At 64.9% G+C, this 54619-nt stretch carries 58 protein-coding genes and 2 tRNA genes (1 of these 60 cut by a window edge); 22 read left to right on the top strand and 38 right to left on the bottom strand.

Annotated features, from left to right (window positions below; translation table 11 throughout):
• The 3 genes from OPU69_RS17200 to OPU69_RS17190 all read left to right on the top strand — a co-directional run.
• On the top strand, nt 1-197 hold the 3' portion of the coding sequence (locus OPU69_RS17200; protein ID WP_060978592.1) for a DUF2442 domain-containing protein. Its footprint begins 64 nt before the window's first position; 197 of the gene's 261 nt are visible here — the last part of the coding sequence; its start codon lies beyond the left edge, outside the window; the stop codon is at nt 195-197.
• Nucleotides 198-345: 148 nt separating this feature from the next.
• A complete protein-coding gene (locus tag OPU69_RS17195; RefSeq protein ID WP_498512693.1) occupies nt 346-687 on the top strand; it encodes a cystatin family protein in 342 nt (113 codons plus the stop codon).
• 314 nt (nt 688-1001) lie between these two features.
• Nucleotides 1002-1436 (top strand): hypothetical protein, encoded by a 435-nt coding sequence (locus tag OPU69_RS17190; protein ID WP_067511911.1) that lies wholly within the window; start codon nt 1002-1004, stop codon nt 1434-1436.
• A gap of 13 nt (nt 1437-1449) precedes the next feature.
• On the opposite strand, the gene OPU69_RS17185 is transcribed toward OPU69_RS17190, so the two are convergent.
• The 5 genes from OPU69_RS17185 to OPU69_RS17165 form a co-directional block, all read right to left on the bottom strand.
• The gene (locus OPU69_RS17185; protein ID WP_060978589.1) at nt 1450-1815 is read right to left on the bottom strand and encodes a hypothetical protein; all 366 of its coding nucleotides are present in this window, start codon (nt 1813-1815) and stop codon (nt 1450-1452) included.
• 1 nt (nt 1816) lies between these two features.
• Entirely contained in the window at nt 1817-2539 is a 723-nt protein-coding gene (locus tag OPU69_RS17180) for a hypothetical protein (RefSeq protein WP_066044300.1), read from the bottom strand.
• A 413-nt stretch (nt 2540-2952) separates the two neighbouring features.
• Nucleotides 2953-4221 carry a glycosyltransferase family 87 protein gene (locus OPU69_RS17175; protein WP_498512690.1) on the bottom strand — a complete coding sequence of 423 codons (1269 nt, stop codon included), beginning with the start codon at nt 4219-4221 and terminating at the stop codon, nt 2953-2955.
• 187 nt (nt 4222-4408) lie between these two features.
• A complete protein-coding gene (locus tag OPU69_RS17170) occupies nt 4409-4846 on the bottom strand; it encodes a DUF2141 domain-containing protein (protein WP_060977999.1) in 438 nt (145 codons plus the stop codon).
• 13 nt (nt 4847-4859) lie between these two features.
• On the bottom strand, nt 4860-5639 hold the full coding sequence (locus OPU69_RS17165; RefSeq protein WP_060977998.1) for a sterol desaturase family protein: 780 nt from the start codon (nt 5637-5639) through the stop codon (nt 4860-4862).
• A gap of 88 nt (nt 5640-5727) precedes the next feature.
• On the opposite strand from OPU69_RS17165, the gene crtY reads away from it, so the two are divergent.
• Together crtY and OPU69_RS17155 are read left to right on the top strand one after the other, a co-directional pair.
• Nucleotides 5728-6903 carry a lycopene beta-cyclase CrtY gene (gene crtY / locus OPU69_RS17160; RefSeq protein ID WP_060977997.1) on the top strand — a complete coding sequence of 392 codons (1176 nt, stop codon included), beginning with the start codon at nt 5728-5730 and terminating at the stop codon, nt 6901-6903.
• Nucleotides 6904-7325: 422 nt separating this feature from the next.
• Nucleotides 7326-8189, top strand: coding sequence for a sterol desaturase family protein (locus OPU69_RS17155; protein WP_498512687.1), 864 nt, complete (start codon nt 7326-7328; stop codon nt 8187-8189).
• On the opposite strand, the gene OPU69_RS17150 is transcribed toward OPU69_RS17155, so the two are convergent.
• The 5 genes from OPU69_RS17150 to OPU69_RS17130 are packed head-to-tail and all read right to left on the bottom strand — an operon-like array spanning nt 8190 to nt 11848.
• Nucleotides 8190-8420: a biotin/lipoyl-containing protein gene (locus tag OPU69_RS17150; RefSeq protein WP_060977995.1), complete on the bottom strand. Its 231-nt coding sequence runs from the start codon at nt 8418-8420 to the stop codon at nt 8190-8192. It abuts the gene before it with no gap.
• The gene (locus OPU69_RS17145) at nt 8420-9457 is read right to left on the bottom strand and encodes an alpha-ketoacid dehydrogenase subunit beta (RefSeq protein ID WP_060977994.1); all 1038 of its coding nucleotides are present in this window, start codon (nt 9455-9457) and stop codon (nt 8420-8422) included. The genes OPU69_RS17150 and OPU69_RS17145 overlap by 1 nt, the downstream gene beginning before the upstream one ends.
• Nucleotides 9454-10425, bottom strand: a complete 972-nt coding sequence (locus OPU69_RS17140; protein WP_498512685.1) for a thiamine pyrophosphate-dependent dehydrogenase E1 component subunit alpha — start codon at nt 10423-10425, stop codon at nt 9454-9456. Before OPU69_RS17140 ends, OPU69_RS17145 begins: the two co-directional genes overlap by 4 nt.
• Nucleotides 10422-11063, bottom strand: a complete 642-nt coding sequence (locus OPU69_RS17135; RefSeq protein WP_498512683.1) for a glutathione S-transferase family protein — start codon at nt 11061-11063, stop codon at nt 10422-10424. The genes OPU69_RS17140 and OPU69_RS17135 overlap by 4 nt, the downstream gene beginning before the upstream one ends.
• Nucleotides 11064-11083: 20 nt before the next feature.
• Entirely contained in the window at nt 11084-11848 is a 765-nt protein-coding gene (locus OPU69_RS17130; RefSeq protein WP_498512681.1) for an SDR family NAD(P)-dependent oxidoreductase, read from the bottom strand.
• 195 nt (nt 11849-12043) lie between these two features.
• Here OPU69_RS17130 and OPU69_RS17125 point away from each other — a divergent pair, with 195 nt between their 5' ends.
• From OPU69_RS17125 to OPU69_RS17100, 6 genes are all read left to right on the top strand, one after another.
• Entirely contained in the window at nt 12044-12550 is a 507-nt protein-coding gene (locus OPU69_RS17125) for a DUF4345 family protein (RefSeq protein ID WP_498512679.1), read from the top strand.
• Nucleotides 12551-12640: 90 nt separating this feature from the next.
• Complete coding sequence (gene gspL, locus OPU69_RS17120) at nt 12641-13759, top strand: type II secretion system protein GspL (RefSeq protein WP_498512677.1); 1119 nt, start codon at nt 12641-12643, stop codon at nt 13757-13759.
• Nucleotides 13756-14235 carry a type II secretion system protein M gene (locus OPU69_RS17115; RefSeq protein WP_498512675.1) on the top strand — a complete coding sequence of 160 codons (480 nt, stop codon included), beginning with the start codon at nt 13756-13758 and terminating at the stop codon, nt 14233-14235. The genes gspL and OPU69_RS17115 overlap by 4 nt, the downstream gene beginning before the upstream one ends.
• Nucleotides 14232-14951 (top strand): type II secretion system protein N, encoded by a 720-nt coding sequence (gene gspN / locus OPU69_RS17110; RefSeq protein WP_498512673.1) that lies wholly within the window; start codon nt 14232-14234, stop codon nt 14949-14951. Before OPU69_RS17115 ends, gspN begins: the two co-directional genes overlap by 4 nt.
• A gap of 159 nt (nt 14952-15110) precedes the next feature.
• On the top strand, nt 15111-16655 hold the full coding sequence (locus OPU69_RS17105) for an acetyl-CoA acetyltransferase (RefSeq protein ID WP_498512671.1): 1545 nt from the start codon (nt 15111-15113) through the stop codon (nt 16653-16655).
• Nucleotides 16652-17086 carry an acyl-CoA thioesterase gene (locus tag OPU69_RS17100; protein WP_498512669.1) on the top strand — a complete coding sequence of 145 codons (435 nt, stop codon included), beginning with the start codon at nt 16652-16654 and terminating at the stop codon, nt 17084-17086. Before OPU69_RS17105 ends, OPU69_RS17100 begins: the two co-directional genes overlap by 4 nt.
• Before the next feature lie 3 nt (nt 17087-17089).
• Here the strand turns inward: OPU69_RS17100 and OPU69_RS17095 are convergent, their stop codons facing one another.
• The gene (locus OPU69_RS17095) at nt 17090-17842 is read right to left on the bottom strand and encodes a ferredoxin--NADP reductase (protein WP_060977984.1); all 753 of its coding nucleotides are present in this window, start codon (nt 17840-17842) and stop codon (nt 17090-17092) included.
• A gap of 606 nt (nt 17843-18448) precedes the next feature.
• On the opposite strand from OPU69_RS17095, the gene OPU69_RS17090 reads away from it, so the two are divergent.
• Nucleotides 18449-19846 (top strand): methyl-accepting chemotaxis protein, encoded by a 1398-nt coding sequence (locus tag OPU69_RS17090; protein WP_498512667.1) that lies wholly within the window; start codon nt 18449-18451, stop codon nt 19844-19846.
• A 47-nt stretch (nt 19847-19893) separates the two neighbouring features.
• Here OPU69_RS17090 and OPU69_RS17085 read toward each other — a convergent pair.
• A tRNA-Arg gene (locus tag OPU69_RS17085) sits at nt 19894-19970 on the bottom strand.
• Between the two features lie 66 nt (nt 19971-20036).
• Between OPU69_RS17085 and OPU69_RS17080 the strand changes: the two genes are divergently transcribed.
• Nucleotides 20037-20795, top strand: coding sequence for a queuosine precursor transporter (locus OPU69_RS17080; protein ID WP_498512665.1), 759 nt, complete (start codon nt 20037-20039; stop codon nt 20793-20795).
• Nucleotides 20796-20817: 22 nt separating this feature from the next.
• Here OPU69_RS17080 and OPU69_RS17075 read toward each other — a convergent pair whose 3' ends face one another.
• Nucleotides 20818-21006, bottom strand: a complete 189-nt coding sequence (locus OPU69_RS17075; protein WP_060977982.1) for a PspC domain-containing protein — start codon at nt 21004-21006, stop codon at nt 20818-20820.
• A gap of 47 nt (nt 21007-21053) precedes the next feature.
• Complete coding sequence (locus tag OPU69_RS17070; protein WP_273304901.1) at nt 21054-21182, bottom strand: hypothetical protein; 129 nt, start codon at nt 21180-21182, stop codon at nt 21054-21056.
• Nucleotides 21183-21440: 258 nt separating this feature from the next.
• Here OPU69_RS17070 and recF point away from each other — a divergent pair, with 258 nt between their 5' ends.
• Nucleotides 21441-22523, top strand: a complete 1083-nt coding sequence (recF, locus tag OPU69_RS17065) for a DNA replication/repair protein RecF (protein WP_066112050.1) — start codon at nt 21441-21443, stop codon at nt 22521-22523.
• On the opposite strand, the gene OPU69_RS17060 is transcribed toward recF, so the two are convergent.
• Complete coding sequence (locus OPU69_RS17060; RefSeq protein WP_060980236.1) at nt 22517-22726, bottom strand: hypothetical protein; 210 nt, start codon at nt 22724-22726, stop codon at nt 22517-22519. The two genes, recF and OPU69_RS17060, sit on opposite strands and share 7 nt — an antisense overlap.
• Before the next feature lie 183 nt (nt 22727-22909).
• Here OPU69_RS17060 and OPU69_RS17055 point away from each other — a divergent pair, with 183 nt between their 5' ends.
• Entirely contained in the window at nt 22910-23101 is a 192-nt protein-coding gene (locus tag OPU69_RS17055; protein ID WP_060980242.1) for a hypothetical protein, read from the top strand.
• Nucleotides 23102-23111: 10 nt separating this feature from the next.
• Here the strand turns inward: OPU69_RS17055 and OPU69_RS17050 are convergent, their stop codons facing one another.
• From OPU69_RS17050 to OPU69_RS17040, 3 genes are all read right to left on the bottom strand, one after another.
• The gene (locus tag OPU69_RS17050; RefSeq protein ID WP_498512662.1) at nt 23112-23843 is read right to left on the bottom strand and encodes a GIN domain-containing protein; all 732 of its coding nucleotides are present in this window, start codon (nt 23841-23843) and stop codon (nt 23112-23114) included.
• A complete protein-coding gene (locus OPU69_RS17045; RefSeq protein ID WP_498512660.1) occupies nt 23840-24496 on the bottom strand; it encodes a class I SAM-dependent methyltransferase in 657 nt (218 codons plus the stop codon). Before OPU69_RS17045 ends, OPU69_RS17050 begins: the two co-directional genes overlap by 4 nt.
• 99 nt (nt 24497-24595) lie before the next feature.
• Nucleotides 24596-25342, bottom strand: coding sequence for a head GIN domain-containing protein (locus OPU69_RS17040; RefSeq protein ID WP_060980238.1), 747 nt, complete (start codon nt 25340-25342; stop codon nt 24596-24598).
• Nucleotides 25343-25507: 165 nt separating this feature from the next.
• Between OPU69_RS17040 and OPU69_RS17035 the strand changes: the two genes are divergently transcribed.
• A complete protein-coding gene (locus OPU69_RS17035) occupies nt 25508-26491 on the top strand; it encodes a substrate-binding domain-containing protein (protein WP_060980239.1) in 984 nt (327 codons plus the stop codon).
• 32 nt (nt 26492-26523) lie between these two features.
• On the opposite strand, the gene OPU69_RS17030 is transcribed toward OPU69_RS17035, so the two are convergent.
• Nucleotides 26524-27063 (bottom strand): winged helix-turn-helix transcriptional regulator, encoded by a 540-nt coding sequence (locus tag OPU69_RS17030; RefSeq protein ID WP_498512657.1) that lies wholly within the window; start codon nt 27061-27063, stop codon nt 26524-26526.
• Between the two features lie 162 nt (nt 27064-27225).
• Between OPU69_RS17030 and OPU69_RS17025 the strand changes: the two genes are divergently transcribed.
• Both OPU69_RS17025 and OPU69_RS17020 read left to right on the top strand, forming a co-directional pair.
• Nucleotides 27226-27564, top strand: coding sequence for a DUF8200 family protein (locus OPU69_RS17025; RefSeq protein ID WP_498512655.1), 339 nt, complete (start codon nt 27226-27228; stop codon nt 27562-27564).
• Between the two features lie 201 nt (nt 27565-27765).
• Complete coding sequence (locus OPU69_RS17020; RefSeq protein WP_060980244.1) at nt 27766-29859, top strand: RelA/SpoT family protein; 2094 nt, start codon at nt 27766-27768, stop codon at nt 29857-29859.
• 12 nt (nt 29860-29871) lie between these two features.
• Here the strand turns inward: OPU69_RS17020 and OPU69_RS17015 are convergent, their stop codons facing one another.
• The 8 genes from OPU69_RS17015 to OPU69_RS16980 all read right to left on the bottom strand — a co-directional run bounded on the left by OPU69_RS17015 (nt 29872) and on the right by OPU69_RS16980 (nt 42495).
• Entirely contained in the window at nt 29872-32184 is a 2313-nt protein-coding gene (locus tag OPU69_RS17015) for an ATP-dependent helicase (protein WP_498512653.1), read from the bottom strand.
• Between the two features lie 282 nt (nt 32185-32466).
• Nucleotides 32467-33708 (bottom strand): DUF2254 domain-containing protein, encoded by a 1242-nt coding sequence (locus tag OPU69_RS17010; protein ID WP_498512651.1) that lies wholly within the window; start codon nt 33706-33708, stop codon nt 32467-32469.
• A 36-nt stretch (nt 33709-33744) separates the two neighbouring features.
• Nucleotides 33745-36813 carry a valine--tRNA ligase gene (locus OPU69_RS17005; RefSeq protein WP_498512649.1) on the bottom strand — a complete coding sequence of 1023 codons (3069 nt, stop codon included), beginning with the start codon at nt 36811-36813 and terminating at the stop codon, nt 33745-33747.
• A 51-nt stretch (nt 36814-36864) separates the two neighbouring features.
• Nucleotides 36865-37479: an ATPase gene (locus OPU69_RS17000; protein ID WP_081096989.1), complete on the bottom strand. Its 615-nt coding sequence runs from the start codon at nt 37477-37479 to the stop codon at nt 36865-36867.
• Between the two features lie 251 nt (nt 37480-37730).
• The gene (locus tag OPU69_RS16995) at nt 37731-39791 is read right to left on the bottom strand and encodes an alpha/beta hydrolase family protein (RefSeq protein WP_060977769.1); all 2061 of its coding nucleotides are present in this window, start codon (nt 39789-39791) and stop codon (nt 37731-37733) included.
• A gap of 45 nt (nt 39792-39836) precedes the next feature.
• The gene (locus OPU69_RS16990; protein ID WP_060977770.1) at nt 39837-40277 is read right to left on the bottom strand and encodes a DUF2497 domain-containing protein; all 441 of its coding nucleotides are present in this window, start codon (nt 40275-40277) and stop codon (nt 39837-39839) included.
• 38 nt (nt 40278-40315) lie between these two features.
• Nucleotides 40316-41770 (bottom strand): TolC family outer membrane protein, encoded by a 1455-nt coding sequence (locus OPU69_RS16985; protein WP_060977771.1) that lies wholly within the window; start codon nt 41768-41770, stop codon nt 40316-40318.
• Nucleotides 41771-41823: 53 nt separating this feature from the next.
• Nucleotides 41824-42495 carry a protein-L-isoaspartate O-methyltransferase family protein gene (locus OPU69_RS16980; RefSeq protein ID WP_060977772.1) on the bottom strand — a complete coding sequence of 224 codons (672 nt, stop codon included), beginning with the start codon at nt 42493-42495 and terminating at the stop codon, nt 41824-41826.
• Nucleotides 42496-42740: 245 nt separating this feature from the next.
• On the opposite strand from OPU69_RS16980, the gene OPU69_RS16975 reads away from it, so the two are divergent.
• Both OPU69_RS16975 and OPU69_RS16970 read left to right on the top strand, forming a co-directional pair.
• Nucleotides 42741-42814, top strand: a tRNA-Cys gene (locus tag OPU69_RS16975).
• A 59-nt stretch (nt 42815-42873) separates the two neighbouring features.
• Complete coding sequence (locus OPU69_RS16970; protein WP_498512644.1) at nt 42874-43323, top strand: YaiI/YqxD family protein; 450 nt, start codon at nt 42874-42876, stop codon at nt 43321-43323.
• Here the strand turns inward: OPU69_RS16970 and OPU69_RS16965 are convergent.
• The 5 genes from OPU69_RS16965 to OPU69_RS16945 all read right to left on the bottom strand — a co-directional run bounded on the left by OPU69_RS16965 (nt 43320) and on the right by OPU69_RS16945 (nt 50462).
• Complete coding sequence (locus OPU69_RS16965) at nt 43320-45773, bottom strand: zinc-dependent metalloprotease (RefSeq protein WP_498512642.1); 2454 nt, start codon at nt 45771-45773, stop codon at nt 43320-43322. The two genes, OPU69_RS16970 and OPU69_RS16965, sit on opposite strands and share 4 nt — an antisense overlap.
• Nucleotides 45774-45815: 42 nt before the next feature.
• A complete protein-coding gene (locus OPU69_RS16960; protein WP_498512640.1) occupies nt 45816-47372 on the bottom strand; it encodes a PepSY domain-containing protein in 1557 nt (518 codons plus the stop codon).
• Nucleotides 47373-47399: 27 nt separating this feature from the next.
• Complete coding sequence (locus OPU69_RS16955; RefSeq protein WP_498512638.1) at nt 47400-49535, bottom strand: TonB-dependent receptor family protein; 2136 nt, start codon at nt 49533-49535, stop codon at nt 47400-47402.
• A gap of 101 nt (nt 49536-49636) precedes the next feature.
• On the bottom strand, nt 49637-50047 hold the full coding sequence (locus OPU69_RS16950) for a DUF2946 family protein (protein ID WP_155645842.1): 411 nt from the start codon (nt 50045-50047) through the stop codon (nt 49637-49639).
• Between the two features lie 79 nt (nt 50048-50126).
• Nucleotides 50127-50462 (bottom strand): hypothetical protein, encoded by a 336-nt coding sequence (locus tag OPU69_RS16945; RefSeq protein ID WP_060977778.1) that lies wholly within the window; start codon nt 50460-50462, stop codon nt 50127-50129.
• Between the two features lie 186 nt (nt 50463-50648).
• On the opposite strand from OPU69_RS16945, the gene OPU69_RS16940 reads away from it, so the two are divergent.
• Nucleotides 50649-51149: a Dps family protein gene (locus OPU69_RS16940; RefSeq protein WP_498512635.1), complete on the top strand. Its 501-nt coding sequence runs from the start codon at nt 50649-50651 to the stop codon at nt 51147-51149.
• A gap of 147 nt (nt 51150-51296) precedes the next feature.
• On the opposite strand, the gene OPU69_RS16935 is transcribed toward OPU69_RS16940, so the two are convergent.
• Together OPU69_RS16935 and OPU69_RS16930 are read right to left on the bottom strand one after the other, a co-directional pair.
• Nucleotides 51297-51455 (bottom strand): NepR family anti-sigma factor, encoded by a 159-nt coding sequence (locus OPU69_RS16935; RefSeq protein ID WP_498512633.1) that lies wholly within the window; start codon nt 51453-51455, stop codon nt 51297-51299.
• 169 nt (nt 51456-51624) lie between these two features.
• A complete protein-coding gene (locus tag OPU69_RS16930) occupies nt 51625-52287 on the bottom strand; it encodes a sigma-70 family RNA polymerase sigma factor (RefSeq protein ID WP_081097021.1) in 663 nt (220 codons plus the stop codon).
• Nucleotides 52288-52517: 230 nt separating this feature from the next.
• On the opposite strand from OPU69_RS16930, the gene OPU69_RS16925 reads away from it, so the two are divergent.
• Nucleotides 52518-52655 (top strand): entericidin A/B family lipoprotein, encoded by a 138-nt coding sequence (locus tag OPU69_RS16925; protein WP_023839673.1) that lies wholly within the window; start codon nt 52518-52520, stop codon nt 52653-52655.
• A 76-nt stretch (nt 52656-52731) separates the two neighbouring features.
• On the opposite strand, the gene OPU69_RS16920 is transcribed toward OPU69_RS16925, so the two are convergent.
• From OPU69_RS16920 to OPU69_RS16905, 4 genes are all read right to left on the bottom strand, one after another.
• Nucleotides 52732-52899 (bottom strand): DUF1328 domain-containing protein, encoded by a 168-nt coding sequence (locus OPU69_RS16920; protein WP_023839674.1) that lies wholly within the window; start codon nt 52897-52899, stop codon nt 52732-52734.
• A gap of 80 nt (nt 52900-52979) precedes the next feature.
• The gene (locus tag OPU69_RS16915; RefSeq protein ID WP_498512630.1) at nt 52980-53807 is read right to left on the bottom strand and encodes an NUDIX hydrolase; all 828 of its coding nucleotides are present in this window, start codon (nt 53805-53807) and stop codon (nt 52980-52982) included.
• 65 nt (nt 53808-53872) lie between these two features.
• Nucleotides 53873-54118: a hypothetical protein gene (locus OPU69_RS16910; RefSeq protein WP_066279735.1), complete on the bottom strand. Its 246-nt coding sequence runs from the start codon at nt 54116-54118 to the stop codon at nt 53873-53875.
• Nucleotides 54119-54227: 109 nt separating this feature from the next.
• The coding region (locus OPU69_RS16905; RefSeq protein ID WP_498512628.1) for a hypothetical protein at nt 54228-54619 on the bottom strand (392 nt) is incomplete at its 5' end.

The following is a 54619-nucleotide window of genomic DNA, read 5'->3' as shown; positions in this document are numbered from 1 at the left end:
TGATCGTGGATCTGATGGACGGCCGGACCATTTCTGCTCCGCTGGCCTGGTATCCCAGGTTGTTGAATGCCAGTGCCAGGCAGCGGACAGTGTGGGAGACGTGCGCAGGCGGATATGGCATCCACTGGCCCGAACTCGACGAGGATTTGAGCACCGAAGGCCTGTTGCGGGGGGCACCTGCGGCAAAGGCGGCATAGCCACGTGCCCGCACATGATGTCAGAATCGTGTGAGGAATGCGCTGCTCTCTGTACTCAAGTTGCGCAGGAATGCCATCCGGATCAAGTTGCCTTTCCGGCCCCAAATCACGAATAACCTTCCCCTTTTTTCCAGCCCCGAGTTCCCGCATGACCCGCACCCTGCTTACCCTCGCCCTTGCCACCCTTCCCGTCACCGCCTGCGCACAGGACGCGCCGCCGACCGCCGAGCCCGAGACGCCGGTCATTACCGGCGGCTGGAGCAAGGCTGCGCTCACGCCCGAGATCGAGGCGGTGGCGGTATGGGCGTTCAACGCGATGGACGTGCCCGGCGCGGAACTGGCCGAGATCGAGAATATCAGCCAGCAGGTCGTGGCGGGGATGAACTATCGCATGGACCTGGTGTTCACCGATGGCCGCCGCTGGCGGGTGCAGGTGTACCAGAACCTCGCGGGCGAGCGCAGCCTGACCAGCGCACAGGCGGTGAAATAGCCGCAGCGGCGCCCATGTGCATCGGTCGTGCCCGCCAGTCACGGGCTTGTTGACGCGCCAGCGGGCCGGCACGCGTCCCCCCGGGGTGATCTTCTTCTGCACAGATCGATGAGTGCGCTGATCGGGCTGATGGCGCTCGCCTTTGCCCATTACCGGCGCAAGGGCAGTCGAGCAGGCGATGCGCCCGCGGGACTGGCAGCCGGCCGAGAGCTAAATGATCCGTTCCGGATGCATTTTACCTTGTCTGGCTCCCCGCCACTCGCTGCGCGCGCTATGCTATCCGACGCACAAGCTGCACCTGGCGGGGATTTGCCATGGCGGACTCGAAGTCATTGCTGCTATCGATCGCATTGGCATCCGCCATGCTCGCCCCGGAGACGGCATCGGGCCTGGTCGCCGACGCAGCGCCCAAGGCAGAGGCAAGGCCGATGGACTTTTCGCACGTCACAAGCCGCGCCCAGGCCGATGCACTGGTCGAGCGCGGCGAGCTGGTGAAGATCTGGCTCTATCCCAAAAGGTTCGGGGGGCCGAATGACAAGTACAATATCGGCTATGTCCCCGCGGGCACCGAAGTCGCGCTCGATTTCGCGCATGACCGGATCAGCGGGCTGATCGATCTGAAAGCGATCGATCGCATGACCGTGAAGCCGGAATATCGCGGGAAGAGCAAGGTGCTCACGGCGATCACCTATGTCTGCCACGGCGCGCCGGACAAGCCGCCGATCACGATCAGCATCGACATCTGGTGACGGTTTCGCCCGATTACCCCGCGCTGCGTGGAGCCTTGCGGCGGCGGCTGGCGCGGAGGATGTCTGTCATCTCGTCGATCAACTCGCGGCCCTTGATCCCATCCTCGGTCTTGTCGTCCGGGTCCGCCTCGAAATGCGCGCGCATCCTGTCCGACATCTCGACCAGCCGGGCATAGGTTTCCTCACCGAGCTGGCGGCGGATGACCTTCAGCCCCTCATTGAGCTGGTGGAAGTTCGTGTCGATATCCTCTTCAAAATCCCAAGGCAGTCTGGATTTGAACTTTGGCGCGGACAGCATCATCGAACCGAGTTGGTGCACGACATCGCCAACGCTCTGCGGGATGTAAAGCTTATCAAGTGGCAGAACTGGCCTGGACATGTCACTTCCCCGGTTTCTTTATGACGTAGCTGCTTCCTGATCCGAGCCGAGTGGGGCGCAAAATCACGACAGCATCCGGCTGAAAGTCAGAGCGAAAAAACCCGCGAATTTGTGGGGTAGAGGGCAGCTTTCTCGCAATCGTGGAGTCATACGCAATCTTTCCCACACGTAAATCCGGAATGCGGTAAGTTCTGTCCGTTCCCGATGTATCATATTCGCGCCCAACAACCCGGACCTGCTTCCCTGCTCCCTGTTCAATCCCGTGCTGGGCAAACAACTGCTTCATATCCTTCCTGACGGTACGGTCGATGTAATTGCCGAGCGGTTCATTTGGCGAAAGCCGTGTTGTGAGACGGCGAGCAGCGAGGAGCTCAAGCCCCTCTGCATAGGCCCGATCGACGCTCGCTTGCATGCGCTGAGCTACCTCCACCTGCAGCGGCCCCATATCCCCCAGCTTGGTGTAGCGCGCCGCCGCCCGATGCATCCTGAGGTTCCGGATCTCGTTGATCTGCCCCTCCAACGTGGTCGCAGGGCCAAGGCTCTGGTAGCGGAAATCGGGATCCACCTGCCTGATCTGCGCGATCAGCTTCTTAACCTCGGCATCCGCCAGCTCGGTCGTCAGGCGGCGCGAGGGGCCGGTAATGTCGAGCGCATTGTCGGCAAGCGCGATGATCGCTCCGCCCGGAGCGTTGCTCAGACCCGGAAAGGTCTGCTCCAGCGTCATCGGGTCGTAGCTGGGCCGGCGCTGGTTGCCACCGATTCGGGCTCGCGGATTGGGCTTGTAATTGGCGAGCGTCAGCTGCGGCTGCGCCGCCGGTGCACTGGAGTTTGGAGCGGCACGTCCGCGCAGCGAGCGACGCGCAGTACCCGATCGCTTGCCGCCCGGAGCGAAGGTGAACTACCCGTTGTCGGGATCGTGATACGGGTTGAACTTGCGCTCCAGGCGATGCCGCGTCGCGGCGATATCGGGGCCTCTGCCCGTCCTCAGATAAAGTTCAAAAGCGCGCCGATAGCTGTAGGCCCGAGCATCGAGTGGGGGACAGGCGTTCATGAATTGCTCCCTTTCACCAAGGGAACAATTCATGAACAAATCCTACACTTCAACCCAGTTTACCGATTTGGTTATTTCTCCGAGCATTATCTAACCAGAGGCTGCGATCGCTTGCCGATTGACGGTGCTCGAATGTCCGCATCGGCAATGCTGCGTCGCATCGCCACCACGACCCAGGCGATCAGGGTCACCACCAGCGGCGCCATCAGCGAGAGCGTCTGTCCGTTCCTGGCAGGCGCAAGCCCATCGGGCAGATAGGATGCGACAAAGCCGTAACCTGTCGCGACCCAGCATAGCAGCAGCAGCACGGCCTGCTCCCATAAGCGGGTGCGAGCCAGCAGATCGGGCAGGATGAAGGCCAGCGCCACGCCCAGCAGGCACAGATCGTAATCATAGGCATAGGGGCTGACGAACACGGTTGCCGCGCAGGCTGAGGCGGCGAGCCAGCGCGGGGGCAGCGCGCGATACCAGCCGATCAGCAGTAACCCCAGGGCGATCACGGCCCCCGCACCCTGGATCGCAAAGGCGAGCCCCGGTTCCGCGCCAAAGCGGAAGGCCGACGCATAGGGCGAAATCATGCGGTACATCGGATAGCGCCCCTCTGACAGGAACACGCCGGATTCGCGCACGCCGTCGATGAACGCGATCCAGATCGCAGGGCCAAAGGCGATGGTCGCGGCGAGAAGCGCGGCAGCGACCGTGGCGGCCGCAATCGCCACCGTCTGCCATCGGCGATGCGCCAATGCGAGCAGCGCCAGCCCTGCGGCGAGATGCGGCTTGATCACCATCAGCCCGAGCGGCAGGCCCGCACCCGGCCTTTGCGCCAGCAGCGCGAGCAGGAACCACCCGGTCAGGGCGCCGGTCAGGAACCCGTTCTGGCCGGTCATCACCGTCAGCACGATGATCGGGGTCATGGCGAGGATGACGCCGGGGAGGAAAGGCCCCGCGATCCGGCGGAGCACCGTGACGTAGAGCGCCAGGGTGAGCCCCGTGAACAGGCCATAGGCCAGGCCGAGCGGCAAGGCCGCCAGTCCGGTCACGAACAGGGTGAAGGGCGGCGGATAGGTCCAGGGCATGAACACCTTGACCCCGGTTGCGGCCTTTTGCGCCCGGGCCATCTTGCGCGCGTCATAACCGTCCGCCGCTCGGCCCTGAAGCCCCAGCGTGCCCGCCACGTGAAAGGCGTGAAAATCGACCACAGCGGGGCTGCCGCCTTCGGCGACCGGGCGCTGATAGGATATCGCGGCGAAGACGAGCAGCATCGCGATCAGCGTCAGCACCCCCTTGAGCAACCATGGGCGCGTGGCGAGGCCGCGCGGGGGAACATGCGTCGGGGTCAGATCGGGCACGGGCATCGGCGTGTGCCTCATCCAGGCAGCCGAACGGCCCGCCGGGCGGGCGGCAGCTCTTGAGCCGGTTCAGTCTGGCGCATCGATCGGTCCCCGCTGGCTTGCGCGCGCCAGCATGCAGGGGACGGGGCTTCAATTTGGTTAACGCGCTGTCACCATTTCGGACAGGACGGTGGCCGCCCCGAGGTCTGGCTCACAGATAATATTTGATCTTCACCCGCTGGCTGGTGCCGCTGCCTTGTGCGACGAACACGACCTGCGAAAAGCGCGGCGGGCCAAAGCTGAAGCTGGGGTTGCGCGAAAAGCCGATGCCTTCCTTGGGAATGCCGGCAAAGGTATCGAGCTTGTTGTTGCCATTCTCGTCATGGACGATCGCCAGCGCATATTGCCCCGCGGGCAGGTTCTCGAACCGCGCCATGCCGTCCTTGGCCCGCGCTGTCAGGCGGTGGGCGTTCCTGTCCTTCTCGCAATCGGGAAAGCTCTTCTCGTTCGCGGTCAGGCACAGCTGCAGCAGCCCCTTGGCCGAGCGCAGGTTCTCGACCGAAATCTCGACCGTGCTCAGCGGCGCGGCGCCCGGCAACGTGGCGAGCGCGATGAAACCGATTGCGCACGTAGGAAGCAGCTTACCCATGTCTTTCTCCGGATCAGGCCGAACGGGTGGCATCGCTGAGCGATGCGTCCTCGCGCGGTCGCGACTTTCTGTCCTGAAAGGCCCCCAGCCCTTTGTCGGTCCCGCATAGCCTGTCCCAGAAGCGGAAATAAAGTCCATAATTGCAAGTATAGCGGGCGTGGTGCAGTTGATGATGGCTCGCGGTTATCAGCCCCTTGCCTAACCGCCCCTGAACCAGCCAGCGCGGAAACAGCTCCCAGCCCATATGGTTGGTCACCCCCATCAGCGTCATGATGAACAGGACGAGGCCCAGCATCGCGGCATGAATGGGGATGAGGAACACCAGCGCCGGGATGACGACTGCCCCGGTCAGCGCCTCTATGGGGTGGAAGCTCATCGCCGCCCAGGCGGTCGGCGGGCGGCTGTCGTGATGCACCGCATGCGCGATGCGGAACCATTTCGGCACGTGCATCCAGCGGTGCGTCCAGTAGAACCAGGTATCGTGCGCGAACAGATAGAGCAGCACCGACAGCGGGAGATACCAGAGCGGCCAGGCGTTCCAGTCGGTATAGATCTCGGTCCACCCCCGGTTCTGCCAGCCCCAGGCAACGATGCCCGTGGGGATGCCATAGATCGCCGCGCTGTAGAGCGACCAGCGGATTTCCCGGCCGATCTGCGGCTTCAATCCCTGGTACAGCCCCGGACGCACCTTGTCGGTCAGCCAGGCGAACAGCCCGCTGGTGATCAGATAGCGCACCCCGACGATCAGCGTCATCGCGATGGCGGACAGCACGATATGCGAGGAACCCAGCATCCGCCTGCTGTAGCGTGCTTCGCCTGCGCTGCAAAGCGGCCCTTCCGCCCTTCCATCGCAGTGTCGCCTGCGCTAGGGCGGAACGAACATGAAATCCCCGCGCAATATTTCCAGCAAGACGCTCAAATGCGATGTCGCGATTCTCGGCGGAGGTCTTGCCGGCGGGCTGATTGCGCTCGCGCTGCGCCGCAAGCGGCCCGAGCTCGAGGTGCTGCTGATCGAGGAAAGCGCTTCGCTGGGCGGCAACCATATCTGGTCGTTCTTCGGCCCCGATGTCGCAGGCGAGCACCGCTGGCTGGTCGCACCGCTCGTCTGCCATGGCTGGCGGGGCTATGACGTGAAATTTCCCGGGCACGAACGCGCGCTCGAAGAAAGCTATTATTCGATCCTCTCCGACCGGTTCGATGCCTATCTGCGCGAGGCGATCCCGGCTCACAACATCGTCACCGGGGTGCGCGCGCTCGCGGCGAGCCAGACCAATGTCGTGCTGGAAAACGGCGCGCGGATCGAGGCGGGCGGGGTCATCGATGCGCGTGGCGGGGGCAATGTGCGCCACCTGCGCTGCGGCTGGCAGAAGTTCATGGGGCAGATGCTGCACCTGTCCGAACCGCACGGCCTGACCCGCCCGATCGTGATGGACGCAACAGTCGAGCAGATCGACGGCTACCGTTTCGTCTATTGCCTGCCGGTGAGCCCGATGGAGATTTTCGTCGAGGACACCTATTACAGCGACACCTCGGACCTAGACACCCAGGCGCTGTCCGCGCGGATCAGTGCCTATGCGGACTCCAAGGGCTGGCAGGTCGAGCGCGTCAGCCGCACCGAAACCGGCGCGCTGCCGGTGGTCTATGGCGGCGATTTCGGCGGATACTGGCAGTCGACCGGCGGCGATGTCGCCAAGGCGGGCACGCGCGCGGCGCTGTTCCACGGCCTTACCGGCTATTCGCTGCCCGATGCGGTGCGCCTCGCCGCGCATATCGCCGAGATGCCCGACCTGTCGGGCGCCGCGCTTGCCGAGATGAGCCGCAAGACCAGCCTCGACCATTGGCAGGCAGATGGCTTCTACCGCATGCTCACCAAGATGCTGTTCAAGGCCGCCGGACCTGATGAACGCTACCGCGTGCTCGAACGCTTCTACACCCTGCCCGACGGCCTGATCGCGCGCTTCTATGCGGGCAAATCCACGCTGCTCGACAAGATGCGCGTGCTGGCCGGCCGCCCGCCCATGCCGATCTGGCGGGCGATCCGGGGGTTGTTCAGTTGAGGTAAGCGCGAGCCGGGCACCAAGCGCGGCCTACCCAACCCCGCTCAGGCTGAGCCCGTCGAAGCCCCCGAGCCAACGGTGACCCCAAAATGCAACCCCAACCCGCTTGCCTGCGACGGCAGGCATCCATCTCCTGCGCTTGCACCCGGCATTGAGGCCGGGAGATGGGCCCCTGCCTGCGCAGGGGACCGATTGGCAGCAAGAACAGTGTTGCTGACCGCGTTTCGGAATGCCTTGAGCCCCGCCACCCGAACCTGCCTGCGCCGCTTTCACCCTCCCACCCCTCGACGCACCGCCGCGAATCGCATATTCTGTGTGCCTGGAATGCCGCCAAGAGCATGGAAAAGAACGGGTCAGTCACGATCAACGAGGGTGGGAACGCGGCGTCTCGCGACAGCGTCCACCGCTTGGGGAGGGATCCGGTGAAACAGTCGCTCGTCAACCTGCTGCCGCCCATCACGCTGGCTGCGATCCTTGCCTTCTGGGGCCTTGCACCCGCCGCATGGGTAGAAGCGCCATGGTCGCTGCCTGCCGTCGGTGTGGGTACGGTCGTGCTGGTGCAATGCCTCGAATTCGTCTTCGAGCGGCATGCGGGCTGGCGGATGAACTGGCGGGAGTTCGGCACCGATCTGTTCTATTTCGGCTTCTTCTTCTTCGTGATCGGCTGGCTTTCGGACACGCTGATCAACTCGCCGCTGCGTGAGCTCAAGGAGGCATGGGGCATCGGCACGCCCTGGCTGGCCGAGCTGCCCTTTCTGGTGCAGGCGATGATCGCGCTGTTCGTGTTCGAGCTGGGCCAGTACTGGATGCACCGAGCAATGCACAACTGGACGCCCTTGTGGCTGACCCATGCGCCGCATCATCACCTGACGCAGCTCAATGCGATGAAAGGCTATATCGGCAACCCGATCGAACTGTTCCTGATTAGCATCGGGGTGATCGCGCTGCTCGATATCGACCTCAACGCATTGTTCGCCAGCATCACCGTGGGCGGTGCCATAGCGATCTATGCGCATGCCAATGTCCGCGCCGACCCGCCGATCTGGTACGGGTTCTTCTTTACCACCATCCGCAACCATTCGCTGCACCACACCGCGACGAGCTATGAGGACACGCGCTGCAACTATGGCAATTCGGTGATTTTCTGGGACCGGCTGTTCGGCACCTACAAGAAAGGCGAGAGCGCGATCGTCGGGCAGGATGACCGCCAGCGCCTTTCCATTCGCGAGCAGTGGCTCTTCCCGCTGCGCCCGTGGCTCGAACGGGGAAAGCCCGCGAGGGACTAGCTAACCGATCGTCCCGATCACATCGCCGATCCTGTAGCTCTCGCCCTCCTCGCCGGTGACGCGCAGCACGCCCGAGTCCTGCGCCTCGATCTCGGTGGTGCTCTTGTCGGTCTCGACGGTGTAGAGTACGTCGCCTTTCTCTACCGTCTCGCCATCGCCGAACATCCATTCGACCAGGGTGACCTCGGTGACGCTCATGCCCAGCTTGGGGATGCGGATTTCCGACGCCATCAGCGTTTCCAGTCCATCGTCGTGCGGATTGCGGCGGCAATCTCTTCCTTTTTGGGGATCCAGGCCTGTTCGAGCACGCTCGCCATCGGCACGGCGGAGAAGGCGCCGCCGATGCGCTGGACAGGGGCTTTCAGCTCGTTGAACAGCGATTCGTGCAGGCGCGAGGCGATTTCCGCGCCGGTGCCATAGGCGCGCACTGCCTCGTGCAGCACGACGGCGCGGCCGGTCTTGCGCACCGATGCGGTGACGGTCGCCTCGTCATAGGGGGCGATGGTACGCAGGTCGATCACCTCGACCGACACGCCCTCGCCAGCCAGCGTCTCGGCCACCTCCAGCGCGTCGAGCACGGTGCGACCATAGGTGATGAGCGAGACGTCGCTGCCTTCGCGCGCCACCGCCGCCTTGCCCAGCGGCACACGGTAATCGGTGCCGGGGTCGTCGGACTTGAGGCCGTAGCACAGGATATTCTCGATGAAGATCACCGGGTCGTTGCATTCAATCGCGCTGCGCATCAGCCCCTTGGCATCGGCAGCGTTCGAAGGCGTGACGATCTTCAAGCCCGGCACATGCGCAAACCAGGCCTCCAGCATGTCCGAATGCTGGCCACCAAAGCCGACTCCGACGCCGGTGGTGGTGCGGATGACCATCGGCACGTTGGTCTGCCCGCCGGACATGAAGCGCAGCTTGGCGGCATGGTTGACGATCTGGTCCATCGCCACGGTGACGAAGTTCATCAGCATGATCTCGGCAATCGGCCGCATGCCGGTGAGCGCCGCGCCGACGCACGCGCCCATGATCGCTTGCTCCGAAATCGGCGTCGCGCGAATGCGATGCTCGCCATATTTTTCGGTCAGGCCCGACGAGACCTTGAACACGCCGCCGCCCTGCTTGGCACCGACATCCTCGCCGAGCAGGATCACGCCTTCGTCCGCCGCCATCGCCTCATCGATCGCAGCGTTCAAGGCCTGGACCATGGTGATCTGCTTGGGCTTTTTCGCCCTGGGCGCAGCGGCTTCGAGTGTTTCGGTGTCGCTCATGCAGCGATCTCCTCTTCGAACACGTCCTTGCGGATTTCGTCGGCATCGGGGAACGGGCTGGCAAAGGCGAACGCGACCGCCGCCTCGATCTCGGCCTCCAGTTTCGCGACGATGGCGTCGAGTTCGGCTTGCGTGAACTGGTGCTCGAGCATCAGCGCGTTGAGTTTGGGGAGCGGGTCCTCGGCCTTCATTTCCTCGATATGGTCGGGCGGCATGTACGAGAAGTCCGCGCCGAAGAAATGGCCCATCATGCGGTAGCACATCGCCTCGATCAGCGTCGGGCCTTCGCCGGCGCGGGCACGGTCGACCGCCTCTTTCGCCGCCGTGTACATCGCCACCGCATCATTGCCGTCGACCTTCACGCCCTTCATCCCATAGGCGGCGGCGCGGGTGACGATCGAGTCCACCTTGGTATGGTCGGCAAAGGCGGTATGCTCGCCATAGCGGTTGTTCTGGCACAGGAAGATGACCGGCAGCCTGTAAAGCTGCGCCATGTTCATCGCCTCGTGAAACGCGCCGATATTGGTCGCGCCATCGCCGAAACAGGTGACGGTGACCTTGCCGTCCTTGCGGTTCTGGCTGGAAAGCGCGAGGCCGTTGGCGATCGGGAGCCCTGAGCCGACCACGCCGGTGGTCACCATAACGCCGGTCGCCGGATGGGTGATGTGCATCGACCCGCCCTTGCCCTTGCAGGTGCCGGTGGCGCGGCCTGCGATCTCGGCGATCAGCAGATCGAGCGGCACGCCCTTGGCGATCTGGTCGTGCTGACCGCGATAGGTGGTGACCAAATAGTCGTCCTGGTTCAGCGCCGCCATCATCGCCGAGGTGACCAGCTCCTGCCCGCGCATCGTGTAATAGATGGTGGCGAGCTTGCCGCTCATCAGCAGCGAGCGCATCTTCTCGTCGAACCGCGCGACCTTCATCGTGCGGGTGTAGATGTCGAGCAAAGTGTCGCGGTCGAGGCTCATTGCGCGATCCCCTTCTTGGCATCGAGGCTCGCAGCGGAACTGGGCCGCGCGGCGACGCGCTCGGACCAGGCGGCGAGGTTAGCAAGACCCTCCGGCAGCGGCTGCGCTACCATCTTGCCGAATTCGGTGAGGCAATAGAGCATGATATCGGCGAGCGTGAAGCGGTCGCCCGCCAGCCAGGTCTTGCCATCGAGCAGCGCATCGAACGCGGCCAGGCCATCGCGCGCGCAGGCCTTGAGGCCATCGGCGGCCTCGGGCAGGCAGCGGACGCGGTTCTGGAACATCGGCAGGCCTTCCGATCCGCGAAAGCCCATGGTCATCGGCGCAACCACATCATAATCGAGGCGGCGCACCAGCATGTTCGTCACCGCACGCTCCTCCGCCGTGCTGCCGATCAGCGCAGGCGTCGGGAATTTCTCCTCGATATAGGTGCAGATCGCGGTGCTCTCCGACAGGTACGTACCGTCGTCCATCTCGAGCAGCGGTACCTGGCCGAACGGGTTCTTGGCGACGAAATCGGGCGTGCGGTTCTCGCCCTTCATGATGTCGACAAAGGCGCGATCGATGACCGCGCCTTTCTCTTCGAGGAACATCAGCACGACGCGCGGATTGGGGCCGATCGATTGATAGAGCTTCATGGGGAGCCTTTCGCTGAAACTCAGAACTGGACGCGCTGGGTGAAGCCGCCATCGATGACGATGTTCGCGCCGGTCATGTACGGGCAAGCGGGGCTGGCGACGAAGACGATGGCTTTCGCGACCTCTTCGGGCTCGCCAAACCGGCCCATCGGCATCTTGGCCAGCGTTGCCTCGTACAGCGCCGGCACGGCGCTCTGGATCATCTCCCAATTGCCCCCGGGATAATAGATCGCGCCGGGGGAGATGCAGTTGACGCGGATGTTCTGCGCGGCGAGCGCCTGGCTGAGCTGCGAGCCATAGGTGATCAGCGCGGCCTTGAGCGCGTTGAACGCCTGGGGCGCAACGAAGGTCTCGAGCGCGGCGGTCGAGGACATGAACACGATCGATCCGCTGCCCGATTCGGTGAGCGCCGGGGTCAGCACCTCGACCCCGTGCACCGCGTTCAGGATGTCCATGTCGAGGCAGCGCTGCCAGTCGCCGGTCGCGCCCTGGCCCGAGGCACTGGCGGTGTGGACGAAGATGTCGCAGCCGCCCAGCGCTTCGAGACAGCCGTTCAGCCAGGTCTTGTAGCCTTCGGCATCGCCGGTGATGTCGATCGCGGTGCCGTGCACCTTGCCCGGGCCCGCGGCATCGATTTCCCGGACCGCAGCCTCCACCTTGGCGGGATCGCGCGAGAGGAACGCGACATCCGCGCCCTCTGCGGCGAAATGGCGCAGCGAGGCCAGACCCAGGCCGTGCCCGCCGCCATTCATGATGACCTTCTTGCCGATCAGCCCCAGATCCATCGCCGCTCTCCTCGCCGGTTTTGTTGCAGGCGGCAACGCTATCGGAAAGCCGTTGCGGCGATAACCAGCAAAAGTGACAGCTTGGCCATGCGCGTGCTGCTTGCACCAGTTTACATGGGCCTGCCGGATCGATTGCACTGTCCATCCGTTCATGGGCCAAGCTGGACACGCCTGCCGCCTGTCCATAACAAGGCCATGAAAGCCTTTGGGAAGGGATCGATGCACATGGTCTGGGTCATTCGCCTGCTCGTCGCCGGATTTGCCGCGCTGTTCGTGATTATCGGCGCGCGCGCGCTGCTCGATCCGCAGACGATCATCGCGCAGTTCGAGCTGGGCCAGCAGAACGCGACAGGCCTTTCCGCCATCCGCGCCGATATGGGCGCGTTCTTCATCGGCACCGGGCTTGCCGCATTGATCGGGCTGATGCCGGGCAAGCGCGAATGGCTGCTCGGCGCCGCGGCGATGGTGGCTTTGGCCTTTACCGGACGCGTTTTCGGGCTGATCAGTGATCCGCTCACGGCCAATATCGCGCAGTCGATGATCATCGAGGCGATTTCGGTGGTGCTGCTCGTCGCCTCGTTCGCGATCCTCAGCCCGCGCCGCCTGGCGCCTGCGCCGGTGACAGAGACCCGCGACGAAAATCTTGCTCCCGAGCCGTTCGAGCCGCAAACGACCGGTGACTCGGCCCGCCCGATTGGCTAACGGGAGGTCAGTTGATTCTGTCGCTGACCGGGGGTTTCGCGATCTTGCCTTGGACCTGCTCGCCCGACTCCCCATTGATGGCGCGCTATCATGGCTGATAGCGGCCTGATCGTCACCTGTCCGTCCGGCCCCGATGCCGCGCTGCACTGGTGGCGCGGAGAAGGTGGCCATATCGTGGCGCGGGGTCAGGATTTCACCCCGCCTTCCCAGGCTGCGCGCGATGGCGATGCGCCCGTCATGGCGCTCGTCCCTGCCGCCGATACGGTGATCCGCACGCTCGACATGGGCGACATGAGCGCACCCCAGGCCGAAGCCGCCGCGCGCTATCGGGCAGCCGATCTCAGCATCGGCGGGGATGTCTTCGTCGCGGTGCGCGCGCTGGGCCGGGCCATGGACGATGGCGGGATGCGCGTGCTGTGCGCGACGATTGCGCGCGCGGCGCTGGCCGATCACCTCGCCGAACTGGCGCTGCGCGGCCTCGATCCGGATGTCATCCTGCCCGTTGGGCTGTTGCTGCCTGCGGCCGACCATCCGGTCAGCGCTACGTTCGGCGATCTCGGCGCGGACCGTTTCGGCGACCTCGTCCTGCCGCCCGACGAGGCGCTCGGCGCGTTGCTGCTCGGCGAAGCCGCGCCGGTGTCACTTGATAGCGATGCACGCGATGCCAGCATGATCGCCGCGCTGGCAGAGCCTCCGCTCAACCTGCGCCAGGGCGAGTTTGCGCGCTGCACGCCGCTGTTCGCGCTCGCGCCCGGCCAGGGGCGGACGCTCGCCTGGCTGTTCGGGGCGCTGCTGCTGGTCAGCCTCGCCATCCCCCTGCTCGAGATCGGCAAGAACTATCTCGGCGCCGATCTCGCCGAACGCCGCGCGCTCGCCAGCGCCGAGCGCCATGTTCCCGGCGCGACCGATGCGACCCAGGCCGAAGCGCAGCTCGACGCGAAGCTCGCCGCGCGCGGCACCGGCAACAGCGTGGTCAGCGTGCCGATGTCCGGGCTGCTCGCCGCGATGCAGCCAGTACCCGGGGTCGTCATCCGCCAGGCCGATTATCGCCCTGGCGGCATTGTCGGCGCGATGATCGCCGCCCCCCGCGTCGAGGACCTGAACGCGGTGCTCATCGCGCTGCAGAACAACGGCTACAAGGTGACCGCCGCCAATCGCAGCGATGCGACCGGCCAGGCGGTCGCCGATATCACGGTGTTGGCGCCATGACCGAAGCGGCCAAGAACTGGTTCATTACGCTCACGCGGCGCGAGCAGATCCTGGTCGGCATCGCCGCTTTGTTCGCCGCCGGCGTCATCGGCTTTTTCGGCATCTACACCCCGCTTTACAGCCTCGCGACCGATGCAAAGCGCAGCTTCTACGAGGCGACGATGCAGGCCGGGCGGATCGAGGCCAAGGCGCAGGCGCTTTCACTCCCCGCCGACAAGCGTCCTGCCGAAGCGATCGCCGCGCTGCATCTGCTGCTCGCCAGCGAGGCCGGCGAGCGCGGCTTCACGCTCGATGCCAACACGCCGCAGGGCAATGACCGCGCCGAAATCGCGATCGGTTCGGCGCGCTCGACCGCGTTCCTCGCCTGGCTCGCCGATCTCGAACGGCGCGGCGTGGTGCCCGAAACGCTGGTGATCCGGCGGATGGACAATGGCACCGTCTCGGTCTCGGCGCGGCTGGTGAAGATCGGCGCATGAGCCGCAGCACCAAGCGTGCGGTGATGATCGCGCTGGCATTGCTGCTCGCGCTCATCGTGCTGCTGCCGCTGCGCATCGTGTTCGATGCTGCGGGCCTGGGCGCGCGCGGAGTCAGCGCGCGCGCGGTCGAGGGCTCGATCTGGTCGGGCACGGTGCGCGATCTTCGCATCGGCAAGCTCAGCCTTGGCGATCTGGATGCCGGCCTCTCGCCTGCCGGGCTGCTCGGCGGCGAGCTTGTCCTCGCCATGACCCGCGCCCAGGATGCGCCGGGCCAGCCCCCGCTGGCCTTCAGGCTGGCCAAGAGCGGCGACAGCATCGCGATGCGCGAAGCGGTCGGCGAGATCGCGACCGCGGACCTGTTCGCGCCGCTGCCGCTGCGCTCCGTCAGCCTGGACGGGGTGAATATCGGCTTTGACGGTCGCCGCTGCGCCATTGCCTCGGGCGCGGTGCGGGTGAATATCGAACAGAGCCTGTTCGGGCTGACGCTGCAACGCGGGCTCAGCGGCAATCTGCGTTGCGACGGCGCGGACCTGCTGGTGCCCTTGAAGGGCCAGTCGGGGCTCGAGCAGCTCGACATCCGCATCCGGGGCAATGGCCGCTACAGCGCCGATTTCCGCCTCGGCGGCCTCGCGGCAAGCGCCGGGCCCGCGCTGTCTGCATTGGGCTTCCGGCAGCAGGGCGATGCGATGGCGATCCGGATCGACGGCCGGTTCTGATGGGTGACGGATTGGGCTTCGACCATCCCTTCATCGTCACCCCCGCGCATGCGGGGGAGCCCGCTTCCTCTCAGCCTCGGCGAACAAGCGGGATTCCCGCTTTCGCGGGAATGACGAACGCATAACAATGAAGCCAAAAACACGACAGGAGAGCCCTATATGACCCTTGACCCCAGCACCCCCGTCCTGATCGGTGTCGGCCAGGCGGTCGATCATTGGGACGGCAGCGATGCCGCCGCTGCACCCAGCCCGCAATCGCTGATGCAGCGCGCCGCCGAGGCAGCGCTCACCGATACCGGCGCTGCCGATGCGGTGCGCGCCGCGATCGATGTCGTCACCGTCGTGCGCCATTTCGCCGATAGCGCGCCCGGCATGGTGCCCGAGGGCTTTGGCGGTTGCGACAAGCCGCCGCTGGGACTGGCAAAGCGCCTCGGCGTGACGCCGGCGCGCGCGATCTATTCGATCGTCGGCGGCCAGAGCCCGCAATCTTTGGTCAACGAATTCGCCGCCGCGATCCATGCGGGCGAGGCGCGCTGCGTGCTGCTCTCGGGCTCCGAGGCGATCGCCGCCGCCAAGACCGCCGCGCGCAAGGGCATTACGCTCGACTGGAGCGAGACGATCGAAGGCGCGATGGAGGATCGCGGGCTCGGGCCCATGCTGCTCGACCGGCACGAGCTGAAGAACGGCATCGGCGCGCCGATCCTCACCTATCCGCTCTTCGAGAATGCCCTGCGTGCGCGGCTCGGCCGGAGCAAGGTCGAGCATGTCGCCGAAATGTCCGAGCTCTGGGCCGGGTTCAGCCAGGCCGCCGCGCGCAACCCCTATGCGCAATTCCCCAAAGCGATGAGCGCCGACTATCTCGCGACACCATCGGACGGCAACTATCCGGTCGCCGATCCCTATCTCAAATGGCATGTCGCGCAGGACGCGGTGAACCAGGGTGCAGCGGTGATTCTGACGAGCGTCGGCCAGGCCGAAGCCATGGGCGTACCGCGCGCGCGGTGGGTGTTCCTGCACGGCAGCGGCGAGGCGATGGACAAGCCGGTCAGCCAGCGCGCCGACCTTTCGCGCTCGCGCGCGATCGAGGTGTCGCTGAACGGCGCGCTCGCCAGCGCGGGAAAGGCCACTGCCGATATCGCGCATTACGACATCTACAGCTGCTTCCCGGTCGCGGTGCTGCTCGCCGCCGAAGCGCTGGGCGTCGACTGGCGCACAACCCCGCTGACGCTCACCGGCGGGCTCCCGTTCTCGGGCGGGGCGGGCAACAACTATTCGATGCACGCCATTGCCGCGATGGTCGAGACGCTGCGCGCCGATCCTGGCAGCTATGGCCTTGTCCTCGCCAATGGCGGCTTCCTCTCCAAGGAGGCGGTGGGCATTTACAGCACGGCCGCGCCCGAAAGCTGGTCGCCGGTCGATCACACCCCGATGCAGGCCGAGGTCGATGCGCAACCGTCGCCCGAGCGGCTTGAGGAAGACGCGACCGGCACGATCGAGAGCTATACCATCGGCTATGCCAAGGGCGTGCCCGCGCGCGCGGTGGTGATCGCAAGAACCGACAAGGGCCGCATCGTCGCGCGTCCCGACGATGCCGACAAGGCGGGCCAGCTCGCCGCGCTGGCCGATCCGGCTCGCGATCCGATCGGGCGGACAGTCACCATCCGGCACGCGGACGGCGTCAACAGCTTCACGGTGGCGGCATGAGCCGCCCCGCCCGCCCGGCCCGCGCGCAGTTCCGCAACTTCACGCAGATCAGCACGCGCTGGTCGGACAATGACATTTACGGCCATACCAACAATTCGGTCTATTATTTCTGGTTCGACACGGCGGTGAACGAATATCTGATCCGCGCGGGCGCCCTCGACATTCATGGTGGCAGCGTGATCGGCCTGGTGGTCGAAACCGGCTGCGCCTATTTCGCGCCCACCGCGTTCCCCGACCTGATCCATGCCGGGGTCCGCGTCGATCATATCGGCACCAGCTCGGTGCGCTATGCGGTGGGGCTGTTTGCGAATGATGACGATGCCGCCGCCGCAGCGGGGCATTTCACCCATGTCTATGTCGACCGCGAAACCCGGCGCCCGGTGCCCCTGCCCGATGCGCTGCGCACCGCGCTGGAGGCGATCCGGGCTTGAGGATTAGCCGACGAACGCGCGCTCGAGCACATAGGTGCCGGGCTTGGACTGGGCCCCTTCCTCGAACCCGAGCGATTCGAGCAGCGCGCCGGTTTCCTTGATCATCGCCATGCTGCCGCACAGCATGACGCGGTCGGTCGCCGGATCAAGCGGATAATCGCCCGCCTCGATGCGCGTGGTGATGCGGCGGTTCTCGTCCACCCAGGTCGGGCATTTGGTGACCGAGCAATCATAGACCAGCTGCTTGGCGGCTTCCTCGGCGACCAGCGGATCGTCCTTGAGCTTGCTTTCGAGCAGGTCGCGATAGGCCAGGTCCTGGATCTGGCGCACGGTGTGCTGCACGGTAATCTGCTCGAACCGCTCATAGGCTTCCGGATCGCGGATGATCGACATCCAGGGCGCAAGCCCCGTGCCGGTGCCGATCAGGTGCAGCCGCTTGCCGGGCAGCAGCGCATCGAGCGTGAGCGTGCCGGTGGGCTTGCCGCCGAGCAGGATCTCGTCGCCGGGCTGGATCTTGTAGAGGCGGCTGGTCAGCGGGCCATCGGGCACGATGATGCTGAGGAACTCGAGCGATTCGTCCCACATCGGCGAGGCGACCGAATAGGCGCGCAGCAGCGGCTTGCCATCGACCATCAGCCCCAGCATCACGAACTGTCCGCTGACGAACCGGAACGAGCTGGGCCGCTCGACGGTGAAGGAGAAAAGCCCTTCGTTCCAATGATGCGTGGTCAAAACCTTGGCGGGGGTGAAAGCCATTATCCGTCCGATTAACTGATGTGAATGCGTGCCCTCTAGCAGCATGAATCGCAAAGTGTGAGGAAGGATTGTTATCCGCGGCAAAATTTTGGCTTGGCGGATTGGCGATTCGGCAAACCGGAACTGCGCTAGAGCGCTGATGCGACGATGACCCGCCCGGCATCCTGCAAATATCGAAAAAAAATTTGGGCAATCGCTGCCCGGGCGAAGACGGGCCGTGGGGGAAGCGCAGTTGCGAAACCCGCAAAGATGTCAGTTTCGCAGGTGTCCAATTTTGTGGACAGTCGCAAGCGGTTAACATCGGTCACATCTAAAGCTGCAAGTCACTGCAGGTATATATATTTGAATCGCTACACGGATATCAGTGGAGCTCTGGCGGCAAGCACAGCATACCGGTCGGAATTTGCCGGTATTCTCGCCATTTAGGAACATGACCGCATGCGCCGATGCTCAAGTAATGGTGAAGTAATACGCAGCGGCGCCTCCCAATTCCGGCGTTCAATCGCCATCCGGGTGCCATGTCAACGGCCTCTTCGTTAACCAGTGCTTATCGATTGCAGTCGATGAACGGCATGCGACCTCATCCACGTTTCGCAGCACAGGTTCATGATGATCCACCAGTTCTACGCTCACATGCCGATCCGCAAGAAATTCGACTGGATCATAATCCTGGTGCTGGGATTGATGGCGATCCCGATCGCGGCCGGGTTGACGGGCGGGCTTGGCGCGGCTCCGGGTGCTGGCCAGACGGGCCTTTCGCTTGCCGCGATGGGTTGTATCGCGCTTCTCCTGCTCAAGGCCAAGCAGCTGATCTGTGACCCCTATGTCAGCACCGTTGTCCGCATGGAGGGGCTTGCTGCCGGGGATATCGAAAGTCCGCTCGCGTTTACCGAACACCAGGATTGCGTCGGCCGGATGAACCGTTCGATGCTGGTGTTCCGCGACAATGCCGCAGAACGCAACCGCGCGGAAATGAGCCTGAACACGGTCGTGTCCGAGATCACCACCGGGCTGGAGCAGATGAAGAGCGGCAATCTCGCGTATCGGATCGAGCGCGCCTTCGATGCCGACCATGACAGCCTGCGGACCAGCTTCAACGATACCACTTCGAGGCTCAGCGAGCTTCTGACGCAGACCGCGTCCGCCGCCTCGCACGTTCTGACCGGCGCCACCGAGATCCGCTCGGCCTCGGACGATCTTGCAAGTCGCACCGAGCAGCAGGCGGCCAGCCTGGAGGAAAGCGCGGCCGCCATGCGCGAGGTGACCACCATGGTGCAGCAGACCGCGCAGAATGCGGCAGAGGTCGGCAAGCAGGTCGGGGAGGCGCATGCCGCAGCCGACAATGGCGGTGCGGTTGTCCGCAGAGCCGTGCAGGCAATGGACGCGATCCAGAAATCGTCCGGCCAAATCACCAACACCATCGATGTCATCGACGGCATCGCCTTCCAGACCAACCTGCTCGCGCTCAATGCCGGGGTCGAAGCCGCGCGTGCCGGGGACGCAGGCAAGGGCTTTGCCGTGGTTGCCAACGAGGTGCGCGCGCTCGCGCAGCGTTCCGCCGATGCCGCCAAGGACATCAAGGAACTCATCACCGCGTCGACCACCGGGGTGTCGGATGGGGTTGCCCTTGTCGATGAGACCGGTTCGGTCCTGCTGCAGATCAGCGACCGCGTCGCCGCGATCAACACGCGCATTTCGGAGATCTCCACCTCGGCCCAGGCGCAGGCCGCGCGCTTGCAGCAGGTCAACATTGCCGTCGGCGAGATGGACAAGATGACCCAGCAGAATGCCGCGATGGTCGAGGAAACCAACGCCGCGGCACGCAGCCTGGCAGGGGAGGCCACCAACCTGTCGCAGGTCGTCGATCAGTTCAATGCCGGCCAGAAATCCGGCGCACCCACCATGTCCAGGCCGATGCCCCGCCCGGCACCTGCCGCCCGCGTGCCGATGGTGACCGGCAATCTGGCGCTCAAGGCGGATGCAGAGGACTGGTCGGAATTCTGAGGGCCCGCTGGGACTTATCGACCGGCGCAACGGGCCATCCAGGCGATTGGCGCGCCCTGCAGGAGTCGAACCTGCGGCCTCAAGATTAGAAGTCTCGTGCTCTATCCAGCTGAGCTAAGGGCGCGCGCCTTGGTGAGGGCGCAATAGCGGGCTTTGCAGGTGGGTGCAAACCGCGATATGGCTCGGGGCGATGCAAAGCTCTTCCGCCGAACCCGCCGCCGTCAGCCACAGCCTGCAACCGGGCATCGGCTTCGACCCCGCCACCCACCGCTTCCGCTATTACGATTTCGTCATGGCGGCTTTCGTCACGGTGTTGCTGCTGTCGAACGTGATCGGCGCGGCCAAGCCGACCTTCATCACCATCGCCGGACAGCAATGGGTCTATGGCGCGGGCATCCTGTTCTTCCCGCTGGGCTATGTCATCGGCGACGTGCTCACCGAAATCTATGGCTATGCCCGCGCGCGCCGCGTGATCTGGGCAGGCTTCGGCGCGCTGCTGTTCATGGCGTTCATGAGCTGGGTGGTGGTGAGCCTGCCACCGGCAGAGGGCTGGGACGGTCAGGCGGCCTATGAATCGGTTTTCGGCCAGGTCCCGCGGATCGTGCTCGCCTCGATCGTCGCCTTCTGGGCAGGCGAATTCGTCAACAGTTACGTGATGGCGCGGATGAAGATCTGGACGGCGGGCAAGCTGCTCTGGACCCGCACCATCGGCTCGACGGTGGTCGGCCAGGGCGTCGACAGCCTGATCTTTTATCCGCTGGCCTTTTACGGCGAATGGGAGACCGCCCAAGTCATCACCGTGATGATCACCAACTGGCTGCTCAAGGTGAGCTGGGAAGTGGTGCTGACGCCGGTGACCTATGCCGTGGTCGGCTGGCTGAAGCGGCGCGAAGGGGTGGAGGTGTTCGATACCGCCACCGATTTCACGCCGTTCAGCACCAAAGTCTGACCCGGCATCCTGCCCTCGCCGATCAGCGGTCCGAGGCAATCAGGCCGATGACCAGATAGATCAGCACCGGCGCGCCGATGCCGAACAGCGCGGCGAGCACGAAGGCGATGCGGATCAGGTTCACATCCCAGTCGAAATAATTGGCTAGCCCTGAGCACACGCCCATCAGCTTGCCGTTCGACTTGTCGAGATGGAAAGAGCGGTTGTTCATGATGGTTCCCCTTTAAACCGTAAGTGTGATGGTGGCGTGTCGGCGGATCAGACGATCATCGCCGACATCGTGCCGATTTCCGCCGGACCTACGCTCAGGCCGATGAAAAGTGCCGAGGTAGCGAAAGCGCAGATGGCAGCGACGAGGTTCGTGTTGAATTGCGAGAGCGAGAACATGATGCGGGTCCTTTCAGAGTGTCTGTGTGTCCCTCCGGGCTGTCCGTCGGGAGATGCCAGATACTCTGCACAGCGCGTGCCAAACTGAAAGATCATTGCTTCTCAACACGTTATACACGATGAAGCAATTCTTGCCATTGGCTGAATGCGAAATTTTGGGAATATTCACGATGTTTTGGCGCGACACCATTAGCTCGTTGCCGCGCCGCGCCGATTTTGCGCGCATGGCTCCGCCAAAGCCGCTATAGCGGGCCGCAGATGGCGCTTTCTTCCCTCTCGCTGACCCAGTTTCGCAACCATGAGGCGACCCGGCTTCAGGCGGGGGCGCGGTTCAACGTGATCTGGGGCGATAATGGCGCGGGCAAGACCAATATCCTCGAGGCGATCTCGCTGCTCGCGCCCGGTCGGGGCATGCGCCGCGCGGCAATCGAGCAGATGGCGCGGCAGGGCGGGCCGGGCGGGTTCACCGTCGCAGCCGCGCTGGCCGAAGAGGAGGTGCGCATCGGCACCGGCACCGCCGCCGACGCGCCCTCGCGGCGGCAGGTGCGCGTCAACGGCGCTGCAGCAGCTGCGAATAGCCTTGCCGACTGGCTCGCCGTCGTCTGGCTGACCCCGGCAATGGACCGGCTGTTCCTCGAGAGCGCAGGCGGCAGGCGGCGGTTTCTCGACCGGCTGGTGCTGGCGCTGCACCCCGCACATGCCCGGCACGCCGCGCGCTACGAGGCGGCGATGCGCGAGCGCAACCGGCTGCTCGCCGCCGATCGCCCCGCTGATCCCGGCTGGATCGACGCGCTGGAAGCGCGGATGGCAGAGCATGGCGCGGCGATCGCGCTCGCCCGGGCCGATACGCTGGAAGCGCTCGATGCGCAGATCGCGACGTTAGAGGTGGGGCCCTTTGCCCAGCCCGCGCTGGCGCTCGAACGCAAGGGACCGGTCGAGGCCGATGCGCTTATCGCCGCATTGCGATCTGGGCGGTCGCGCGATGCCGGAGCAGGCCGCGCGCTCGCAGGGCCGCATCGCGACGACCTGATCGTCACCATGCGCCAGAAGGGCCAGGCGGCGGCACTGTGTTCGACCGGCGAGCAGAAGGCGATGCTGATCGCGATCATCCTGGCGCATGCCGATCTAGTCGCCGAGCGGCGCGGCAGCCGTCTTATCCTGCTGCTCGACGAGGTCGCCGCGCATCTCGACCCGGCGCGGCGCGCGGCGCTCTACGAACAGCTCGCCGACCGCTCAGGCCAGGTCTGGATGACGGGCACCGATGCGTCGCTGTTCGACGCCGTGCCGCTATCGGGCCGCGCCGACTGGTGTGTTAGCGGCGGGGTGGTTTCGCCTCAGTGAATGGTGCCGATGCACTGATCGAGCGATAGGATCACCAACAGCCGCTCGATCTGCCGCCAGTGGCAGAAATGGATGTGATTGCCGCGCGCCCGCGCTGCCTCGGCCCGGTCGGAGGCCTCGATGCCTGCCGTCTCGCCATAATGCGAGAGCAGCTTGCAGGCGTCCTCATAGGCTTCGCGGCTTCCAATATAGGGCGGGTTCATGGGCGCGTTCGGGTCCTCTTTCCTCGTGCCGGCAAAGCTGCCGGCGCCGCGTCCGGATGGGGATACAGGCAGGCCGTGCAGGAAGGTTCAACCGGCATGGTAAATTGGGCGTTAGGCTTTGCAACCGGTGTCAGCAGCGATTGGCGGTGGCAAAAGCCGCGCGCGCATGGCAAGGGCGCGGTCATGGTCAATCAGACATCAGGCAACCGTCAGCCCCCGGCCCGCGCAGGCGGCGTATTCATGGCTTTGGGCACGCTGGCAGGCACCGTCATCGGCGGGTTCATGGGCCAGCCCTCGATCGGCTTTCTCGCGGGCCTGGGCGGCGGCGCAGCGCTGCACGGCGTGATCTGGTACATGGACCGCCGCAAGGGCTGATCGCCCCCTGTCAGCGGGCAGCAGCGGCAATCTCGGCTGCGCCGCACAGGATGGCATTGGCGCCGGTCTGGCGCACCGTGCATTGCGGCGTGCCGCCGATCGCGATGTCCGCCCCGCCCTTCACTGCGATCCGCGCCGGGCCAGCGACGCTGAGCTTCGCGCGCACCGGCCCCTCGCCGATCAGTTCGAGCGCGCCCAGGGCAAGCCCCATCCCTTCGATCAATCCGTCGCCGAGCATCACCGCGCGTGCGCTGGCCGCCTTGCCGCCGATCTTCAGGCTGCCGCTGCCGTTGACGTTGAGCGCCAGCGCCTCGGCCACGACCGCGCCGATCTCGACCGAGCCGTTGCCATCCATGGTCGCGCTGGGCCGCGTGCCGCTCAGCGCATCGATCTTTGCACTGCCATGGCCCAGCAGGGTGAGCGACTGGACGCTGCGCGCATCGAGCCGCACCAGCGGCAGCGCCTCGGGGACCTTCGGGCGATAGCGGCGCTCGGTAGGCAGGCTGGTGCGCGCACGGCGGATGTAAAGCGTGCCGCCCTGAACCCGCATCGACAGCGATTCGAGCGCGCGCGGATCGCCGCTGGCCACCGCAAAGGGCGCCGCGCCAGAGCGTATCTCCACCGCGACATCGCCCTCGATCCGGACCTTGTCGAACGGCGAGAGGGTGAAGCGCCTGTCCGCTGCCTGCGCCGATTGCGGCAACAGCAGTGCCAGAGCGAGAATCGGAACGTACCGCTTCATGCGCGCGCCTCGCCCATCTCGATCCAGCCGAGAAAGCGCGGCGTCTTGGGCATGTAGCGGCTGTCGCAGCCGCTCAGCCGGAAGCCCTGACCGGCAAGGGCGCTGCTGACCGGGCGGGTCAGATGGCATCCGCCGGCGATGCGCTTCCACACGGGTTCGATCCGCTGTTGCCAGCGTGCCGGGCCGGGATCGGGCGCCGCACCATGTTCGAGGAACAGGATCGTTCCACCGGGCGCCAGCACGCGGCGCATTTCGCGCAGAACGGCCGCAGGATCGCGCACCGAGCACAGGGTGAAGGTGGTGAGCACCGTATCGAAGCTGCCATCTGCAAAGGGCAGGCTTTCGGCAAAACCGGCGCGGAAATCGGCATCGAAGCCGCGCGCCTTCGCCTTGCCGCGCGCGGTGTCGAGCAGTTGCGGCGAAGGATCGACCCCGGCGAGCGCCGTGACCCGGGCGCGGTCATAATGATCGAGGTTGATGCCGCCGCCGCAGCCGAGTTCCAGCACCCGGCCCTGGGCGCGCGGCACGATGCGGCTGCGCGCCTTGGCGATGGCGGGCTGGCCGCAGCAGAAGGTGATGAGGCGCGGCATCATGTGCCTGTCCCAGAAACCGGGCTGGTCGGCGGCCTTCACCGGATTGTCGTTGTTAGTCAATGCGCTCTCCCCCGCCCCGGCAAAGCCAGGAACGGGGGCGAGTGTCTAGCATGGCTGGCGACCATGCAACCGCTTTTGCGCCTCGCGCGCGCCGGCGGATCAGCCGCAGGTGATCGTGCCCGAACCCATCGAGCTGCTCTTGCATTTGGCCTTGCCCTTGATGGTGACATCGCCCGAGCCCATCAGCGCCGCATCGACCGAGCCATCCGAAGCCATGGTCACATCGCCCGATCCGGCGATCGAGATATCGACAGTCGGGCTGGAAAAGCGTTCGCCGAGCACGCTGCCCGATCCGGCGATCGAGATGTCGGTATTGTCGGCACTGCCCGCGAGCTTGAGCGAGCCGCTGCCGGCGACTGCGCCGTCGAGCTTCTTGGCGGTCAGCTGTGCGATATCGGCCGTGCCCGATCCGGCGACGCTCAGCTCGATCTCGTCGCCTTCCATCCGGTCGACCTTTGCCGAGCCCGAGCCGGCCAGCACCAGCGCGCGAAGCGCAGGCGCGCTGATCTTGATATCGGCCTCGCCCGAATCGCTGAAGCTGAAGGCCGATTTCTTGCGGCGGATGCGCAGTTCGCCGTCGCGAACGCGAAATTGCAGCTTTTCCAGAGCCTTGTCGTCGCCCGAAGCGCTGACCGCATGCTCGCCCTGGGTGGTGAAGGTGATATTGTCCGGCCCGGCCAGCGTGATCCGGTCGAAAGGTTCGCCCGACCATTTGGACGACCAGCCTTCATCCGAACCGCCCGATTCGTCCTCGATCAGCACCTCGGCACCGTCAACCATATTGCAGCCTGCGACCGCGACAGCGGCGGCAGCCGCAACCAGAGCGTGTTTCCAAGTGACGGCCATGACGATACTCCTTGCGTGTGTTGCTGTATTAATACAGGGAGAGTAGCGAAAACGCAAGCTGAAGCTGACAAGACGCTCGACGGTTCGTCGCCAAGTGTCTAGAACCATTGGCGGGGGGCGGCGCAGCATCTTTGGGGAAAGGCGCGTACCATCAGCAAGATCGGGATGCAGGAGCTCGCGGAGCTCGCTGGAGTGTCGGTGTCCACGGTGTCGCGGGCGCTGGCAGGAAAGACGATCATCAACGCCAAGACGCGCGAACGCGTGGTCGAACTGGCGCGCCTGCACGGCTTCAAGCCGAATCAGGTCGCCCAGAATCTCCGCCTGCGTCGCGCGCAGGCGATCGGCGTGGTCATGCCGATGGGCCATGAGGTCGATCAGCACCCGTCCGATCCGTTCTTCATGACCATGCTCGGCTATCTCGCCGATGCGCTGACCGAGCGCAATTTCGACCTGCTGCTCTCGCGCGTCATTCCGTCTGGCGATCACTGGCTGGACGATCTGCTTGATTCGGGGCGAGTCGATGGCGCGATCGTCATCGGCCAGTCGGACCAGATGAAGGTGCTCGAGGCGGCCGCCGAGCGGCACCGCGCGCTGATGGTCTGGGGCGCGCGGATCGAGGGCCAGCGCCATGTCACCGTGGGGTCGGACAATGTCCGCGGCGGATATATCGCCGGGCGGCACCTCATCGAGCGCGGCAAGCGCAAGCTGCTGTTCCTGGGCAATCCGAGCCCGCCCGAATTCGGCCAGCGCCAGCAGGGCTTTTTGCAGGCCTGTGCCGAGGCAGGGCTGTCGCACAGCGCGCATACGCTGCCGATCCATCTCACGTCCGAGGCTGCCTATAGCGCGGCGAGCGCGTTTCTTGACGAAAATCCCGGCATCGACGGCATCTTCGCATCCTCGGATGTGGTGGCGATGAGCGCGCTGAGGGCGCTGTCCGAACATGGCCTGTCGGTGCCCGGCGATGTTGCTGTCGTCGGCTATGACGACATCATGCTGGCGGCGCACACCAATCCGCCGCTGACGACGATCCGCCAGGACCTGCAGGCCGGCGCGCGGATGCTGGTCGACATGGTGTTCCGCCAGATCGATGGCGAAATCTGCGAACCGGTGCAGCTGGAGCCCGAACTGATCGTCCGCGCGACGAGCTAAATCGGGCGGGTCATCGGCGCCGGTGCGCGGCGTCAGATGCTCGCGATGCGCTTGACCACGCCATCGTGGTCATTGTCGTCGCCATCGGCGGCGTTCAGATCGGCCAGATCGATCCAGCACAGGTCGTGGTGCGTCAGCACGCGGCCATCATGCGCGCGGAGCGAGATCGGCTGGATCGGACGGCGATCGCGCTCGTCGACCAGCACCGGGTTGGACGGCACGCCGCTTTCCCATTTCTCGCCCCATTGGCGCAGCGCGATCATCGTCGGCAACAGGTCGAGACCCTTGTCGGTGAGACGATATTCGATCTTGCGCCGATCATCGACACAGGGCGCGCGCTTGAGGATGCCACTTTCGACCAGCCGGGTCAGGCGGTTGGACAGGATGTTACGGGCAATGCCGAGTTCTTCCAGAAATTCCTCGAAATGGTGCAGCCCGTTGAACGAGGCGCGCAGGATCATGAACGACCAGCGCTCACCCATCGTCTCGAGCGCCTGAGGCAGGCTGCAACAGGCTGCAATCTCGGCGAGCGGTTCGCGCAGTTTGTTGGGGTTGCCGTGGGTCATGATCATCAAATCCAGTTTCAAACCGCCATCTTATCGAAAAATGCGGCCTTGCCAATGAAAATTCAGTTTCTAGTTGCAACTCGAAACCTATTCGTATAGGTAGTGATTCGCAACTGAAATTGCACCCCCCGATTTCCTCCCCGGGAAAACCGTTAGAAAGGACACGCCATGCCCCGCTTCACCAAGACCCTGACCCAGATCGCTTTTGTCGCCGCCGCCTCGCTGACCAGCATGGTGATGATGCAGGCGAGTACCGCCAGCGCCCAGGCCCCGGGCAGCAGCTATTTCACTGCGGAACTCGCCGCACCCGTCGAAAAGACCACCAAGATCATCCAGGGCGTCGTGTGGCAGTGCGAAGGCACCGTCTGCACCGGATCGAAAGCGACCTCGCGCCCGATCAACGCCTGCACGCGTCTGTCCCGCAAGATGGGCGATGTCACCGCCTTTACAACCCGCAACGAGGCGATGGCCGGCGAAGAGCTCGCCTCCTGCAACGCCAAGGGCTGATTGATCGAACCGCTTCCGGTCGGGTGACCAGGACCTGCGATACTCCCACATCGTATGCCCCTGCCGCCCGGCAAACCTGCCGCGCCTGTGCGAGAACCCCCTTGATGCCCTGGTCCCTTGCCCCGAGCGACCCCGACCATGGCCCCTCGCACAGGCGCGTTTTTCTGTTGCAATTACTTGCAAAGCACCGACATTCAGCAGGTGCTTAGACAATATGAACTGGTAGAGCGGGTCAAGGAATACGACCCCGATGCGGACGAGGCGCTGATCAACCGCGCCTATGTGTTTTCCGTGCAGAAGCACGGCAGCCAGAAGCGCGCCAGCGGCGACCCCTATTTCAGCCATCCGATCGAGGTGGCAGGTCTGATGACCGACCTGAAGATGGACGTCGAGACCATCATCACCGCATTGCTGCACGATACGGTCGAGGACACGCTGACCACGATCGAGGAGGTCGAGCGGCTGTTCGGCCCCAAGGTGGCCGAGATGGTCGATGGCGTGACCAAGCTTTCCAAGATCGAGGCGCAGACCGAAAACGAGCGCGCGGCGGAGAACCTGCGCAAGTTCCTGCTCGCCATGTCGAACGACCTGCGCGTGCTGCTGGTCAAGCTGGCCGACCGGCTGCACAACATGCGCACCTTGAAGTTCATCTCCAGCGCCGACAAGCGCAAGCGCATCGCGCGCGAGACGATGGACATCTTCGCGCCGCTCGCCGAGCGCGTCGGCATGTACGAATATATGCGCGAGATGCAGATGCTCGCCTTTCGCGAGCTCGAGCCCGAGGCCTATGACACGATCTGCGGGCGGCTCGACCAGATCAAGGCGAGCGGCGAGAACCAGGTCGAAACCATCGCCGAATCGCTCAAAGCGGAACTCGCCGCGCATGGCCTGACCGCCGAGATCAGCGGGCGCGAAAAGCACCCCTATTCGATCTGGCGCAAGATGGCCGAGCGGCACGTGTCGTTCGAGCAGATGACCGACATCATCGCCTTTCGCGTCATCGTCGACAGCATCGATGATTGCTATGCCGCCTTGGGTCATATCCACCGCAAGTGGAAGATGATCCCCGGCCGGTTCAAGGACTATATCTCGACGCCGAAGCGCAACGGCTATCGCTCGCTGCACACCGCGATCATTCACGGCCAGTCGATGCGCGTCGAGATCCAGATCCGCACGCACGAGATGCACCGGCAGAGCGAATTCGGTCTTGCCGCGCACTGGGCGTACAAGCAGGGCGGCACCCGGCCGGACGGCCAGGCGGGATGGATTCGCGACCTGATCGAGATTCTCGACACGGCGCAGGATGCCGACGAGCTGCTCGAGCATACCCGCATGGCGATGTATCAGGACCGCATCTTCGCTTTCACCCCCAAGGGCGCGCTGCACCAGATGCCCAAAGGCGCGACCGCGATCGACTTTGCCTATGCGGTGCACACCAATCTCGGCAACAAGGCGGTCGGCGTGCTCATCAACGGACGCAACCTGCCGCTGCGCACCCCGCTCGCCAATGGCGATATCGTCGAGATCCTGAAGTCCGAAGGGCAGGAACCACAGACCAGCTGGCTCGGCTTCGTCACCACCGGCAAGGCACGCGCCGCGATCCGCCGCTATGTCCGCGACAAGGAGCGCGACGAGACCATCGCCATGGGCCGGGTGATCTATGACGAGATCGCCGGGCGCCTACCGGTCAAGATCGGCAAGAAGGCGCTCAAACAGGCGCTTGAACGGCTCGGCATGGAGGACGAGAACGATCTGATGCTCGCCATCGGCAAGAACCAGATCAAGGATGTCGCGCTGATGGACGCGCTGGTCCCCGGCAGCAGCAGCGAGCAGACGGCCCTGCGCGAATTCCCGCGCCAGGACCGGGCGATCTCGATCCAGGGGCTGACCCCGGGCGTCGCCTTCCAGCTTGCCGAATGCTGCCACCCGGTGCCGGGCGACCGCATCGTCGGCTTGCGCCGCCAGGGTCAGCATATCGAGGTGCACACCATCGATTGCCTCAATCTGGTCAGCGGCGTGGATGCCGACTGGATCGACCTGTCATGGGGCGGCGATTCGGACGGCGCGACCGCACGCATCCGCGCGATCCTGTACAACCGCCCCGGTACGCTCGCCGACATGGCGGGCATTTTCAGCCATCACAAGGCGAACATCGTCAACCTCAAGCTGACCAACCGCGACCAGCCGTTCCATACTTACGAATCGGACCTGGAAGTGCACGATGTCGGCCATCTGATGCAGATCATCATGGCGCTGCGCGCTTCGGAATCGGTGGCGCGGGCAGAGCGTATCTGACCCGCGAGCCCCTCAGGCGAGGCTGACGAAGCTGTCGATCACCCGCTTGCGCCCCGAATTCTCGAAGTCGATCTCCAGCTTGTTGCCTTCCTTCTCGGCGACGAGCCCGTAACCGAATTTCTGGTGGAACACGCGGGTGCCGATCTCGACATCGCTGCGCCCTGCGTTTCCTAAGCTGATCGCGCTCGACCGGGCCTCGGCGACGCGCTGCGGCGTCGCGTTAAACCCTCCGGGCACCTGCGCCGCGCGCTGCCAGCCGGGGCCGCGCCGCGCCGCGCGCTCGGGATCGCGCGCCAGATGCGCGAACGGATCGTCGCGCTCGGAAAGGCCAGCGCGCCATAGCGACGCGCCGCCGGTCATCGAGCTTTCCTCCTCGACATGCTCGGGCGGCAGCTCGCCGATGAAGCGCGAGGGGATAGAGCTGGTCCACTGGCCATAGATGCGCCGGTTCGCCGCGTGCACGATCGTGCAGCTCGCCCGTGCGCGCGTGATCGCGACATAGGCAAGGCGGCGCTCCTCCTCGAGGCTGGCCATCCCGCCTTCGTCGAGCGCGCGCTGCGAAGGGAAGACGCCCTCCTCCCATCCGGCGAGAAACACATGCTCGAACTCCAGGCCCTTGGCGCCGTGGATGGTCATCATCGTGACCTTGGCCTCTTCCGCCGAAGCCTCGTTGTCCATCACCAGGCTGACATGCTCGAGAAAGTCGCCGAGGCTTTCATACTCCTCCATCGCCCGCGCGAGTTCGGACAGGTTTTCGAGCCGTCCCGACGCCTCGACCGAGCGTTCGGCCTGCAAGACCTGGGTATAGCCCGATTCGTCCAGAATCTGCCGCGCCAGATCCGCAGGGTTCATGGTCGAGAGCAGGTCGCGCCAGCGCGCGATGCCGCGCATCAACGCAGTCAATGCGGTACGCGCCCGCGCCGGCAGTTCGTCGGTGTCGAGGATCTGGAAAGCGGCGGCGCTGAGCGGCAGCCCGGTCGCGCGCGCCAGCCGGTGCACCTTTTCGAGCGCCTTGTCGCCCAGGCCGCGCTTGGGCGTGTTGAAGATCCGCTCGAACGCCAGATCGTCCGCCGGCTGGTTGACGACGCGCAAGTACGCGAGTGCATCGCGGATTTCGGCGCGCTCGTAGAAGCGAAAACCCCCGATGATGCGATAGGGCATGCCGATGGCGATGAACCGGTCCTCGAACTCGCGCGTCTGGAACTGGGCGCGCACCAGGATCGCGGTCCGGTCCAGGCTGATCCCGCGCCGCGACAGGCTTTCCAGCTCCTCGCCGACCCGCCGCGCCTCTTCCGGGCCATCCCAGACGCCAAGCACGCGCACCTTCTCGCCCGCATCGACCTCGGTCCACAGCGTCTTGCCGAGCCGATCGCTGTTCGACGCGATCAGCCCCGATGCCGCGCCCAGGATGTGCGGGGTGGAGCGGTAGTTCTGCTCCAGCCTTATGATCCGCGCGCCGGGAAAATCCTTTTCGAAGCGCAGGATATTGGCGACCTCCGCCCCGCGCCACGAATAGATCGACTGGTCGTCATCGCCGACGCAGCAGATATTCTTGCGCGCCTGGGCGAGCAGCCGCAGCCAGAGATACTGGCTCGAATTGGTGTCCTGATATTCGTCGACCAGGATATATTTGAACTTCTGCTGATATTGCTCGAGCACCGCGCGGTCGGTGCGCAGCAGCGTCAGCATGTGCAGCAGCAGATCGCCGAAATCGCAGGCGTTGAGCGCCTTCAGCCGGTCCTGATAGGCGGTGTAGAGCTCCTGTCCGCGCCCATTGGCGTAGAGCTCGCTTTCCGCCGCGTCGAGTTCGTGCGGGTTCAGCCCCTTGTTCTTCCACCGGTCGATGCACCCGGCGAGCTGGCGCGCGGGCCAGCGCTTGTCGTCGATATCCGCCGCCTGGATCAATTGCTTGAGCAGGCGCAGCTGGTCGTCGGTATCAATGATGGTGAAATTGCTCTGCAGACCGACCAGCTCGGCGTGGCGGCGCAGCATCTTCGCGCCGATCGAATGGAAGGTGCCGAGCCAGGGCATGCCCTCGACCGCCTCGCCAATGATCTTGCCGACGCGCTCGCGCATCTCACGCGCGGCCTTGTTGGTAAAGGTGACCGCGAGAATCTCTGATGGCCAGGCGCGCCGCGTCGCGATCAGATGCGCAAGGCGCGCGGTCAAAGCGGCGGTCTTGCCCGTCCCTGCCCCCGCCAGCACCAGCACTGGGCCGTCGGACGACAGCACCGCCTCGCGCTGCGGCGTGTTCAGCCCCTGCAGATAGGCGGGGTCATTGGCCGAGGGCGGCGGGAATTCGGATGCGGGGGCGAGATCGTTCACCGTCGAACGTTTAGGGAACGTGGGGCGCCGGGGCAAGGGGGAGGTGCGGAAGATGCGGTGGGCGGCAGGCTTGGCGCGACATGGAAAAATCCTCCCCCAGCTCGCTGGGGGAGGGGGACCGCCCGCGCAGCGGGTGGTGGAGGGGCAGCGGGTGCGCGTTTCGGATCCGCCATCGTGCCATCCCGCTTCCCCTCCACCACTGACCTGCGGTCAGCGGTCCCCCTCCCCGAGACAAGCTCGGGGAGGATTTTGGAAGGACGCTCGCCCCACCTTCGGCAAACCTCAATCCAGCACGAACCGCTCCAGAATCTCGACATCGCCCGGCAGCGCCAGCCCGATCTTCGCGCGCGCAAACGCCTCTTGCGACATTGCCTGCGCTGCCGCGCCGAAATGTACCGGATCATGCGCGGCGAGCGAGCGCAGTGCCTTTTGCAGCCGGATCTGTACCTCGAGCTGCCCTGCGCCATCGCGCGCGATCCAGCGGAACGCATCGCACACCAGATCTTCGACGGCGATCGGTGGCACATGCAGTCGCGGGCAGGTGACCCGCGCCGGGATGGCGCGCGCCGCCGTGCTCCATCCCGCCAGAATGCGCAGCGAGGTGCCCAGCACGTCGATCGCGGTGCCCGGATCGTTGACCCCCGGAGACAGCGCCTTGGACGCAGTTTCAGACAGCACGATCAGGCCAAAGCGCGGGTCCGCTTCGAAGGTGCGGTCGCCATCGATCACGAAGGCGCGGCGGACATCGCGCGCGCTCTGCTCATCCAGCGCGCGCGATGTCTTGAGCAGGATCGTGTGCGAATCGACATAGGTGCCGGGACGCACCGCCAGCCAGACGTCGAGGTCCTGCTCGGCGCACAGGGTGGCAAAAAGCTGATCGTCGATCGCCTGCACGAAGCCGAAGCGCTCGGCATAGAGCGGTATACCGCTATCGGGCATCGCGACCAGTTCGACCCCGCCCAGCAGCGGTCGTTCGGCGAGGTCGGCAAAGGCCTTTTCGGCAGCGTCTTCGAGCAGATCGATGACCTCGGACACATCGCCCAGATTGCTCAGCCGTGCGATCCAGCGGATCAGCGCATAGATGACCGACAGGATGACGAGGCAGGTGGTCAGGAACAGGACCACCCGGGCAGGCTGACCGAAATAGCTGGTCGACAGCCCGACCGTGCCGACGATCGCGTAGATGAACCCGCCGATGAACACCGAGATCGCGTTCTGCGCGGTGCGGTCCTGCATCAGCAGCGGGCGGGCGCGCGGGGTCGCCGCCGATGCCGCGGCCTGGAGCGAGGACACCATGATGCCCAGCGAGAAGATCGCGACCGCCAGCAGCGTGTTGGCAAGGACGCCGAGCAGATCGTCGACCCCATCGAGCCCGATCAGCTTGTGGAATTCGTTCGGCAGCAGCACGCCCAGCGCCGGGGCAAGCAGCAGCGCCAGCACCGCCAGCACCGCATAGGCCGCCGGCGTGAACCACAAGGAGCGATAGATCCGCCACGCGAGCAGCCGGGCGTAGGACAGGCTCATGTGCCGGTCGCCATGGAGGCGATCGGGGCGCGCCGATCAGCCAAGCCGCGCGAGCGCCGCCGCCAGCCGCTCGGCCTCGGCGGATTTCTCCGCATGGTCGGCGCGCGCCTTTTCCACCGCTTCGGGCTTGGCCTTTTCGACGAAGGCCGGATTGGACAGGCGGCCTTCGAGCGACTTCGCTTCCTTGCTCACCGCTTCCAGCGCCTTGGTCAGGCGTGCCTTTTCGGCGGCGATGTCGATAATGCCTTCAAGCGGCAGCACGAAGGTTGCCTCGTTGACCACGATCTGCAGGTTAGCCCCTTGGGGTGCAGCCTCATCCAGCGGCGCGAAATCGATCCGCGCCAGACGCTGTGCACCGGTCGAGAAGCCGTTGACCCAGGCCATGGTCTGCTCGTTGGCGTCCTGCACGAACGCCTTCAATCGCGTACCCGGCGCGATACCGAGTTCGTTCTTGGCCGAACGGATGCTGCCGACCAGATCGATGCGCCATTCGGTCTCCGCCTTGGCTGCAGCATCCACCTCGGCCTGCGGCGCGGGCCATTGCGCGACGATCAGGTCGTTCGACCGGGGGTGGGCGGGTCCAGACAAGGCGTGCCACAGCTCTTCGGTGATAAAGGGCATGAACGGGTGCAGCATCACCAGGATCTGGTCGAGCACCCAGCCCGCGACCGCGCGGGTTTCTGCCGCCTCAGCCGCATCGCCCTCAGCGGAAAGCACCGGCTTGATCAGCTCCAGATACCAGTCGCAGAACTGGTCCCAGACGAAATGGTAGATCGCGTTCGCCGCGGCATCGAAGCGCAGGTCGGCGAGGGCCTTGTCCAATGCTGCGACCGTTTCCACCACCTCGCCGATGATCCAGCGGTTGACCGCGAGCGTGGCCGCCGGTGCCGAAACGGAAGAACTCGCCCCGATGCCGTTCGCCTGGCAGAAGCGCGCCGCGTTCCACAGCTTGGTCGCGAAATTGCGATAGCCCTCGACGCGGCGCTCATCCATCTTGATGTCGCGGCCCTGGCTTTCCATCGCCGCCATGAAGAAGCGCAGCGCGTCCGCGCCATAGCTGTCGATCAGGCCGAGCGGATCGACGGTATTGCCCTTGGACTTGGACATTTTAGCGCCATCGGCGGCGCGGACCAGGCCGTGCAGATACAGCCGCTTCCACGGTGCGGCGCCCATGAAATGCGTCCCCATCATCGCCATGCGCGCATCCCAGAAGAACAGGATGTCGAAGCCCGAGATCAGCAGATCGTTGGGATAGTGCTTGGCGAGCAGGCTCCCCTCCCTGCCCAGGGAGGGGTTGGGGGTGGGTCGGGCGTCAGGCGCATCCTCCCCGTTTGTCCCGAGCGCAGTCGAGGGACCTTGCGCCACCGTCTCTCCACGTCCCTCGACTTCGCTCGGGACAAACGGAGGTGGGGCGGCATCGGGCCAGCCCAGGGTCGCGAACGGCCAGAGCGCGGAGGAGAACCAGGTGTCGAGGACGTCAGCATCTCGCCAAATAGGGACAGCCTCCTCTCCATCGTCGATCTCGTAAAGCGCAAGATTGATACCCTCAATCTTGTCTTCACAGACAATCACCGCAATTTCTCGTCCAAGCTTGTCGCGATAGTACTTTTTGGCTGCCTCGATAGCCTCTGCTTCGGAGTCACAAACAAAGGCAGCATCGTCCATCGATACCGAATTTGCAGTCGCGAATTCTGTCGAAATTGAATAAGAAAGGTCAGGCCAATTGCTGGTCAGTTTCTCTTCTTGGGAGAAGGCTCTCGGCCCATACCAGGCCGGAATGCGATGCCCCCACCACAATTGGCGGCTCACGCACCAGGGCTGGATGTTGTCCATCCAGTGGAAATAGGTCTTCTCCCAGCTCTTGGGCACGATCTCGATAACGCCGGTCTTCACCGCCTCGATCGCCGGCTGGGCGAGGGTCTTGGCATCGACATACCACTGATCCGTCAGCCAGGGTTCGATCACCACGCCGCCGCGATCGCCATAAGGCGTCTGGATGGTGCGCGGTTCGGCGTCGTGCTCGGTGGCTTCGCCGTCCTTGGCGGTGACGACATGCGGCACCAGGCGGCCCAGCGCCTTCATCCGCTCGACGACGAGCTTGCGCGCATCGAACCGGTCCACGCCGATGAATTCCGCCGGGATCAGGCCATCGGCGGTCTGCACCACCCGCGCCTCGGCATCGAACATGTTGAGCATCTCGCTCGCCGCGATGCCTGCGCGCCGACCGACCTCGAAATCGTTGAAATCATGCCCAGGCGTGATCTTCACCGCGCCCGAGCCCAGCTCGGGATCGGCATGGTCGTCGGCGACGATCGGGATGCGCCGTCCGGTGATCGGCAGTTCGACATACTTGCCGATGACGCTGGCATAGCGCGGGTCCGTGCCGTTCACAGCGACCGCCATATCCGCCAGCATCGTCTCGGGCCGCGTCGTCGCGACGACGATATGGTCGCGGCCATCATCGAGGGTCACGCCATCGGCGAGCGGATAGCGGAAATGCCAGAAATGACCCTGCACCTCGCGCGTCTCGACCTCGAGATCGCTGATCGCGGTCTTGAGCTTGGGGTCCCAGTTGACCAGGCGCTTGTCGCGGTAGATCAGCCCCTGATTGTACAGGTCGACGAACACCTTGAGCACCGCCTTGCTGAAATGCGGGTCCATGGTGAACTGCTCGCGCGACCAGTCCATCGAACAGCCCAGACGGCGCAGCTGGCGGGTGATCGCGCCGCCGCTCTCCTCCTTCCACTGCCAGACCTTGCTGACGAAATCCTCGCGCGAATAGTTGGTGCGCTTGTCCTGCGCCGCTTCGAGCTGACGCTCGACCACCATCTGCGTCGCGATGCCCGCATGGTCGGTGCCGACCACCCACAGCGCATCCTTGCCGCGCAGCCGCTCGTAGCGGATCATGATGTCCTGCAGCGTGTTGTCGAGCGCATGGCCGATATGCAGCGAGCCGGTGACGTTCGGCGGCGGGTTGACGATGGTATACGGCTCGGCACCGGGCCGCTCAGGGCGAAACGCGTTCGTCGCCTCCCAATGCGGATACCATTTCGCCTCGATCGCGGCGGGGTCGAAGGTCTTGGGCAATTCGGTCTTGTCGGTCATGGGTCCAGCCTTTGCCAAGCCTGCCCATTCATCGCAAGGTTGGTGTAAGGGTCAGGGCAGCGGATTCAGCAAGTTCTGCATCATTTCTGGCGGAACGGACGAACTGAGCGAGATCTTGTTGCCCTGTTTGCGACCGATCAGCTTCGGCTCCGCACTGCCATTGTCGAAAATCCAGGCCTCATCCGCACGATCGAAAAACCATCCGAGTTGGCGCAGCGATTTGGAGCGACGTTCGAGTACCTTGTCTTTGGGCACGTCATGTCCGCCCTTGGCCACCCGTAGCCGTATCCGCTCCAGCTGCTGTTGCGGATCGGCGATGAACACATAGATCAGGCGGACTTCAAAGCCGCGCGCTGTGGCATGTTCGACAAGCCTCCGATACTTTCCAGTGGAAAGAACGGTTTCGACGCCGATCGTCTGGTGGGCATCGATAGAGGCTTCCAGCCATTTCTCGATCCGCACGACCGACGCGAGATTGGCATCCTGCCTGGAGAGGTGCTCGACATCCATGATCTTGCTGGTCAGCAGATCGGGATTGATGATCCAGACGGTTCCGCCGAACTCGTCGACATCGCTGCGATCATAAGCAGTACTTTTCCCGCAGCCATTCGGTCCCGCCACGATCCAGAATCTTGGTTGGGGCAGGCTGCGGGTCGAGATCGTCAATCGTCGGAGTCCAGTTGCCGATTTTCTGCCCTTGCACGCCGCACATTGGCTGCAAACGCGGACTGAAACTCTGACCCGAAGCTGGGGCTGTCCGCCGAAACCACACGCACGCGGAAGGATTTGCCATCCTTCCGAACCGTCCTGTACCGCGGTTTGGATACTGCTTTGACAGTCAGCGGTCCGTCAACAATCTCTACAGCCATAAAGCCTCCAGACCCCGAATATAGCAATCATGGCCGTACGGACCAATGCTATTTCACCTCGCGCCCCTTCAGGTGCTTCGCCAGCCAGTCGAAGACGTTGCGGTGCCATTGCACGCTGTTCTGCGCCTTCAGCACCCAGTGGTTCTCATCGGGGAAGATCAGCAGCTTGGATTCGATCCCCTGCCGCTGCAGCGCGGTGAACGCGGCGAGCGATTGCGAATAGGGGATGCGGAAATCCTTTTCGCCGTGGATGACCAGCGTCGGCGTCTTCCACTTGGTCACGTGGTTGACCGGGTTCCACTTTTCCGCGTCCTGCCGCTGCCACCACGGGCCGCCATGGTCCCATTCGTCGAACCACAGTTCCTCGGTCTCGAACGCCATGGCGCGCAGGTCGAATACGCCGGCATGCGTCACCAGGCACTTGAAGCCGTCGGGCCACTGGCCGGCGATCCAGTTCATCATGTACCCGCCATAGCTGCCGCCCAGCGCGCAGGCATTGGCCGTGTCGAGCGAGGCGTCGATGCCCGGCAAGGCCGCCATGCCGAGCTTCAGATCCTCGAGCGGCTTGCCGCCCCAGTCCTTGTTGATGCTGTCGGTGAAAGCCTGGCCGTATCCGGTCGAGCCGTGGAAATCGATCGTCACCACGGCATAGCCCTGCGACGCCATCACTGCCGGGTTCCAGCGATAGGACCAGCTGTTCGAGAAGCTGCCCTGCGGCCCGCCATGCACCAGCAGCGCGACCGGCAGCTTGCCCTTTACGCCCTGCGGCTTGAGGATCTGGCCATGGACGAGATCGCCGTTCGCGCCCTTGAACGTGAACTGTTCATACATCACCGGGTCGAGCCCGGCGAGCTTGTCCGCGTTGACATTGGTCAGGCGGCGCGTCTGGCCCTTCGCATCCATCAGCACCAGATCGTCGGGCGCGGAGACCGAGTTGATCGTGTAGATCATCCCGCCACCCGCCAGCGGCACGACATTGCCCACATTGCCGCGCTCGGTGAGCCGGGTGACCTTGCCGCTGGGCACATCGACGCGGAACACCGGATGCTCGAGCAGGTCCTGCGCGGTGACCAGCAGGCTCTTCGAATCCGCAGCCCAGGCGATCGAACCGACCGAGCGGTCCCAGCCTTCGGTAAGCTTGGTGATCTTGCCGGTCTTCATGTCGCGCAGGTGCACGACCATGCGATCGGCCTCGTAACCGGGCCGCGCCATCGCCGCCCAGGCGAGCCAGCGGCCATCGGGCGAGGCGGCGGGGAGCGAATCGGTGCCCTGGTTGGTCTCGGTCAGATTCTGTGCGGCCGTGCCATCGGCGAGCGGCTGCCAGACAATGTCGAGATTGGTCGAGCGCGGCTCGTCGCCATCGGACTTGCGAATGGCAAAGGCGATCGCGCTGCTGTCGGCGCTCCACGCGATTTCCTCGCCGCCGCCAAACGGCTTGCTCGGCGCATCGCCTTCGATTCCACCGCTCACCGGGCGCGCGGGACCGGCGACCTTGCCATCGGTCGCCAGCGCATAGGCATAGATGCGCGAATAGGTGCCGGGCTCGCGCCAGGTATCCCAGTGCCGCACGAACAGCCGGTCATATTCACGCCCCGTGCCCTGTGGCTTGGCCCTGGCATCGCACGCATCGACCGAGCATCCCTCGGCCACGTCCGCCCAGACCGCGAGGCTGTTGCCATCGGGCGAGAGGCTGAAGCCGCTCAGGTCGACCGCCGATTGCGTCACCTGCACCGGCTCGCCACCCGGCAGCGCGACGCGCCAGACTTGGGCAGTCCCGGAGCGGTTCGACAGGAAGAACAGATGCTTGCCATCGCGCGCGAACACCGGCGCGCTTTCGTTATGGCCGGGAGAATCGGCGACCGCGATCGGCTGGGCCTTGCTGTCCGCGAGGTCGAGCACGAACAGCCCGGTGCTGCGCTTGTTCGCGGGGAGATCGGTCGTGGTCAGCTGATACGCCACCCATTTGCCGTCGGGCGAGGCAGCAGGCGCGCCAAGCCGGTTGAAGGTCGCAAGGTCCGTTTCCGTCATCGGCCGGGCGGCGGCAGGGCTGGCGAGGAGAACGGGCGAAAGCGCGCTGGCAACCAGCGCGACGAGGAGCATCTTCTTCATGGTTGCAGGCGTTACCATCGGGCACGCCGGGTGCAAAGGGGAAGCTCAGCCCTTGCGGCCGGTGATCCGCCCGATTTCCTTCGCCACCATCGCCTCGACGATCGGCGGCAGGTTCTTGTCGAGCCATTCGGCAAGCATCGGGCGCAGCATCGCGCGCACCATGCCCTCGAGCGAGGTCTCGCCCGAGCGGACGATCTGCGGGCTGACGCCCGGTTCGGTCAGCGTTGCGAGCACGGCAAGCGATTCGCGCATCGACTGCTCGCCCGCGCGGCTGATCAGCGGCGCCTCTTCGGGTTCGGCTGCCGGTTCGGGCTCGACGCTGTCGGTCAGTTCGAGAATGTCGTCGACCGGTGCCGCCTGCCGGGCGGGCGCAGGCGCAGGACGTTGCGGCGGCGCGCGGCGCGGCTTGCGGTTGTCCTCCGCGATCACCTTCTTGATCGAGGCGAGGATTTCCTCAAGGCTCGGCTCGCCGATATCGCGTGTCATTCCTGAAGCCCCTGATCCGATTCGCCCCTGCCCTAGCCTTACTGGTTGGGCGGGCCGATCAGTGCGGCATTTTGCGCAGGGCTGTCAACGGTGCGCGTCGATTGGGCGACCGGGTCCTTGTCCGAATCGAAGTCCATGATCTTGTCGCGGACGCGCTCGTAATTGATCTCGGGGTCGTAGAGCAGTCCGCCATCGAGCCCCAGATCGCGCGCCTCGGCCCGGCCCATCGCCGCGAGCAGCGTGAAGCCCGCGACATAGGCGTTGCGCCGCGCAGTCACCAGCTGCACCTGCGCGTTGAGCAGTTCGCGCTCGGCATCGAGAATGTCGAGAATGGTGCGGTTGCCGACGCTGTTTTCGGCGCGCACGCCTTCCAGTGCCAGGGTGTTCGCATCGACCGCGCGCTGCGACGATTCGATCACCTGAAGCGAGGCGTTGAAGCTCGCATAAGCCGCGCGCACCTGCGCAATCACACCGCGCTCGACGGCGATTTCCTGTTCCATCGCCTGACCGGTCACGGCCTGAGCGCGGCGGATCTGTGCGCCGGGACGGCCGCCCTGATAGACCGGGACGGTCAGCTGCACGCCGGCCGACGCGCTCGACTGCTGCTGCACGAAATTGCCCTGGATCAGCGTACTGCCCAGCGTGCCGAGGAAATTCTGGTAATTGCCCTGGCTGAACAGCCCGATGCGCGGCATGCGGGCACCGCGCGCCGATTTCACGTCGAATTCCGCCGCCTTCACCCGCTCGCGCGCCGCTTCCAGATCGGGATTGCTGTCGAGCGCGGTCGCCACCGCAGCCTCGGGCGCATCGGGCAGGTTGGGCAGCGGTGGCGGCGGTTCGAGCGCTTCCGGCGCCCGGCCGACGAGCTGGATATAGGTTTCCTTGCTGCGGATCAGGTTCGCTTCCGCCGTCTGCAGGTCGCTGCGCGCGATCGCGAGCCGCGCCTCGGACTGGGCGACATCGGTGCGGGTCAGATCGCCGATCTCGAACCGGTCGGACGAGGCCTGGAGGTTGACGTCGAGCACCTCGACATTCTGGCGCTGCAGCCCGACGATCGCCTCGTCGCGAATCACGTCCATATAGGCGGCGACCACGTTGCTGAACACGGTCGCCTCAGTACCGCGCAGATCGGCCTGACCGGCCTCGACCCGCACCTTCGACGCCTTGATCGCATTGCGCACGGTGCCGCCCGAATAGATCGGCACATCCATGCTGATCGTGCCCGCGACCGATCGCGCCGGTGCGGTGAACGCGTTGGCGGGGTTGAGGAAATTCTCCGAATATTGCGCCTGGATCTGCGAACTGGGACGCCCATCGGCCAGCGCGATCGGCACGCCTTCGTCGGTCGCGCGCTGCTGGGCGCGTGCCGCGTTAAGCGTCGGGTTCGTCTGATAAGCGGCGATCAGCGCATCACGCAGCGTATCCGCCTGAGCGGGCGCGCTGCCCAGAACCAGCGCCGCACCACAACCGGCCATCCAAAGCGAAGTCTTCATCTATCCGGTTCTCTTGTCGTCCACCGCCGGTGCCAATGGCGAGGCCCTGTGCTTCAGAAGGTATAGCTCTTTGGCCGGGCGAAGGCCGCAAGCGGTGCGATGTCGGTATCGGCAAAGGGGACCAGAGCAAAGGCACCACCCTGACGGCGACCTGCGGCCAGCCGGGTTACGCCCGCTTCATCCAGCCCGGTCAGCAATCGCCCGCCATCGGCGAGCTGCGCCACGATGGCATCGGGTACCTGCTCGACCGCGCCGTCGATGATCACGAGACTATAGGGTGCCCCTGCAGCGTGGCCCTCGACCAGCGCCGATTCGACGGTGGTGACATTGGCAAGTCCTGCGAGTCCGGTGCCGGCCTGTTCGACCAAGGCACGATCCTGTTCGACCGCAACCACGTGCGAGACGATGCCGGCGAGCAAGGCGGCCATATAGCCGGTTCCCGAGCCGATCAGCAGCACCTTGTCGTTGCCCGACAGTTCGGCGCGGGTCAGCAGCAGGCCGGTCGACAGCGCCGGATTGAGCACGCGGCCGCCGGCCAACGGCACCGCCCGGTCGATATAAGCGATGGCACGGTGGCTGGCGGGGACGAAATCCTCGCGCGGGGTCACGGCCATCGCGGCGATGACGACGGGATCGCTGACGTCGCTGGGACGCAGCTGGCTTTCGATCATGTGCCTGCGGGCAGCGGCAAAATCGGTCGGAGCAAGAGTCTGTGTATCGGTCATGTCCAAGCGCCCTAGAATATGCGGACGGCGATGCAAGCCCTAACGGAACAGCACGCTCCGCTTTGATAGCCTTCCGGTTGCAAAATGCAATCGACATCGCCGTATCCATGCTTATGGCATGGCTGTATTAGCATGGCAATACAGCAAATGCGCCACTTTGGACATATCGCGCATCCGGCTCCTCCGCACGCTTGTGTCTTGACTTTCGCCGCGATCCGGCACAATGCGCGCTCCTTCCCCACGGTGGCCCGATGGCGGAGTGGTGACGCAGAGGACTGCAAATCCTTGCACGCCGGTTCGATTCCGGCTCGGGCCTCCAATTCCTTCGCGGCAGTTCCGACCGAACGGCGAGGCTGCCCCTGGGGAAATGATGAAATCATGATGATCTGGGTCGATGCCGATGCCTGTCCGGTCAAGGACGAGGTCTATCGTGTCGCGCTGCGTCATGCCGTTCCGGTCACCATCGTCAGCAACAGCCCGATCCGGGTCCCTTTGCATCCGCTGATCGCGCGCAAGCTGGTAAGCGATCGCTTCGACGCCGCCGACGACTGGATCGCCGACCATGCCGATGCGCGCTCGATCGTCATCACCGCCGATATCTTGCTCGCCGACCGCTGCCTGAAACAGGGCGCGAGCGTCATCGCACCCACCGGCAAGCCGTTCACCACCAGCTCGATCGGAGGTGCGATCGCCACGCGCGCGATCATGGCGGACCTGCGCGCCGGCGGCGACAGCATTGGTGGCCCACCGCCGTTCGGCAAGGCTGACCGATCGCGCTTCCTGCAATCGCTCGACGAGGCGCTGGTGCGGCTGAAAAGCCAGGCCTAATCTTGCATGTCGCCGATCGGCATGCCGGGCGGAATCGGCAGCTCGGCCTTGTCGCTGGCGAGCAGCGCCTTGAGCGCATCGCGATCCTTGAGCAGCCGCGCGGTCGAGAGTGCCCAGGCGCGGTCCGCCGGATCGGCAAAGCGCTTGCCCGTCTGCGCCTCGGCCCAGTCGTGCAGCGCCTGATCGATCCGGGTCGTCGCATCGACACCCGCGTCGGCCGACATCGCCGCCTTGGCCAGCGACACGATGATCCGCGTGCCGAGCGCGCGGCGCACCGCACCGAGCCGCGTGCTAGGCTGGGGTGCATCGGTCAGCGCAAGCAGCCGCCCGGCAACCGCATCGACGCCGGGGCTGTCCGGGTTGGCGCGATGCTGCTCGCCCATGCGCGCGAGCCGCTCGGGCGCGAGCAGGGCGTTCAAGGTCTGCTGGGCTGCGACTTGCCCCGCAACCAGCGGATCGAATGCGGCGGTGCCCGCCATCGGCATGATCTCGATCTCGGTTTGGCGATCATAATCGCCCGAGAACCCGGCGGAAAGCTGCGGAACCAGCGCAGGCGGCACGTCGAGCACCGCCGGTTGCAGCGTCGCCAGCAGCGAATCGAGCGCGCGCTTCTGCTCGGCAGGCGCGACCGGCGCGCCCTGCGCCGCCGCAGCGGCACCGACCGCATATTCGGAAGTCAGCCCGCCCAATAGCTTGGCCGCCGCCTCGACCTGATAGCGGTGGACCAGCCAGATCGGCACGAACTTGCGCCGAAGGCTGGCGACCGGCTCGCCGGGGGCCAGCGCCGCCGGGCCGAAGCGCGCCACCGCAGCGGCACGCACCTGCATCATCCGGTCGAGCTCGGCCACCGGATCAGCACCGTCATCCCACAGGCTGCCCCAGGGCTGGCTCGCCGAAACGCTCCGCGCATTTTCGTCCGAGACGAAGCGCAAGCCTTCGCGTTCGGCGGCTTCCGCCTTGGCACGCGCGGCGGCATCGGGATCGCCGCTCACCGGATCGCCATAGAGCCAGTCGATCGCATGCACATCCCAGCGCCCCATGCCGACGCCATAGGCATCGCTGAGGTCTGGCGCGCCGTCCTTCAGCCCGATGCGCGGCGCGGGATAGTCCATCACCGAGGCGCGGTCCTGCGTACTGCCCGCAAAATTGTGCATCAGCCCCAGTGCATGGCCGACCTCGTGCGCGGCGAGCTGGCGGATGCGCGCCAGCGCGACCTCAGCGGGATCGTTGGGGCCACCCTTGCCCGTCCTGTCGGCGCCGACCAGCCCTTCGTAGATCAGCATGTCCTGCCGCACGCGCAGCGAGCCCAGCAGCACCGCCCCTTTGAGGATTTCGCCCGTACGCGGGTCGGTGACGGCATAGCCATAGGACCAGCCGCGCGTCGCGCGGTTGACCCAGTTGACGACATTGTAGCGGATATCGAGCGGATCGGCCCCTTCGGGCAAAATCTCGACGCGATAGGCATCGATATAGCCCGCGGCTTCGAACGCCTGTTTCCACCACGATGCGCCTTCGAGCAACGCCGTGCGGATCGGCTCGGGCGCGGCATTGTCGATATAGAAGACGATAGGCTTGCGCACCCGCGAGCGCGGCGCGGCAGGATCGAGCCGCTCAAGCCGGAAGCGGTTGGCGAGATTCTGCACGATCTGGCCGCCCAGTGGCGCGGAGAATTCGAGGATCTGCGTCGCGAAACTGCCTCCGCGCGGATCGAACTGGCGGGGTACATAGCCGGCTTCGGGCATGGCGATCAGGCTGTGGCGGACGACAAGGGTCACCTGGCGGGCGTCGGGCGCGATGTTGCGCACCTCGGGCCCCGGCGTGTCGCTGGCATAGGTCTGGCGCGCCTCGAATTCGAGATTCATCGGGAAGGCGCGCACGGCATTGGGGTCTGCGGCGCTCAAGCCATCGACCAGCCGCCAGCCTTTCTCGCCGCTGCTGTTGAGCTGCGCAGTGACGTTGCGCGTGTCGCGCGCCAGGAAGGGCGCAATATCGACCAGCAACCGGCCATCGGGGCCGTCCACGGCATCGCCCATCCAGATCAGCGAGGTGGCAAAGGCATTGGCGGCGGCGGCCTGTTCGGCCGGAGTGCCGCTGGTCGCGCGGAAACGGGGGTTTTCCAGTTCGAAAGCGATCTTCTTGCCCATCCGCCGGACGAGCAGGATCTGCGCTGGGCCGGGTGCCGCGCGGTCGAGCCCGATGGGTGCCGAGCCCAAGCCCGTGCGCAAGGCGGTTGCATAAAGCATCCGCGCCACCACGCCATCGCCCCCGGCGGCGGGCAGCGAGAGCAGGATGCGTCCGCCCTTTCTGTCGACATGCACCGGATAGAGGCCATCGAGCTTTTCGGTCCCGGCGAGCGGGCTGGCGGAGGCGGATGCGGGCGGCGCGGCCTGAGCGTGAAGCGGAACGGCCAGGGCAGCGAGCCCCAGGGCGAGTGCAAGCGAACGGTTCATCGGACCCCCAGTCTGTTCCAGCCAGACTAGGGGCCAATGATATCAACGGGCAAGCGGCTTTTGTGCACGCCCGCGCCTGCGCCGCCAGTCCCAATACAGCCCGATACCGGCCATGAAGCCAAGCAGCGCGAGCATGAAGCTGCCCACCACGGCGTTCAGCCCGACCTTGCCGATCGGGAACAGGAAGTTCCATTTGTGGATGAAGCTGAACAGATAACGCTCGGGCTTCTGCCAGTTCTCGGTGCGGTCGGCGAGCACGCCAGTCGCGGTATCGACGAACAGCGTCGCATTGACGGGCGCGCCGTAATCGATGCGCCAGACCGGCAGCCGCTTGTTGCGGAAATCATAATCCGGGCCGAACCGGGTAACGAGTTCCATCGACCTGATCGCGCTGTCGGGCGCGCCGCTGAACCGGCGGCCGAGGTCGCGCGCCAGCGCCTTGTCGCCATCGGCCCAGGGCTTGCCGGTGGCAGCATCGATATAGAGCGCAGGACCAGTGGGGCTGACGCCTTCGAACCGCGCATTGCGGATCGCAGCATCGCCCATCGGCATCTTGTGGCCCTGGTGCGCGCTGTGATCGTGCTCGCCCTTGGGCATTGCACCGCCCGGTTGCGCGAGCCCCAGGCGATAGAGCGCGCGGCCCTGCGGCCCCTCGACCAGCGACAGCGCGTTGACGTCCAGCCCATGCGCGATCTCGGCCCAGTCGCGCTCGACCGGATAGCGTGCATTGGCCACATCGACCAGCGGTGAGAGGCGCAGCTTGCTGCTCGGTTGCTCCAGCGCGGACTGCACCAGATGCACGATGCCGCTGATCGAGAACATCAGCAGCGGCAGCGCCAGCACATAGCCCATTGCGCGGTGCCAGCCCTTCGACCCCGCCAGCCTTTTGCCGCGCCGGATGGCGACCAGCAGCATGATGCCGGTCACCGCCAGCGCCGCAAGACTGCCGACCATCAGCGTGATGACGACAACGCGCAGCCAGTCGAGCCCTTCCGGTACCCATTCCCAGCTGTGCAGCGCGCGGAACACGTTCTGCAAACGGGTCTTGGCGAGGTTGTTCACCGCCGCGAGGCTGCTGGTTTCGGTATGCACATAGGCGGTCAGCCGGTCATCCCCGGCAAAGCGGATGCGCCAGACGGGCAGCAGCCGGTTGACCCAGGGATAATCGGCATCGAACGCGGTCTGCTGCACGATCTCGGCGACCGGGCGCTGCTCTTTCAGGAAATGCCGCGCGATGAACTCGGCCTGGCGCGCATCCTGGTTCGCCAGTTCCGCGCCCGTATCGAGCCGGAAATAGCGGCGCGGGGCCATCGGCGTGACGGTCACCTGCAACAGATTGCGGCCCTCGGCCACCACCACCTTGACCGCGCGCGCCTTGTCGATTCCGGCATCGGCCAGAACCTTTTCCACCGGCTCGGCGCCCGCCATGTCGATGGGCCGCATCGGCGGCATGAATTCGAGCTGCTGCGGGCCGAACAGCACCATGGCGATATGCGCCATGCCCGACAGCCCCCAGATGAACAGGCTGATGCCGCCGATCAGCGCCAGCCATTGGTGCTTGCTCATCGACCAGCGCGCGAGCCAGGGACGGTTTGCCATGATGCTGTTCTCCCTCTCTCTTGCGGCTCAGAAGCGCGCCTGGATGCCGCCATAGATCGCCCGGCCGACACCCGGGGTGTAGATCGCGGCGCGCTCGAGCGACTGGTTGGCGTTGGTGGCGACGTTCGAGATGAACACCGTGTCGAACAGGTTCTCGACCGATCCGAACAGGCGCACGCCGGGGATGACATCGACGCCTGCGGTCAGGCCGACCAGTTCATAGCCTGGTGCCCGTTCGGTGTTGGCAAAGTCCGCCCAGGGGCCATCGAACACCCAGCGCAGGTTCGCCGAGACGTACCAGCTGTCCTTCTGTTCGAACCGGGCTTCGGAAACGAAGACATGGCGCGGGACGCCGGCAAGCTGGTTGTCGCCATAGACCCGATCATTGTCGAAGCGGAAATCGTTGAACGTATAGGCCCCGCGCAGGGTGAAGGCCTGACCGCGCGCCGCCAGCGCCTCGCGCGCGACATAGACGTCGAGACCCAGTTCCAGCCCCTGGTGGATGGTCTTGTCGGCATTGTCGGTGAACGAGACGAAGCCGTTCGCGCCCGGCACGCCAAAGTCGAGAAACTCGTTCTCCACCTCGCTGCGATAGAGCGAGACGTCCCAGGCGATAAAGCTTGCCTGGCCGCGGCTGCCGATCTCGAATGTGGTCGCGCGCTGCTCCTTGAGCGGGGCGAAGGGCCGCGCACCGCCCGAGGTCAGGTCGGCAAGGCTCGGCGGCTCAAAGCTGCGGTTGATATTGCCATAGAGCTGCGCGGTGTCGGACAGCTTATAGAGCAGGCCGAAGCGCGGGCTGAACTGTTCGTACTCGCCGCGACCGGACACGTCGCCCAGCCTCGCCGCCACATCGCGCACCACGCTGACAAATTGGCCGCCAAGGATTGCAGTGAAGCGGCTGGAAAGGCCGAGATCGAGCTGACCGAAGGTCGTCAGGCTGGTCGAATCCTGGTCGGATTCGCTGACCAGACCGGCGCGTTTGCCGTTCACATTGCGGTGCCGCCGCGCGCGGTTGTCGCCATTGGCGTAATAGCCGCCCAGCGTCCACCGGCTCACCGCATCGCCGATCAGCGCGAACTCACCAAACCCGCGCAGCGAAACGCCGAACTCGTCTTCCTTCTGGTCGATAATGCCGGCAAAGCGCGTGATCGCATGGTCCAGTTTCCGCCGCGCATACCAGCCGCCGATCTCGACCGTGCTGCTGCCCAGCGTGATCGCCGTCAGGTTCGACAGGCGGAACACATCGAGATTGCGGTCCCAGTCATCGGCGACCGGACCGGGATCGAGCACCGTCACCGGGCCGCCCGGGCGGAACGGGCCGACCGTGACGGGGCGACCTGCCGCGCGCGGATTGGCCAGCGCATCGGCGAGGCGCAGCGAACCGTTCAGCTCAAAATTGTCGCTGAGCGCGGTGACATAGAAACGCGTCTCGACATTCTCACCCAGCTTGAAGCCGATATTGCCATGGCCATAAAGGCTGCGCACGTCGCTATGCTCGCGAAAGCCGTCATCGCGCAGCCCGGTCAGCCCGATATAATAATCGGTATCGCCCGAAACGCCCGAGGCGCTCAGGTTGCCGCGCAGGGTGTTGAAGCTGCCGCCCTCGATCCTTCCCGAAAAACGCGAATGGGCGGTGCGTCCGGTGGGCGAGACGATGTTGACCGCGCCGCCGAGCGAAGCCGCACCGAACTGCAGGCCGTTGGCGCCCTTGAACACCTCGAGATAGCGGATGGTGAGCGGGTCGATCTCCTGGAATTCGGTCGATCCGCTCGCACGGCTGATCGGCACGCCATCGCGCAGCACGGTGAGGCCGCGCCGCTCGAAGCCCGAATTGAGCCCCGATCCACGGATCGAGATGCGCGATTCGCGCTGCGCGCTGGTATCGGCGAAGACGCCGGGGGTGAAGATCAGCACGTCGCCGATGCTCTGCGCGAAATCCTCGGCGAACACGGTGTCCTCGACCAGCCCGACGCCGCCGGGCACCTGTTCGAGTCGCTTGCGCGCTTCCTCGACGCTGGGTGCGGTGGGGGTGCCGGTCACGCTGGCGGTAACGACGATGACGGGATCGGTGCGCTGGCCGACTCCCTGGGCCAGAGCGGGGGAAACACAGGCAAGGGCGACACCACCCAGCAGGGCGGCGCGCAGAAATAGGGGATTTGTCATGAATATTCGGTCCCTGAACGCGGGATTCACAGATGCGCAGGGCACGCCGGGCCTGCACGCGTGCTGCGCGCAGAGGGGCGGCCTGCTATGGCGTCAATGGTTCAGGAAAACAGCGGGGGCCCGGTCGCGGGAGGGGTAGCGGCATGGTGCCGCGCGCGCAGCAACTGGTGGTGCAGTGCGGGCGCAATGGCGGTGATCGCCAGCATCGGCGGCACGATCACGCCATCGGCAGGAATCGCGAGCATCGCCGTGCCGGCAAAGGCGCAAGGCGGCATCGGATTGTCCGCATCGTCGCCCTGGTCATGGTCCTGCTGGCCGGATCTGGCGGCAGCAAGCTTCTGATAATCCTGGTAGCGCGGGTCATCGACGGAAATCGTGGCCGCCTTGTTGCCCAGGCCCGAGCACAGCTCGATGGTCAGGCCTGCAGGCCCGAAATGCGGCATGAACCCGCGTGGCGCAAACGCACCGAACAGCATCGCCAGCAGCAGCACCGGCAAGGCATGTCTGGTCAATCTGCGAAAATGCCCCATCGCTGCGGCGGGTAGAGCCGATCACGGGACCAATCAACCCCCAAAAACGGGGCAGGATGCGTCAGGACGCGAACTTGCGCGCCTGGCGGCGCACGGGCGCCCGCGATCCCCCGAAGGCACTGCGCAGCCGCGCCCAGAAGGTCGGACGCGGTTCTTCGGGCAGGGTCTGGCCGGTCACCTTGAGCAGGTAGCGCGCGAGCAGCAGCGCCTGGTTGCGCGTCATCACGATATCGCGCTGTTCGATCACGTCATTCTCGAGCGCGATCCGCGACCGCGCGCATTCGATCCTCAGATCGATGCCGTTGGGCATGTCGACATGCGTCCAGCCGACCAGTGCCTTGGGCGCGCTATCCGTATATTTCCGTTCTACGGCAGATGGTTGCAGTTCGTCATTCATGGCCCCACTCCTGCTGCGATTAGCCGACATTTGTAACCTTCTGTCAAGACTATCCCAGATTTGGTGCTGTTTTGCGCAGCATGGCCTGTCTGGCGGGGAACCGGCGCGAGCGCTGAACGTAAGCACCCTGGCAGGCCCTGCCATTCCGCAAGGCCCCCTTTCCGTTACAAAACAGGAGGAATTGACATGGCCACTGCAGCCAAAACCACCACCAAGCCCGACAATGTCGATACCGGCATCGAAGCCAATGACCGCAAGGAAGTCGCCAAGGCGCTTCAGCACGGTCTGGCCGACACCTATTCGCTCTATCTCAAGACACTGGGCGTCCACTGGAACATAGTCGGCCCCGCCTTCTACAGCGTTCACAAGCTGACCGAAGAACAGTATGAGGACCTGCACGCTGCCGCCAACGTGATCGCCGAGCGCATCCGCGCGCTGGGCGAAATCGCCCCTGCCTCGTTCGGTGACTATACCAAGCTGTCGGTGGTCGATTCGAGCGAGACCCCGCGCCAGGCCGATGCGATGATCAAGGGCCTGATCACCGACAACGAAGCGATTGCCAAGCGCATGCGCGATTTCGTCGAGGTCGCAGAGGACGCCGATGACGTGTTCACCGCCGACCTGCTGACCGCCCGGATCGGCAAGCACGAGGAAAATGCCTGGATGCTGCGCGCGCTGATCAGCTGATCGCACGCCGCACCAGGCACCTTGCAAGGGCCGCGATCCCTCGGGATTGCGGCCCTTTTGCTGTGCGCTGTCAGCCAGAACAGGGACGGCAAAAAGCCCGCCCGGCACAATGCCGGACGGGCTTTGGAGGTCGCAGACCGGCAGAAATCAGCGGCGTTCGGGCACCGCAATCTTGTCGAGCTCGCTCAGCAGCGCGCCGAACTGGTCGGGCATCGGGCTGTCCGCCACGCCGTCATACACCTCGCGCAAGCTGCGACCGATGCGTGCCTGACGCATCAGCATGGGATCGAAACATGAGGTACGCATGGCACTTGCCTCCAGACGACCTAGGGAACTGGCACCGCGCACTGTCTTCACTTCCCGTCCAGCCCAAGGGCTGCTTGCAAGATCGGGGCGCAGCATCGCGCCCGGGTTGAACACGACCGCCCCGACCATGCGGCAAGCGGCTCCCGGCCACATGCCGGAGTTGAAATGGTCACGCCGCGAGCGCGGTCACGCCCTCGCTCAGCTTGTCGAGCGTGCCAAGGATATCGCTCATCGCCTCGTCTGCGGCGTTGCGTTGACGGCGCGAACCGATCGGCGAATCGCCATCCAGCATCGCAACCAGCGCGGCGCGGGCACGCGAAACGCGGCTCTTCATCGTGCCCACGGCACAATCGCAAATCTCCGCCGCTTCCTCGTAGGAGAAGCCGCCCGCACCGACCAGAATGATCGCCTCGCGCTGGTCAGCGCCAAGCTGCATCAGCGCCATGCGCACGTCCTCGAGGTGCAGCGGGGCCTGCTGGTCCGAATTGGCGGTCAGCGTGCGCTCGGCAACGCCCTCGTCATAGGGCGCGGTAAACTTGTTGCGGCGCATCTGCGAGATATAGCAGTTGCGCAGGATCACGAACGTCCAGGCGCGCATCGAGGTGTCGGGCCGGAAACGCGCACGCGCGCCCCAAGCCTTGAGCATCGTGTCCTGCACCAGATCGTCGGCCACATCCATCTTGCCACACAGGCTGTACGCGAAAGCGCGCAGGTGCGGGATGGTTGCAGCAAGCCGCTGCTTGAACGTCGCATCATCCAGCGGCACCACGGCCTCTTCGCTCCGCTCGCTGGCGGCATTCGCTTCGGTCGATTGGTCCTGAATGATCGTCATAAACTCGCCTCTCATTAGCTGCCCCCAAAGCAGCATGGATTGGTCCTCAACCAGCGATGCGGCTGTTGGTCCTCACTAACCCGACGGCCGCACCGCCGTGTCCCATCAACCCGTGGCTCGTGGGATGGTTCCAACCGAATTTTCGGCAACCGGTTGCATGTGATCGCGTAGATGGCCGGGCCATGCCCCCGAACAACCAAGAAAAGTCATTGAAGAAGAAGGATGATCCCATGAACCGCAACGCCTCTTTCCGCATCGTGCTCGCAGCAGGCCTCGTCGCATCGCTGCTTTCCGCCTGCAACACGGTCAAGGGTGCGGGCCGCGATGTCGAATCGGTCGGCCGTGCCGCCGAACGCGCAATCGACTGACGAACGCCTGCCACAAAAAGAAAAAGGCCCGGAGCGATCCGGGCCTTTTTTGTGCATTCATGCTGCGCGCAAGCAGTTACGCTCGACCACGCACAAGATGCATCACCAGGCTGGCGACGAGGAACAGCAGGAAGAGGAAGAAAAGGATCTTGGCAATACCTGCCGAAGCGCCGGCGATACCGCCGAAACCCAGCACGCCGGCCACGATCGCCACGATCAGAAAGATAAGGGCATAATGCAACATGGTTCATCTCCGGTTGGGATGAACCGTTTACGATGCGCGCTCGATTCAGGTTCCCTGAGCGCCGCGATTTTCTGGAATGCTCAGCCGCGCATCGCGCTGCCCATCGGCTCGCTGGTCACCGGATATCCCATATTCTCCGGGATGCACAGGAACGGCCTGCCGTCGCGCTCCTCGATGAACGGCATGATCATCCGCACCGGAAACCGCGCCACATGATCGACCGCATCGGCATGGCAGCCGAACTGTGCCAGTCGCTCCATGTTGCGCCGCGTCGGAAAGATCAGCTTGACCTTGCCCTCGTCCGCCATGGCCAGCGCGTCAGCGGCCGTGGCCCAGAACAGATGGTGGTTCTCGGTCGCATCGACCTCGACAATATGGTCGTGCTCGTCGCAGCGTGCGAGATAGAAGCGCGTATCGAACACCCGGCGCTCGTTGAAGGGCGGGCGCCAGCGCGCAAATGGCGTCAGCGCGGACAGGTCGAGCGTCCAGCCGGCATCGCGGCAAAGCTCGGAGAACGCGGTACCCTCGTGCAACGCGGCGCGCGCCTGCGCCAGGGCCTCGCGTTCGGGCGGGGCGGCAAAACCGATTCCGAGCCCGGTTTCCTCGACCGTCTCGCGGATCGCGGCAATGCGCGCGGCCGCTTCGTGCGGGTCGAGCCCGTGATCCAGGCCGGAGGCGATCACATGATCGTCGGCATCGACGCGGCCACCGGGAAACACCACGGCGCCGCCCGCGAACACCATCTGCGACGACCGCTCGACCATGAGCAGTTCGGGCGCGCCGCCATCGGGGCAGTCGCGAAAGACGATGATGGTCGCGGCAGGGGTTGCAGTGACCAGCGGTTCGCCGGTGCGCGGGTCATGGGTCTGGATATGCGGATCGGTTTGCTGCGGTTCGCTGTCGGCCATGCTGCATGTCATTGCCTATAGCGCGCAGCCTGCCAAGCGCGAAAAATGCGAGAGGCCGCTCCGGCTCAATGCCGCAGCAGTCGTTCCGCAATCCGGTCGGGCTCGATGCGGTAGAAGCGCCGCGCCGCCTCGCTGGCAAGCGGACCATAGCCCTCGGACACGCCGGCAAGATCATCGACGAGTTCGGCCTCGCGGTTGCATTCGTCGACCAGCATGTCGAGCAGCCCGATCAGCTTCTCGCGCTCGGGCGAGGGTTTCACCGGCATGCGTCCGAAAAGGCTCAAGCCCTTTTGCGCCAGAATCCCGATCATCGCTGAGTCTCCTTGCTGCCTTGTCATGATGCCTGAAATAACGGCAATGCGGCCTTCGACTTTAGGGTTTTGCTAACCATGTTTCGCGTTTTTCGGGGTGCCACTGTCTTCATGCAGCGAGCTTCATCCCATGGATGTAGAGCAGCATGATTCCGATGGTTTGCTGCATTTCGGTCCAGCCCGGCGGTGGACTGGGCATGGTCTGGCCGAAAGCCGAATTGGTGATTGCAATGGCCAGGAACTGGCTTAACCGATCCATCAGCAGCACCCGCTCGCCTGTGGTGAGGGGCGGCAGGCAGGCACTATCAGAACAGGACCACAGAACCAGCTTGTGGTCGAGCCGTTCTGCAAACAGTGCTTCGAATTCTGGCTCGATACCGTTTGCATGATCCATATCTCCCAACTGATCGATAAACGGCCAGATTAGGTCGTGTTGACAAAAGGGATTCCCAAACCCGTTTGGTTCTGATTCAAGACTGCTTTTTGAGGAGCAGTCATGGG

The sequence above is a fragment of the Blastomonas sp. 34TW genome, assembly GCF_059803595.1.
Note: the sequence above shows the minus strand (reverse complement) of the source record. Positions and strands in the feature narration are given on the sequence as shown.

Bases quoted from the DNA above. Each gene is read 5' to 3' on its own strand.
- OPU69_RS17195 (WP_498512693.1), top strand. From the start codon at position 346: ATGACCCGCACCCTGCTTACCCTCGCCCTTGCCACCCTTCCCGTCACC.
- OPU69_RS17190 (WP_067511911.1), top strand. From the start codon at position 1,002: ATGGCGGACTCGAAGTCATTGCTGCTATCGATCGCATTGGCATCCGCC.
- OPU69_RS17185 (WP_060978589.1), bottom strand. From the start codon at position 1,815: ATGTCCAGGCCAGTTCTGCCACTTGATAAGCTTTACATCCCGCAGAGC.
- OPU69_RS17180 (WP_066044300.1), bottom strand. From the start codon at position 2,539: ATGACGCTGGAGCAGACCTTTCCGGGTCTGAGCAACGCTCCGGGCGGA.
- OPU69_RS17175 (WP_498512690.1), bottom strand. From the start codon at position 4,221: ATGCCCGTGCCCGATCTGACCCCGACGCATGTTCCCCCGCGCGGCCTC.
- OPU69_RS17170 (WP_060977999.1), bottom strand. From the start codon at position 4,846: ATGGGTAAGCTGCTTCCTACGTGCGCAATCGGTTTCATCGCGCTCGCC.
- OPU69_RS17165 (WP_060977998.1), bottom strand. From the start codon at position 5,639: ATGCTGGGTTCCTCGCATATCGTGCTGTCCGCCATCGCGATGACGCTG.
- crtY (WP_060977997.1), top strand. From the start codon at position 5,728: ATGAAATCCCCGCGCAATATTTCCAGCAAGACGCTCAAATGCGATGTC.
- OPU69_RS17150 (WP_060977995.1), bottom strand. From the start codon at position 8,420: ATGGCGTCGGAAATCCGCATCCCCAAGCTGGGCATGAGCGTCACCGAG.
- OPU69_RS17145 (WP_060977994.1), bottom strand. From the start codon at position 9,457: ATGAGCGACACCGAAACACTCGAAGCCGCTGCGCCCAGGGCGAAAAAG.
- OPU69_RS17140 (WP_498512685.1), bottom strand. From the start codon at position 10,425: ATGAGCCTCGACCGCGACACTTTGCTCGACATCTACACCCGCACGATG.
- OPU69_RS17135 (WP_498512683.1), bottom strand. From the start codon at position 11,063: ATGAAGCTCTATCAATCGATCGGCCCCAATCCGCGCGTCGTGCTGATG.
- OPU69_RS17130 (WP_498512681.1), bottom strand. From the start codon at position 11,848: ATGGATCTGGGGCTGATCGGCAAGAAGGTCATCATGAATGGCGGCGGG.
- OPU69_RS17125 (WP_498512679.1), top strand. From the start codon at position 12,044: ATGAAAGCCTTTGGGAAGGGATCGATGCACATGGTCTGGGTCATTCGC.
- gspL (WP_498512677.1), top strand. From the start codon at position 12,641: ATGGCTGATAGCGGCCTGATCGTCACCTGTCCGTCCGGCCCCGATGCC.
- OPU69_RS17115 (WP_498512675.1), top strand. From the start codon at position 13,756: ATGACCGAAGCGGCCAAGAACTGGTTCATTACGCTCACGCGGCGCGAG.
- gspN (WP_498512673.1), top strand. From the start codon at position 14,232: ATGAGCCGCAGCACCAAGCGTGCGGTGATGATCGCGCTGGCATTGCTG.
- OPU69_RS17105 (WP_498512671.1), top strand. From the start codon at position 15,111: ATGACCCTTGACCCCAGCACCCCCGTCCTGATCGGTGTCGGCCAGGCG.
- OPU69_RS17100 (WP_498512669.1), top strand. From the start codon at position 16,652: ATGAGCCGCCCCGCCCGCCCGGCCCGCGCGCAGTTCCGCAACTTCACG.
- OPU69_RS17095 (WP_060977984.1), bottom strand. From the start codon at position 17,842: ATGGCTTTCACCCCCGCCAAGGTTTTGACCACGCATCATTGGAACGAA.
- OPU69_RS17090 (WP_498512667.1), top strand. From the start codon at position 18,449: ATGATGATCCACCAGTTCTACGCTCACATGCCGATCCGCAAGAAATTC.
- OPU69_RS17080 (WP_498512665.1), top strand. From the start codon at position 20,037: ATGCAAAGCTCTTCCGCCGAACCCGCCGCCGTCAGCCACAGCCTGCAA.
- OPU69_RS17075 (WP_060977982.1), bottom strand. From the start codon at position 21,006: ATGAACAACCGCTCTTTCCATCTCGACAAGTCGAACGGCAAGCTGATG.
- OPU69_RS17070 (WP_273304901.1), bottom strand. From the start codon at position 21,182: ATGTTCTCGCTCTCGCAATTCAACACGAACCTCGTCGCTGCCATCTGC.
- recF (WP_066112050.1), top strand. From the start codon at position 21,441: ATGGCGCTTTCTTCCCTCTCGCTGACCCAGTTTCGCAACCATGAGGCG.
- OPU69_RS17060 (WP_060980236.1), bottom strand. From the start codon at position 22,726: ATGAACCCGCCCTATATTGGAAGCCGCGAAGCCTATGAGGACGCCTGC.
- OPU69_RS17055 (WP_060980242.1), top strand. From the start codon at position 22,910: ATGGTCAATCAGACATCAGGCAACCGTCAGCCCCCGGCCCGCGCAGGC.
- OPU69_RS17050 (WP_498512662.1), bottom strand. From the start codon at position 23,843: ATGAAGCGGTACGTTCCGATTCTCGCTCTGGCACTGCTGTTGCCGCAA.
- OPU69_RS17040 (WP_060980238.1), bottom strand. From the start codon at position 25,342: ATGGCCGTCACTTGGAAACACGCTCTGGTTGCGGCTGCCGCCGCTGTC.
- OPU69_RS17035 (WP_060980239.1), top strand. From the start codon at position 25,508: ATGCAGGAGCTCGCGGAGCTCGCTGGAGTGTCGGTGTCCACGGTGTCG.
- OPU69_RS17030 (WP_498512657.1), bottom strand. From the start codon at position 27,063: ATGATCATGACCCACGGCAACCCCAACAAACTGCGCGAACCGCTCGCC.
- OPU69_RS17025 (WP_498512655.1), top strand. From the start codon at position 27,226: ATGCCCCGCTTCACCAAGACCCTGACCCAGATCGCTTTTGTCGCCGCC.
- OPU69_RS17010 (WP_498512651.1), bottom strand. From the start codon at position 33,708: ATGAGCCTGTCCTACGCCCGGCTGCTCGCGTGGCGGATCTATCGCTCC.
- OPU69_RS17005 (WP_498512649.1), bottom strand. From the start codon at position 36,813: ATGACCGACAAGACCGAATTGCCCAAGACCTTCGACCCCGCCGCGATC.
- OPU69_RS16995 (WP_060977769.1), bottom strand. From the start codon at position 39,791: ATGAAGAAGATGCTCCTCGTCGCGCTGGTTGCCAGCGCGCTTTCGCCC.
- OPU69_RS16990 (WP_060977770.1), bottom strand. From the start codon at position 40,277: ATGACACGCGATATCGGCGAGCCGAGCCTTGAGGAAATCCTCGCCTCG.
- OPU69_RS16985 (WP_060977771.1), bottom strand. From the start codon at position 41,770: ATGAAGACTTCGCTTTGGATGGCCGGTTGTGGTGCGGCGCTGGTTCTG.
- OPU69_RS16980 (WP_060977772.1), bottom strand. From the start codon at position 42,495: ATGACCGATACACAGACTCTTGCTCCGACCGATTTTGCCGCTGCCCGC.
- OPU69_RS16970 (WP_498512644.1), top strand. From the start codon at position 42,874: ATGATGATCTGGGTCGATGCCGATGCCTGTCCGGTCAAGGACGAGGTC.
- OPU69_RS16965 (WP_498512642.1), bottom strand. From the start codon at position 45,773: ATGAACCGTTCGCTTGCACTCGCCCTGGGGCTCGCTGCCCTGGCCGTT.
- OPU69_RS16960 (WP_498512640.1), bottom strand. From the start codon at position 47,372: ATGGCAAACCGTCCCTGGCTCGCGCGCTGGTCGATGAGCAAGCACCAA.
- OPU69_RS16955 (WP_498512638.1), bottom strand. From the start codon at position 49,535: ATGACAAATCCCCTATTTCTGCGCGCCGCCCTGCTGGGTGGTGTCGCC.
- OPU69_RS16945 (WP_060977778.1), bottom strand. From the start codon at position 50,462: ATGAATGACGAACTGCAACCATCTGCCGTAGAACGGAAATATACGGAT.
- OPU69_RS16940 (WP_498512635.1), top strand. From the start codon at position 50,649: ATGGCCACTGCAGCCAAAACCACCACCAAGCCCGACAATGTCGATACC.
- OPU69_RS16935 (WP_498512633.1), bottom strand. From the start codon at position 51,455: ATGCGTACCTCATGTTTCGATCCCATGCTGATGCGTCAGGCACGCATC.
- OPU69_RS16930 (WP_081097021.1), bottom strand. From the start codon at position 52,287: ATGACGATCATTCAGGACCAATCGACCGAAGCGAATGCCGCCAGCGAG.
- OPU69_RS16925 (WP_023839673.1), top strand. From the start codon at position 52,518: ATGAACCGCAACGCCTCTTTCCGCATCGTGCTCGCAGCAGGCCTCGTC.
- OPU69_RS16920 (WP_023839674.1), bottom strand. From the start codon at position 52,899: ATGTTGCATTATGCCCTTATCTTTCTGATCGTGGCGATCGTGGCCGGC.
- OPU69_RS16915 (WP_498512630.1), bottom strand. From the start codon at position 53,807: ATGGCCGACAGCGAACCGCAGCAAACCGATCCGCATATCCAGACCCAT.
- OPU69_RS16910 (WP_066279735.1), bottom strand. From the start codon at position 54,118: ATGATCGGGATTCTGGCGCAAAAGGGCTTGAGCCTTTTCGGACGCATG.